Origin of the sequence: Herbidospora mongoliensis (assembly GCF_001570545.1) — a bacterium.
Classification (GTDB): domain Bacteria; phylum Actinomycetota; class Actinomycetes; order Streptosporangiales; family Streptosporangiaceae; genus Herbidospora; species Herbidospora mongoliensis.
Genome location: NZ_BBXD01000025.1, coordinates 57,672 through 115,342, shown reverse-complemented (window position 1 = coordinate 115,342; position 57,671 = coordinate 57,672). Strand labels below are relative to the sequence as shown.

Genomic DNA, 57,671 nt, shown 5'->3' with positions numbered 1-57,671 from the left:
CCGGCTGCTGGCGGACGACCACCCAGTCGCCGTCGGCGATGGCGGCCTCGATCATCGAGTCACCCGAGACCTGGAGCAGGAACAGGGTGCCCTCTCCGACCAACTGCTTGGGCAGGGCGAAGACGTCTTCGAGGTTCTGCTCGGCCAGGATCGGCCCACCTGCCGCGATGCGCCCGACGAGGGGAACATAGGCCGCGGTCGGACGGTTGAAGCCGCCGGAGTCTTCCTCGGTGGAGTCGGGATCGACCCAGAGGACCGGCTCACCGGGGAGACGGACCTCGAGGGCGCGCGGTCGGTGCGGGTCGCGGCGAAGGTAGCCCTTGCGCTGAAGGGCGGTGAGCTGGTGGGACACACTCGACGTGCTCGTGAGCTGCACCGCCTCACCGATCTCGCGCATCGACGGTGGGTAGCCCCGCTGCTGGACCGAGTCGCGGATCACCTCCAGGATCTTGCGCTGCCTGGGGGTGAGCCCGAGCGAGTCGCGGCGGCGCACCGCCAGATCGCTCACGCTCTCGTCGCGCTGGCTGGCCAGCCCGTCGTTGTTCACCTGGGCACCTCCCATTCCGTGTTCCTTACGTCGCACAGAGCGACGCTACCGCGATTCAAGATCAATATCAAACAGTTGTTCGATTCCACTCGAAAACGTCGGTGGCGTGGTGTACAACATCGTACGGGAGTTCGATCGACATCGTGTTCGATTCACGCGATCTTTCTTCCGTCCTGCAGGGGCAGTCGAGGAGGTTCACGATGAAGCCCACGCAGAAGGACACCCCTACGACTTCATCCCTACCCTCGAACATCCGACCGCCGCAGGCTGCGGATTCGCGCCCGGCGGAGCATCCCCATATGAAGCGACGCCACCTCGCACTGGTCCCGGATCTTCCGGATCAAGGCCCCGGGGATTCGGGGCTCCAGGCTGGTCCGGGTCAGAGCTCGGGGGGTCGGTCCGATGTCGGGCATCCCGCGTCGAACCACCGTGTGGGGCGGCGTGCGGGCAACGATGCCGATCACCACATGAGGAATGCCGACGGCGGCAGGCGGCCAGTCGGGCCTCGGCCAAGCGAGCAGCCGCTTGAGGCGGCCCGGGCCCGGAAGGGTGGCATGGTGCGGGAGGCGGCCTCGCAGAAGGGCGGTTCCCGTCAGGCTGACGCCAGGAGAGCGTCGTCGTCGGGTGAGCCTGCCATCTGGGGTGCTGCTGATCGCCTCATCGCCGGAAGGGCTGACGTGAGCGTGGTGTCCGGCGGTGCCGTGAAGGAGCCCTCCCCCCGGTTGGCGCGCCCGCAGCGTTGGGGCGACGCCGTGCGTCCACCGCGTACAGAGAAAAGAAATGCGCCGGCGCAGGTCGCCTCCGGCGGGGTGGAGGCGGCGCCGATCCGGCTCACCAGGCGAGGGCGGATCGTCCTCATCGCCCTGATCGCGGCGCTCAGTTTGGTCGTTCTGTGGCTGGGCACTCGTGCTGCCGTGACCGCGTCCACCTCGCGTTCGGTCGAGGGGCTGCCCTCTGTCACGGTCCAGGAAGGCGACACCCTGTGGGGGATCGCCGTCCAGACCGGCGAAGATGGCGACCCGGCGGTCGTGGTTCGCGAGATCATGGATCTGAACGGGTTACCCGACCCCCTCATCCGGCCAGGCACGACGCTCTATCTCCCCGGTGACGGCCCAGGTCAGTAGGCCCTTGAGGGTGCTGGGGTTTGAGTTGCGATCTAGGGGACTCGCTTCTAGGGTTGGGGAACCACAACATCTAGTGGTCGTGCTCATATGAGCGAACCATAAATTGTGTTTCCTTTGCCGCACCTCGCTTCATGTGGGGGCGTGCGCGAGCGTCTGGACAATGAGGAGGCAACGGCGTGCATTGCCCGTTTTGCCGTCATCCCGACACCCGGGTCGTCGACAGCCGGTCGACGGAAGACGGCGGGGCGATTCGCCGCCGGCGCACCTGTTCCGAATGCGGGAGGCGTTTCACCACGCAGGAGACGGTCCTGCTGATGGTGAGCAAACGCAGTGGGGTGACCGAGGCGTTCTCCAGGGAGAAGGTCATCGCCGGGGTCCGGCGGGCCTGCCAGGGGCGTCCGGTCAGTGAAGACTCGCTCGCACAGCTCGGGCAGCGGGTTGAAGAGAGCATCCGCGCCTCCGGCGTCGCGGAAATCCCCGCCCATCAGGTCGGCGTCGCGGTCCTCGGGCCACTGCGCGATCTCGATGAGGTGGCTTATCTACGATTCGCCTCGGTCTACCGGGGGTTTGAGACCCTCGCGGACTTCGAGGTTGAGATTCAGCAACTCAAGGCACATGCCAAGGGGGAGTCATGACGGAGACGGTCAACGGCACATCCACGCGGACCCGGCGCGGACGGGCCAAGGGGCTGAAGGTGAAGCGGATCTTCACCACCGAGGGCGTCCACCCCTATGACGCGGTCGAGTGGGAGCGCCGCGACGTCGTCATGACCAACTGGCGCGACGGTTCGGTCAACTTCGAGCAGCGCGGGGTCGAGTTCCCGGCGGCGTGGTCGGTCAACGCGGCCAACATCGTGACCACCAAATACTTCCGGGGCGCGCTCGGCACGGCGCAGCGCGAGTCGAGCCTGAAGCAGCTGGTCGACCGGGTGACGGGTGTCTACACCCGCACCGGCATCGAAAACGGCTACTTCGCGACCGACGAAGACGCCGAGATCTTCGACCACGAGCTGAAGCACGCCCTGATCCACCAGCTCTTCGCGTTCAACTCGCCCGTGTGGTTCAACGTCGGCACCCTGTCGCCCCAGCAGGTCAGCGCCTGTTTCATCCTTGCCGTCGACGACACGATGGAGTCGATCCTCGACTGGTACAAGGAAGAAGGCGTGATCTTCAAGGGTGGTTCAGGCTCGGGTGTGAACCTGTCCCGCATCCGCTCCTCGAAGGAACTGCTCTCGTCCGGCGGTACGGCCAGCGGACCCGTCTCCTTCATGCGCGGCGCCGACGCGTCGGCCGGCACCATCAAGTCGGGTGGCGCCACCCGACGTGCGGCCAAGATGGTCGTGCTCGACGTCGACCACCCCGACATCGAGGAGTTCATCGAGACGAAGGCGCGCGAGGAAGACAAGATCCGCGCGCTGCGTGACGCCGGGTTCGACATGGACCTCGGCGGAAAAGACATCGTCTCCGTGCAGTACCAGAACGCCAACAACTCGGTCCGCGTCAGCGACGAGTTCATGCGCCAGGTCGAGACCGGCGGCAAGTTCGGCCTGCGTGCCCGCCTCACCCACGAGGTCATCGAAGAGGTCGACGCCAGAGACCTGTTCCGCAAGATGGCCAAGGCGGCGTGGGAGTGCGCCGACCCGGGCGTCCAGTACGACGACACGATCAACGACTGGCACACCTGTCCGGAAAGCGGCCGGATCACCGCGTCCAACCCCTGCTCGGAGTACGTCCACCTCGACAACTCCTCCTGCAACCTGGCGTCGATCAACCTGCTGAAGTTCCTCACCGACGACGACCAGTTCGACATCCCCCGGTTCGTCAAGCTGACCGAGCTGATCATCACCGCGATGGACATCTCGATCACCTTCGCCGACTTCCCGACCGAGAAGATCGGTGAGACCACCCGCGCCTACCGCCAGCTCGGCATCGGCTACGCCAACCTGGGTGCCCTGCTGATGGCCACGGGCCACGCCTACGACTCCGACGGCGGCCGCGCCATCGCCGGGGCGATCACGTCGCTGATGACCGGGGTGTCCTACCGCCGCAGTGCGGAGCTGGCGGGCATCGTGGGGGCGTACGACGGATATGAGCGCAACGCCGAACCGCACAAGCGGGTCATGCGCAAGCACTCCGCCGCCAACGACGCGGTCCGCCCCGTCGGCGCCGTCGACCGGGCGATCCACGTCGAGGCCACCAAGCAGTGGCAGGAGTGCCTGAAGCTGGGCGAGAAGAACGGCTGGCGCAACGCCCAGGCGTCGCTGCTCGCCCCGACCGGCACCATCGGCCTGATGATGGACTGCGACACCACCGGCATCGAGCCCGACCTGGCCCTGGTCAAGTTCAAGAAGCTCGTCGGCGGCGGCTCGATGCAGATCGTCAACCAGACCATCCCTCGCGCCCTGCGCCAGCTCGGCTACCAGGAGGAGCAGGTCGAGGCGATCGTCGAATACATCGGGCAGAACTCCCATGTGGTCGGCGCCCCCGGCCTCAAGGTGGAGCACTACTCGGTGTTCGACTGCGCCATGGGCGAGCGGGCGATCGCCCCCATGGGGCACGTCCGCATGATGGCCGCCACCCAGCCCTTCCTGTCCGGCGCTATCTCCAAGACGGTCAACCTGCCCGAGTCGGCGACGATCGACGACATCGAGCAGGTCTACCTCGAAGGCTGGCGCCTCGGCCTGAAGGCCCTGGCCGTCTACCGCGACAACTGCAAGGTCGGCCAGCCGCTGTCGGCCGGCAACAACAGCAAGAAGACCGAAGAGGCCGCGGTCGTCGCGGAGCCCGTGACCAAGGTCATCGAGGTCTCCCGCCCGACCCGCCGCCGCATGCCGAACAGCCGCCCGAGCATCACGACCCGCTTCACGGTCGGCGGCGCCAAGGGCTACATGACCGCCTCGTCCTACCCCGACGACGGTCTCGGCGAGGTCTTCCTCAAGATGTCCAAGCAGGGCTCGACCCTCGCGGGCGTCATGGACGCCTTCTCCGTGGCGATCTCCATCGGCCTCCAGTACGGCGTGCCGCTCGACACCTACGTGCAGAAGTTCGTCAACATGCGCTTCGAGCCGGCCGGCATGACCGACGACCCGGACGTGCGGATGGCCCAGTCGGTGATGGACTACATCTTCCGGCGTCTTGCCCTCGACCACCTGGCTTACGAAGACCGGGCGGCACTGGGAATCTTCTCGGCCTCGGAGCGCGCGGCGCAGCAGCGCGGGGAGGACCCGGCGGCCCAGCTCGACACCGCCGCCCTGGCCCAGTCGGCCCCGATCGAGCCCCCGGTGAGTCGGCCGGTGCCGGTGGCGGAGCCGGTTCGTGCTTCGGTGGAGGGTCACCTGGAAGGGCACCAGGGGTTCACGGCCGACGCGCCGCTCTGCATGACGTGCGGGACGAAGATGCGTCCGGCCGGTAGCTGCTACGTGTGCGAAGGATGCGGCAGCACCAGCGGCTGCAGCTGATCCCGAGATGTCCCGGGCCGACCTTCCTCAAGAGGTGGGTCGACCCGAGATGCAAGGCCCTGACAAGGTCAGGGTTATGCGGCTGATCTCTGTCTGGAGATCGGCCGCAAAACAAACGCCCGGCTCCAGGGAGCCGGGCGTTCGGTGCGGCACTGAAGCGAGTCAATGCGCTGCGTAGGAACACGCATGACATCAGCTTTCAGGTCGCGATGCAAGTCGATCTGAAGGAGCAGTGATCCATGGCGAAGAACCCCCGACAAACAGGCGCGAAAGCTGCCTCAGCTGCAAGTAAGACGCTGAGTGGCTCCAACGCCAGCAAAACAGAGAAGTCTGCTGCGGCAAGTGCGTTGTCGCAGGCGCCCCAGAGTACGGGCCAGTCTGGCAAGAAGGCTGCTTCGGCGGCCGGCAAGACGCTGGCGGACCCGAAGGCCACCAAGGCGGAGAAGTCGGCTGCCGCAAGCACGCTGGCTCAGACGCCGAAGAAGAAGTAGTTAGAACTGGTGCCCGGTTCCCCTATAACCGGGCACCACACCACACCACACCATGCCGTGGAACAGCATTGATCAGAGCGCCTTCTCGACCGCTTCCACCAGGTTGGCGGCGCGTCTGTCGTTGATGGGGTCCTGGCAGTGGTTCATGACGTAGCCGAACGCCAGGCCTCGCGCCGGGTCGGCGAAGCCGATCGAGCCGCCGTAGCCCGGGAAGCCGAAGGCCGTCGGGCTGTACCAGAAGGCGTCCGGGGTCGGGAGGCCCAAGCCCAGGCCGATGCGGACCGGCACCCGCAGGACCTTGTCGATGCCGCTGACCTGCTCGGTCGTCGCCATGGCCAAGCTTGAGGGGCTGAGGATCCTCCCGTCCAGCAGGGCCGCGTAGAAACCGGCCAGGCCGCGGGCGGTGCAGGCGCCGTTGGACGACGGCATCTCCGCAGCCAGCTCGGCAGGGTCGTTGTGGTCCAGGAACGGGGTCACGGCCATCGAGGCGCGCATAGTCAGTGACGTGGGGTCGAAGTAGGGGCGCAGCGCCTCGGGGAGGGTCGCCGGGTCGACCGACATGTCGATCTTGGGGGAGATGATTCGGGCGACCCGATGGTGTTCCGAAGGCGGGAGGCCGATCCAGAAGTCGAGGTCGAGCGGCTCGGCGATCTCCTGGCGGAGGTAGGTCCCCAGCGTGCGGCCCGATACCCGGCGGACCACCTCGCCGACCAGCCAGCCGAAGGTGTGGGCGTGGTAGCCCGGGTCGGTTCCCGGCTCCCACAACGGTTGCTGTGCCTCCAGTGCGGCCACCACCGGTTCCCAGGCCACGGCCTCGGCGGGGGTGACGGGAGAATCCAGGGCGGCCAGTCCGGCCTGGTGGGTGAGCAGCCAACGTACGGGAATCTGGGGTTTTCCGAACTCCGGCCAGTAGTCGGAGACGGGGGCGTCCAGATCTACAGCGCCTGATTGGGCCAGGTGCAGGGCGCAGGTGGCGGTGATCGCCTTCGTGGTGGAGAAGACGACCTGCAGGGTGTCGTCGGTCCAGGGGCGGTCCGTTGCGGGGTCGGCCACGCCGCCCCACAGGTCGACGACCTTCTCGCCGTCGACATAGACGCAGACGGCGGCGCCGATCTCGTCGTGGTGGGCGAAGTTGTCGGCGAACGCGTCGTGGACGCGGTCGAATCCGGGTGCGGTCGTGCCGTTGAGGGGCATGGGTCATCGCCTTTCGGCCTCAGCGAGGCCTCAGTGAAGGTCAGTGGCGCCAGCTCTCGATGAGCCAGGCGCAGATCTCCGGCTCGGTCATCTCGGGGAACTCTTCGGCGAAGGTCGTCAGGGCGCGGAGCGCCTCGTCGCGGTCGAGGCCGCGTTCGATTGCGGCTTTCAGGTAGTCCTGGCGGGCCGCCGGGGGGCGTCCGCCGCCGGCGCCCCGGCCGGGGAGGCCCTCGCGCCAGCGGACGATCTCGTCGAGGCGGTCGGGGCGCCAGCCGGGGGCGCCGTCGATCTCGACGTCAGGGTCGGGGAAGGGGTGGGCGGAGTCGCCCGGGTAGCGGGCGCGCCATTTGTGCACCGCGTGCCGGCTCACCCCCAGCGCCTCGCCGATGCCGAGTACGCCGAGGTATCGCTCGGTCATGGTGCCTCAACTCGTCTGTCCGCCTCCTGGTGGGTCACTTCATACCACGACTGAACATCGTCTCTTGTAGAGACAATGTAGGGGTGGCTCATAACATCGTCAACACTGGAGACGATGTTGGCGGCGCGTCCGTGGAAACCGGTGACAAAAGGGGCGTTCCGGGTCCGTCATCGGCCTGCGGAAGCGGGAATGTCGTCGCCCTCGCCTGGGTTCGGGCAAGTATGGTCATCGGATTCATAGGCAGTGGGCACATCGGTTCCGCCGTGGCGCGGTTGGCCGTCGACGCAGGTCATACCGTCGTGATGAGCAACTCGCGCGGGCCGGAGACCCTCGCCGACCTGGTCGGGGCGCTGGGCCCGGCCGCTTCCGCGTCGACCGCCGAGGGTGCGGCCGAGGCTGGGGACATCGTCGTCGTCACGGTGCCGTTCTTCGCGTACACCAAGGTGCCGGTGGCGCCGCTCGCGGGGAAGATCGTGATCGACACCAACAACTACTACTTCGAGCGTGACGGGCGGTTCCCGGAGATCGACTCCGGTGCGAAGACCCCGTCGGGGCTGCTTCAGGAGCACCTGCCGACCTCGAAGGTGGTCAAGGGCTTCAACAACATCATGGCGGCTCACCTGCTGTCCGACGGGACTCCGCCGGGCACGCCGGACCGCCGGGCGCTCCCGATCGCGGGCGACGACGCGGAGGCGAAGAAGATCGTCACGGACCTGATCGAGTCCTTCGGCTTCGACGTCGTGGACGTCGGCCCGCTGTCCGAGGGCTGGCGGCACGACCGCGACAAGCCCGCCTACGTCGACCGCTTCAACGCCGACGAGCTGCGGGCGGCGCTCGCCAAGGCCTGACGCCGCATACCGGCCGCTGGTACTCGCGGTTCACGGGGCAGAGAAGTGCCGGCGGCCCGGAATCGCGCGCCGACATTCCGGTCGTAGGGAAGGGGTGCGGGTGGCCGTCGCCTGCGCCTGACATCGCACGCTTGCGTCTCTGGGTTCACAGGGGCCCCACGCCTCACGCCGCGCTCTCCGTCTCCCGTTCACGGGGAAGGTCAGAAATATCTATTCGGGACGCGCCGGATGTGCACGGATATCACAGCTTTCAGGGCGTCCTGTGGTACAGACTGAACCATGATCGAAGTTGCGGACGGGGTGTGGATTCGGCGGCATGCCGAACTCGACCTCACTCTCGGGCTCATCGTGGGCGATACCGGCTGTCTCGTCGTCGACACCGGTATCGACGAGGCTTTCGGGCGGGCGTGGGCGAACGCGATCAGGGAGGTCACCGACCTGCCCTGGACGGTCGTGCTGACCCACGCGCATTTCGATCACGCGTTCGGTACGGCCGCCTTCGGCGGGTGTTTCGCCCATGAGGGCTGCCGGGAGGCGCTCGTCGACACCGCGCACCAGCAGGCCGCCGAGTGGTCGGGGCAGTTTCCGGGTGTCGCCACGGCGCCGCTCGTCCTGCCGCTGCCGGCTCCGTTCAGCGTCGACCTGGGCGGCCGGGAGGTCCTGCTCGGACATCCGGGGCCGGGCCACACCGGGCATGATCTGATCGTGCGGGTCCCGGACGCGAAGGTGGTGTTCGCGGGGGACCTCGTGGAGCAGGGGGCGCCGCCGCAGTTCGGGGACTCGTATCCGGCGGCCTGGCCGGTCGCCCTTCAGAAGATTCTGGAGGCGGGGCCGGAGATCATCGTTCCTGGCCACGGCAACCCCGTGACGCCCGATTTCGTCGAGCGGCAGCGTGGTGAAATCACAGAAATCGTCACGCTCTGTGAGCGTCTTAATCGTGGTGAGATCGACCTTGAAGGGGCCGTCTCACGATCGCCGTACCCGCAGAAGACTCTGGAAGAGGCTCTGTCGAGGACTATTCGGCGTCGTCCTCTTCGAAGGCCAGACGGTCGCTGAGCCAGCGGTGGAACTTGATCGCTGACCTGACCCAGTGGGCGACGATCGTCATCAGGTGCTCGTAGGTCACACCGGCGCCGATGTAGAGCTGGGCGTCGCCGATCACGCGGATCACGCCGTTGTCGGGGGTGAAGGCGTAGACCTTCGGCCACATGGTGTCGGCGTTCCACTCGTTGAGCGCGGTGAGCAGAAGCGGCTTCTCGTCGACGTTGTAGTGGCGGTCGTAGAAGGTCCGGATCGTGAACAGGTCGCCTTCTGATCCGAACAGGAAGAAGACCGTGAGCGCCTCGGTGGAGATCGCGAGGTCGCCGTCTGCGTCGAAGGTGAAGTCGATGTCGAGCTCGTTGAGGATCTCGATGATCAGTTCCTGGTCGGGCTGGACCACGGCCGGGGAATGGCTCACCCCCCCATCCTGACAGACCTGGGCCCCGGATTCATGAGCCTGTGGGGTGAGTTCGCTCAGCGCGTCGCGATGGGGTATGGGGCATATAAATGCCCCAACAGGTGGGAAATCATCATGAACAGTACGATTCTCGTCACCGGTGGCTCCGGACTGCTGGGCCGTCAGGTCATCGGGGAACTTCAGCAGACGGGCCGGGAGGTCCGCGACCTGTCCCGGAGCACTCAGGGGCCCTATCGAGGCGATCTCGTCACCGGAGAAGGGGTGGCCGCGGCCACCCAGGGTGCGGGCACGGTCGTCCATCTCGCCAGCAAGCCGCCCGGGAAGACCGATCTCCAGGCGACCCGCAACCTGCTCAAGGCGCTGGCTCCCGGGACCCACGTGGTCTACATCTCGATCGTGGGGGTCGACCGGCATCCGTACCCCTACTACCAGGTCAAGCGCGACGTCGAGGAGCTCGTCGAGGCCTCCGGGCTGCCGTACACGATCCTGCGGACGACCCAGTTCCACGACTTCGTGGCCTCGCTCGCGCGGTCGCTCGTGAGGTGGCCGGTCGTGCCGGTTCCGGCGGGCTGGGCCTCGCAGCCGATCGCGCTTCAGGAGGTGGCGGCCCAGCTCGCCAGTCTCGCGGTCGGCGATCCGGCGGGGCGGGTCGCCGACATGGGCGGGCCGCAGGTGCTCACCATCCGGGAGATCGTCGAGTTCTACCTCGCGGCGCAGGGGAAGCGGAAGCCGATCGTCGAGCTCGCCGTCCCGGGCAAGGTCGCCGCGGCGTTCCGGGCCGGCTACCAGCTGACGCCCGAGCACGCCATCGGGCGGATCACGTTCGAGGAGTTCCTGAAGGGCGGGGTGCCGTCCTCGTCGTACTTCCGGAAGGCATGAGAATGCAGATGATGCATTATCTGTATCGATCATGTAATGTTCCTTCCTAATTGTGCGATGGAAGGAGCCGCCGGATGTTCCAGGCCGATTCGGTCACGGTCACGGTCCTGGTCGAGAACTGGGTGGACATGCTGCTGCCCGACATGGAGGACCACTGCGTCAGCCGGTACGGGCTGATCGAGCACTTCGACGGCAAGAAGGTGCCGCCGCAGGCCGAGAACGGGATCAGCATGCTCGTCGAGGCGACTCGGGGACGGCACACCACCCGGGTGCTCTTCGACGCCGGCCTCACCGGCACGGTGCTCGCGCACAACATGAAGGTGCTGGGTGTGGATCCGGGCTCGATCGACCACCTGGTGATCAGCCACGGCCACCCCGACCACTTCGGTGGCGTGCACACGTTCCTCGAACTGGCCGGGCGACGGGTCCCGGTGGCCACCCACCACGACGCCGAACTGCCGCGCTACGCCGTGATGGGCGACGGCCGGGTCTCGCCGGTCTACAACACCGCCTTCACGTTCGGCCAGGTCGAGGCGAGCGGGGGCGCGCCGGTGCTCAGCCGTGACCCGCTCGACCTCGGCTGGGGAGTCTGGACGACCGGCGAGATCCCCAGGAACGTTCCGTTCGAGGCGGCGGCGCCGCCGTTCGAGCGCGGCACGCCGGGGCTCTACCAGGTCTCCGAGACCGGCGAGGTGCGCCGCGACGAGGTCATGGACGAGATGGGCCTGATCATCGACGTCAAGGGCGAGGGGCTCGTGGTCCTGACCGGGTGCGCGCACGCCGGTGTGATCAACACGCTCAACCGGGCGAAGGCGATCGCGGGGGACAAGCCGATCCGGGCCGTGCTCGGCGGCTTCCACCTGGGGTTCCCGACCACGCCGGCGAAGAACGTGGAGCTCACCGCCGAGGCCTTCCGCGATCTGGACGTGAAGACGGTCGTACCGATGCACTGTTCCGGGCTGCGCAGCCACGCCCACATGTCTTCCGAACTGGCCGACCGCTACGTGCAGCCGTCCGTCGGCAGTGTGTTCACGTGGGGTGAGCGGTGAGAGGCGATCTCGCCGGAGTGCGGGTCGTCGCGGTCGAGCAGGCGGTCGCGGTGCCGCTGTGCTCGCGGCACCTCGCCGATCTGGGGGCCGACGTGATCAAGGTCGAGCGGCTGTCCGGTGACTTCGCCCGCGACTACGACGACTTCGTGGGCGGCATGTCCAGCCACTTCGTCTGGCTCAACCGGGGCAAGCGCAGCGTCGCGCTCGACCTGAAGACCCCCGAGGGGCGGCGGGTGCTGGGCGAACTGCTCCGCACCGCCGACGTGCTGGTCTGCAACCTGGCGCCCGGCGCGTTCGACCGGATCTTCACCGACGACGAGCTCCTGGCGCTGAACCCCCGGCTGATCAGGTGTTTTCTGTCCGGGTACGGCACCCGCGGGCCCTACGCCGGCCGCAAGGCCTACGACATGCTCATCCAGGGCGAGGCCGGGGTCGTGACCTCGACGGGCACCACCGCGCAGCCGGCCAAGCCGGGCGTCTCGCTGGCCGACCTGAGCGGCGGCACCTACGCCCTGTCGGCGATCACGGCGGCGCTGTTCTCGCGGGAGAGGACCGGGCAGGGCCAGCGCATCGACGTGGCCATGTTCGACGTGCTCCTGGAGTGGATGAGCCCGCTGCTGCTGGCCCAGTCGCACGCCGGGACCGCCCCGGAACCCGCCGGTCTGAGCCACGCGAGCATCGCCCCTTATGGGCCCTATGTATCGGCCGATGGAGACCTGGTCCTGATCGCGGTCCAGAACGAGGGCCAGTGGCGACGGTTGTGCGAGATCGTCGTCGGCGATCCGAACCTGGCGGGCGATCCCGACTTCGCGCTGAACACCGACCGGCTGCGGAACCGGGAACGGCTCGAAGCGATCATCGAGGCCACGCTCATCACGCTCCCGACCGACGAGCTCACGGCCCGGCTGGAGCGAGCCGATGTGCCCAACGCGCGCCTCAACCGGCTTCCTGACGTGCTGGAACACCCGCAAGCCAGGGCGACGGGCCGGTGGTCGTCGGTACTGCTTCCGGATGGCGAGAAGGCGACAGTGGTCACCTCGCCGTTCCACCCCGGTGGTGCCGAGGAAGACCTGAAAGCCATTCCCGCCGTCGGCGAGCACACTGCGGAGGTGCTCGGCGAACTCGGGCTGTCAGAGGAAGAGGTGGCCGGGCTCGTGGCGGCCGGAGTGGCCCGCCAGTCGAGGCCGGCCTCGGACCGGTCTTAGGTCAGTCGTTGTCTACTTCGAAGGGGTCGGGGACGTCGTGACCGACGAGGTGCCTGGCCAGCGCGAGGAAGCTGTTGGCCAGGTGGACCTCGGTCGCGCGGGCGAGCGCGTCGGCGTCGCCCGCGCGGGCCGCCGCCAGGATCAGGCGGTGCTCCTGCGCGGCCTGGTCGCCCCGGCTCTCCACCACCTGGAGCATGTCCCACGGGAACCGCTGCCAGAGCAGCGCGACCTCTTCGCTCAGGCCCTCGTTGCCGCAGCGGTCGTAGAAGAGGAAGTGGAACCGGCGGTTCCTCTCGTTGAGCGTCGTGCGGTCGCCCGCCGCGAGCGCCGCCTCCATCTCCTCGACGAGCTTCTCGGCCTGGTCGAGGTCCTTGGGCGAGAGCCGGCGGGAGGCGCGCCGCATGGCGTAGGGCTCGACCGCCATGCGCAGCAGGTAGACGGTCTTGACGCGGTCGTAGTCGGCGTCGGCGACCCGGACCCCGCGATGGGGCTCGCTGGTCAGCATGCCCTCGGCCTCCAGCAGGCGCAGCGCCTCGCGGACCGGGGTGATGCTCGTCTTGAACTGGGAGGCCAGCACGTCCTGCCGGATCCGGCTGCCGCGCGCGAGCTCGCCCGCGGAGATCATGCGGCGCAGCTCCGCGACGATGATGTCGCGCTTGGTGCGCGGACTGCCGGTCATGAGGGTTCCTCCTGCGCTTCGGCGGCGCGGTGAAAGGCGTCGAGAACCTCACGGAAGCCGCGAGGGGCGTCAACGTAGGCGACGTGCCCGGCCACGGGAAGAGTAACGTAATCCGCCCCAAGGGTGGCCGCCAGTGATCGGGCCGCCTCGTCGGAGACGCGGGCGTCGTGCTCGCCGCGCAACACCTTTGTTCTTGTACGAGCTGCTGGAGTCGTCCAATCCAGAGCCGCCGCCAACGCGCTCACCAGCCCTTCCGGGCGCATGGCCGCCATCGCCCGTGCGAAACCTTCATGAGGGCGGAGCAGCGTGGCCTCCATATAAGAGGTGGCGAACCCGTCGACGCCGATGGCTTTCAGCGTCGACGCGGTGGCCTCGACCCTCTCCGGACCTCCTGCCGCCGGGAAACCCGCCAGCACCAGCGACGCGACCCGTTCCGGCGCCGTCCGAAGGACTTCGAGTGCCACGAACGCGCCCAGCCCCGAGCCCACCACGTGCAGGAGACCGGTGCCTGAGAGCGCTGTCGCGACCGCTTTCGAGGTCTCGAACACCTCGTCCCGCCGCATACCGTGACCGGGGAGGTCGGGGGCGGAAAAGCGGCTCTGATCTGCGCCGATGACCTCGGACCAGGTGTCCCCGGAGGCGCCCAGCGTGTGCAGGAGCAGTACAGGATGCTTCAAATCATGCATTATTAACTCTCATGACACATCACTCTTGTATAGAAGGCATCATTATGCAACAGTACGTCGCATGTCACTGCACGACCGGCGCAAAGCCTCCACGCTGACCAGCCCCGAAAGGGGCGGCGCGGCAGTCACCATCGACGGCGTCACGATGCGGTTCGGGGACCGCGTCGTCGCGTCGGACATCCGGGTCGAGGTCGCGCCCGGCGAGATCGTCTCCGTCGTCGGGCCTTCGGGCTGCGGCAAGACGACGCTGCTCCGTGCGGTGGCCGGGCTGCTCACCCCGTCCGAGGGGAGTGTGAGAGTCGACGGCGAGATCGTCGACGGCACCCCCGACGGGGTCGGGATGGTCTTCCAGCACTTCGGGCTCTTCCCGTGGAAGACCGTCGAGGCCAACGTGGCCTACCCGCTGCGGCTGCGCGGTCTCCAGAAAGAGGAGATCGCCGCCCGCACGCGGGAGCTGATCGAGATGGTGGGCCTCTCCGGATTCGAGAAGTCCTACCCGCACCAGCTCTCCGGCGGTATGCAGCAGCGCACGGGCCTGGCGCGCGCGCTGGCCGTGCGGCCCCGGGTGCTCCTCATGGACGAGCCCTTCGGGGCGCTCGACGCGCAGACCGCCGAGGTGCTGCGCTTCGAGCTGCTCCGCATGTGGGAGGAGCGCCCGATCACCATGTTGTTCGTCACGCACTCGATCGACGAGGCGGTGCTGTTCGGCGACCGGGTGGTCGTGCTGAAGGGCCGCCCCGGCAGGGTGCACGAGGTCATCGACGTCGCGCTGCCTCATCCGCGCGACCGTGCGGTGGCGAGGTCGGAGGCGTTCGCCGCGCTGCGGGAGCGCGTCTGGTCTCTCGTCATGTCCCCCGACGCCGGTCAGGCGGGCTAGAAGCACAACGGTGCCCTCGGGCACCTGGGAAGGACAGCAGATGTTGTCGATCAAGCGCCTGGGAGTGGCCGCGCTGGCCATGGCCTCCCTTACGGCTCTCGCCGCCTGTGGCGGTTCCACCTCCGGGGACGAGGGCGGCGCCACCACACTGAGCGTCGGTGTCCCGGGCATCCCCCCGGTCTTCGTGAACCTCATGGCGTACGTCGCCGAATCGAAGGGCTACTTCAAGGAGGGCGGCGTGGCCGTCACCCTGAGACCCCTTCCGACCGGCGCCGACGTCGGACGCGCCATCCAGAGCAAGGAGCTCGACGGCGGCATCGTCGGCACCTCCGGCGCGGTCGCGCTGCGCGCCTCCGGCGGCAACGTGGTCGCCATCCTCGGCAACGAGAACCCGTCGTTCCTGATCGCCTCCTCCGACCCCGCCGTCACCGACTGCGCCTCGCTCAAGGGCAAGACCATCGCCGTCGACGGCGCGGGCGCTCCCAAGGCACTGTCGGTCAACACGATGATCGCGTCGTGCGGGCTGACGGCCTCCGACATCACCACCGTCAACGTCGGCGGCCCCCAGTCGGTCGACGCGCTGATCGCCGGCCAGGTCGACACCGCCGTGCTGCACCCCGACGAGCTCGCCGCGGTCAACCAGAAGGCTCAGGCCCACGAGGTGGTCGCGCTGGCCAAGGTCGACCCGGTCTCCCACTACACGATGCTGGTCACCCGCCAGGACGAACTGGCCGACGGCGGCAAGCGCCCGGCCTGGGTGAAGGCCGTGGCGGCGCTGCACAAGTCGATCGCCTACATCAACGACCCCGCCAACGCCGACGACGTCGCGCAGATCGCCGCGACGATGACCAAGCGCACGCCGGAGATCTCCAAGACGGCGCTGAGCGAGTTCATCGGCATCAAGTTCTGGCCGACTGATGCGGGCCTGGCCCGCGAGCGGGTCGACAAGGCCGTCGCCGACCAGGTCAAGGCCGGGAACGTGGCCGCCGACAAGGCGCCCAAGTACGACGACTTCGTCGACCTCACGGTGTTCGATGAAGCGCTCGGGAAGTGATTCACGGCTCCGCGCGGTCGCGATCGCGCTGGCCGGTCTTCTGCTCGGACTGATCGCCTGGCAGATCGCCGGCCAGAGGGATCCGGTCCTGCTGGCAACCCCCGTCAGGTCGTTCGAGGCGCTGGTCGCGATGGTCGGCGACGGCACCCTGCCGGCCGCCCTGCTGGACACCGGCCTGCTGTTCCTCGTCGGCCTGGCCGCCGCGATCGTCGGCGGAGTCGGCTACGGCCTGGCCCTGTCCCGGTCGCGGATGCTGCGCGGCAGCACCGGCTGGCTGGTCTTCGCCCTGCAGTCGGTGCCGATCGTGGCGCTGGCGCCGCTGATCCTGGCCGCGTTCGGCTTCGGGTTCGGCGCCAAGACGCTGGTGGTCTTCCTCAGCGCGGTCTTCCCGATCCTGATCAACACGGCCGAGGGCGCGAAGCATGCCCCGAAGACCCTCCTTGAGGTGGCGCGGGTGCATCGCAGTGGGGAGTGGCCTCTGTGGCGGGACGTCCTGGTTCCGCACACCCTCCCTTATGCGATGAGCGGGATCCGGCAGGGGATCGCGATGGCCTTCGTCGGGACGTTCATCGCCGAGTTCTTCCTCCAGGCCACCGGGATAGGCGGGCTGCTGCTGTCGGCCTCGGCGCGGTTCGACTCGGCGACGGTGCTGGGCCTGACCGTCCTGGTGTCGGTGATCGCGGCCCTGCTGATGGGCCTGGGACGACGACTGGAGAAGGCGTTCGCGCCGTGGCGTGAGGGGAGCACCGAATGACCACCCTGACCATGAAGGCTCCTGTCCGCGGTGATGTCACCGGCAAGATCGTCGCCGTCCTCGTGCTCCTGGCGGTGTGGCAGATCGCCGGGTCGACGTTCCTGCCCGACTACCTGCCGACCCCCTTCGGCGTGCTCACCGAACTGGTGCCCACGCTGACCTCGTCGGCGTTCCTCACCGCGTTCGGGGAGACCGTGGGCGCGGTCCTGCTCGGGCTGGTGCTGGGGTGTGTTCCCGGTACGGCCGCGGGCCTGCTCATCGGCCGGGTCACCTGGCTGCGGCAGATCAGCACGCCGTACATCAGCGGGCTCTACGCCATGCCGATGCTGGCGATCGTGCCGATGGCGACGATCTGGTTCGGCTACAACAACGTCACCCGGGTGATCGTGATCGCCCTGTCGGCGTTCCTGCCCTGCGCGGTCTCCACCGCCGACGGCGCCCGGTCGCTGCCCGCCAACCTCGGCGACGTCGCCCGGGTGCTGAACGTGCCGCGCGGCCGGTTCGTGCTCGACTTCGTGCTGCCCTCGGCGCTGCCGTTCGCGGTGGCCGGGGTGCACATCGCCGTCGGCCGCGCCCTCGTCGGCGCCGCCGCCGTCGAGTTCCTGGCCAACATCGACGGGCTGGGCACATTCATCCTGACCAACGCGCGGTCGTTCGCCCAGAACCAGGCGTTCGTGGGTGTGGCCGTGCTCGCCCTCCTCGGCGTGCTCGCCCGCGCCGGAACCGAACGGCTGATCCGGCGCGTCGCGCCCTGGCAGCAGACCCACCAGGACTAGGAGCCCTGTCAATGATCGTCGAATGGGACGTACCGATCGAGACCGACGACGGAGTCGTCCTGCGCGCGGACGTCTTCCGCCCCGACGCCCCCGGGCGCTACCCGGTCGTGCTCAGCTACGGCCCCTACGCGAAGGGCCTGTCCTTCCAGGAGGGCTACCCGAGCGCCTGGAACAAGATGGCCGCCGAGCACCCCGACGCGCTGGAGGGGTCGTCGAACGTCTACCAGGCGTGGGAGGTCGTCGACCCGGAGAAGTGGGTGCCCGACGGCTATGTCTGTGTACGAGTGGATTCGCGCGGCGCCGGCTCCTCGCCCGGCGTGATCGACTGCTTCTCGCCGCGTGAGACGCGCGACTACTACGAGTGCGTCGAGTGGGCCGGGACCCAGGAGTGGAGCAACGGGAAGGTCGGCCTCAACGGCATCTCCTACTTCGCCATGAACCAGTGGCACGTCGCCTCGCTCCAGCCGCCTCACCTGGCCGCGATCATCGTGTGGGAGGGCGCGGCCGACTGGTACCGCGACGCCACCCACCACGGTGGGATCCGCACCACGTTCTGGGACAACTGGTACGGGATGCAGGTCACGACCGTCCAGCACGGGCTCGGCCGGAGCGGCCCGCGCAACCCGGTGACGGGGGCCCTCGCCACCGGCGAGGTGACCATGTCGGCGGAGGAGCTGGCGGCCAACCGGGCCGACCTGGGCGGGAGCATCCAGGCGCATCCGCTCGACGACGCCTACCACCGCGACCGGTCGCCCGACTGGGACCGGGTGACGGTGCCCGTGCTCTCATCAGGGAACTGGGGCGGGCAGGGGCTGCACCTGCGCGGGAACACCTACGGCTATCTGCGGGCGGCGTCCGAGCACAAGTGGCTGGAGATGCACGGCGACACACACTGGTCGCTGTTCTACGCCGATTACGGCGTTGACCTGCAGAAACGCTTCTTCGGGCACTTCCTGGCCGGAGAGGACACGGGGTGGGCCGAGCAGCCGTCCGTGCAGCTGCAGGTCCGGCACGTGGACGCCACGTTCACGCCTCGCTTCGAGGAGGCGTGGCCGATTCCGCGTACGCAATGGACCCGCTATTTCCTCGACGCGGCCGACCTGACCCTGGGAGAGCCGTCGGCGCTCGCGCAGGTGACCTATGACGCGACCGGGCGCGGTGTGCAGTTCGAGCTGCCCGCGTTGACCGACGCGACCGAGATCACCGGTCCGCTGGCGGCGAAGCTGTTCGTGTCGTCGTCGACCACCGATGCCGACCTTTTCCTGGTGATTCGCGTGTTCGACCCCTCCGGGGAGGAGATCGCCTTCCAGGGCGCGCTCGACCCGCACACGCCGGTCGCACAGGGCTGGCTGCGGGCGTCCCATCGCGAGCTTGACGCGGAGCTGTCGGAGCCCTGGCTGCCCGTCCACACCCACGCGAACCCGACGCCCCTGGTCCCCGGCGAGGTCTACGAGCTCGACGTGGAGATCCTGCCGACCTGCCTGGTGGTCCCCGAGGGGTATCGGATCGTGCTGGAGGTGCGTGGCCGCGACTACGAACACGACAAACCCGCCGGTCACCTGTCGAACCTCCGCAACCCACTCAAGGGGTGCGGCCCGTTCCTGCACGACGACCCCAGGGACCGGCCGGCCGAGATCTTCCACAACGAGGTGACCCTCCACACGGGCGGCGGCCACGGCTCCTACCTGCTGCTTCCCGTGGTGCCCGGCTGATGGTCCGCGCGGCGCTGTTCGTCCCCGGCGACCGTCCCGACCGCTTCGCGAAGGCGGCCGCCGCCGGGGCGGACCTGATCATCCTTGACCTGGAGGACGCGGTCGCGCCCGCCGCCAAGATCACGGCCCGCTCGCAGGTGCGGGCGTGGCTGGCAGGCGGGGGTTCCGGGATGGTGCGGATCAACGCGCGCGGGACCACGTGGCACGCGGATGACGTGGCTTTGGTCGAGGAGTTCGGCTGCCCGGTGATGATTCCCAAGACCGAATCGGCCGGGGATGTCTTCGGAACGGCCTACCCCTTGATCGAGACCGCCACGGGTCTTCTCCACACCCGCGAGATCTGCGCGGCGCCCGGCGTGGTGCGGCCCGCTTTCGGAAGCGTCGACCTGGCGGCACAGCTGGGCGTCGACCCGGCTGACCGGATGGCGTTGTGGCACGCCCGGTCGGCGCTGGTGCTGGCGGCGGCGTCGGCCGGCGTGGGGTCGCCGCTGGATGGGGTCACCACCGACCTGACCTCGTCCGAGACGCTGCGTGAGGACGCGGCCCACGCGGCTTCGCTGGGGTTCGGCGGGAAGCTCTGCATCCACCCGAAGCAGGTGGGCCCGGTACGGGACGCCTTCACCCCGTCAGCTGAGAACCTCGCCTGGGCTGAAGAGGTGATGGCCGCCGCGACGGGCGGAGTGGCGGTGGTCCGGGGCCAGATGATCGACAAACCGGTCGTGGACCGTGCCCGCCGCCTGCTGAGAAGTGGGGGCAATCCGGACGGCGCGCGGCTCCGAAATGGATGAGGGAGGCGGGTGACGACTGTGTTTCAGGCACAGTCGTCACCCCGGAACCCTGCAAGGAGGTGGCCGGCTGTGATCAGCAGCCGTCATCCCCGTCATGCATGTGGCGGGGTGGTGACTGTGATTCAGGCACAGTCGGCACCCCGTCACCGTGGTGGCGTCGCGCGGCGCGCCGATTGCCGCGCGGCTTCCACTGAGGGATACGGTCGTTCAGGCGACCGTGGTCGGGCCATTGGTGCGGGGAAATCGGATGATTTTGGCGTCGCGGTACGCTCGCAGGTCAATGACCGTGGAATCGCCCCTGATGTCACGGCCAGACGCGCGGCGGCGCAGCGCCGACGTGATGTCTCTGACCTTCGCTAGCGATGGCACCACCTTGAGCATCGTTCTCCCCCGCCGTGATGGTTCCCTTACCTCTCACCATGTGTACCGGTTGAATAGTAAGAGGGGCGTAAAAGGCAGGTCAGAAGCCGTTCATAGGCTTTGTCGGCCAATCGCGTCGATACGTACCAGGCCTTACCGAGACGCGTGATGGCAGGGGTTCCATCGGGATAAGTGATGACCGCCTCAGCACCCTCAAGGCGGATCTCCTCGCTCCAGAGTGAGGCCCGCGTGCCGTCCGAGAGGGTGAGCGGTTCGGCGAGCGGGCGGTGCTCCTTGATCGTGATCCCGAACGCGGGAAGGTGGCCGCCGAGCCGCACCCGGAGGTGTTCGTCGGTGACGGCGGAGAAGTAGGACATCAGGACGGCGCCCCGGCAGGCGGCGAGGTTGGCGAGGGCCGCATCGGTGATCGGGAGCAGGCTCGGCACGATCACCAGGCGGTAGGGCGAGAGATCGTGTTCCGGGTGGGCGAAGGCGATCTGATGCCCGGCCCGATAGAGGAGCCGATGCGGCTGTTTGACCGCTTCCAGGTAGTCGAGGTCCTGGGAGGGGAGGCTACGACTCTGGAGCGCCCACCACGCCTCGTCATCCCAGATGATGGCGATTTCTGGGGCGCGGTCCTTGATCGGGGTGAGCGCGGCGGATCGGTGGGCCCTGGCGGCGAGGGTTTCGCCCAGGTCGGCGATCTCCCGGAAGGTTCGGGTGTCGGGGCCGGCGTGCGGGACCATGCCGTGGTGCCACTGTTCCGCGCCGCCCCGGGAGGCGCGCCACTGGAAGAACATCGCGCCGATCGATCCGCGTTCGATGTGGATCAGGGTGGCTCGAGCGAGATCGCCGGGTGGGCGGGGGAGTGTGCGTTCACGGGTGTACTCGACCGCCGCCGCCTGTTCCATCAGGATCCAGGGCTTGTCGCCCGCCCATGATCGGGCCAGGTCGGCCGCGAAGGCCGACTCCTCGGCCAGGTCGCCGGTCGGGTAGTCGTCGACGGCGATCAGGTCGGCCTCGCGGGCCCATTTCCAGTGGTCGACGGGGACCCAGGAGCCGAAGGCGAAGTTCGTGGTGATCGGTCTGCCGGTCGGGCGCAGGATGTCGCGCTGCTCGGTGAAGTGGGCGAGCATCTCGTCGGAGAGGAACCTGCGGAAGTCGAGCACCTGCGAGGGGTTCGGCAGCCATTGGGTGGCTCTGGGCGGCAGGATCTCGTCCCAGTCGGAGTATCCCTGCGACCAGAACGCCGTGGTCCAGCGCTCGTTGAGGGTGGCCAGGTCGCCGTGGCGGGCCCGCAGCCACACTCGGAAGGCGGCGGCCACGTGGTCGCAGTGGCACCAGGTGCCGTATTCGTTGTGCACGTGCCACATCGCCAGCGCCGGGTGCCCGCCATAGCGGTCGGCCAGCACCGACGCCAGTTCCTTCGAAGCGGCTCTGTACGCCGGCGCGCTCACACAGTAGGTGTCCCTGCTGCCGTGGCTGAGCCGGGTGCCGTCGGCGGTGACCGTGAGCGTGTCGGGAAATCTCCGCCCGAACCACGGCGGTGGTGACGCGGTCGGCGTGGCCAGATTGACCTGGATGTCGTTGTCGTGGAGCAGGTCGACGACCCGGTCGAGCCAGCCGAACTCCCAGCGTCCCGGCGCGGGCTGCAGGCTGCTCCACGAGAAGACGCCCAGCGTGACGAGGTTGACCCGGGCCCGGCGCATGAGGGCGACGTCTTCGTGCCAGACGTGCTCGGGCCACTGCTCGGGGTTGTAGTCGCCGCCGAAGTACATGGCACCCTCTGCCCTCATTTTTGTTTGGTGTTCAAACTAATTAGCCGTGGAAAGCCATGTCAACCGGATCGGCCCGTTCTCGTGGTCTGGTCAGCCTGCGTTGACGTTTGTTGGGATGGACGGCAAACTAATTCACAGATGGCCCCCATAGCGTTGGAGTGCAGCGATGCCGTACCGCCCCCCGTTGATCGCGCGCGAGTACTTCGTCGCCGACCCTCCCGAGCTGCCCGTCCGGCGGCACGGCGAAGGTGGGCTCGCGAGGCTGGCGCGGGCCGAGGTGGTGGCGACCGACGGGAGTGGCGTCACCCTGAAGGGGGTCACCTCGACCGAGGAGTCGCTCGTCGTCCAGGTGAGCGCGGCGGGGGACGGGATCATCCGCGTCAAACTCAGCGAACAGGCCGATGCCCGCACACGATCCGCGCGGGCCCTCAAGCTGACCAGGCCGGTGGAGTCGCCCGCCGAGGTCACCATCGGGGATGAGACGGTCGTCGTGGACGCGGGGGCCGTACGGGCGGAGATCCGCTTGAACCCCTGGAACCTGCGCTTCACCGACCCCAGCGGACGGACCCTCACCGAACAGGACCCCGGTCGTCCTGATATTTCGGGACGGCTCCGCACTCTTCCCTTCGGACGGTCCCAGACCGACGGGGTCACCGTCGCCTACCACGAGACGTTCCTGGTCCCGGCCGACGAGGCGTTCACCGGGTTCGGCGAGTCGTTCACGCCGCTCGACAAACGCGGGCAACGGCCGCTGATGTGGAACTTCGACGCTTTCGGGGCGGAGTCGCAGCGGGCGTACAAGAACGTGCCGTTCTATCTGTCCAGCCGGGGATACGGGATCGTCGTCGACAGCGGCATGCCGGTCGAGTTCGACATGTGCCAGTCGACCCACAGCGACGTGCAGATCGTGGTGCCCGACGACCTGATCGACTACTACGTCCTGGGCGGCCCCAAGCCCGCTGACGTGCTGCGACGGCTCCACGCGCTCACCGGCCCCGCGGTGCTGCCGCCCAAGTGGGCGCTGGGGTCGTGGATCTCCTCGGGGTTCTTCCGGGACAGCCAGGAGCGGGTGCTCGACCGGGCCCGCAAGATCCGCGAACGCGGCATCCCGTGTGACGTGCTGCATCTCGACACGTTCTGGCAGATCGACGGGCACTGGTCCGATCTGCGGTGGGATCGGGACGCGTTCCCCGATCCGGAGGGAATGCTGTCCCAGCTGGACGAACAGGGCTTCAAGGTCTGTCTTTGGATGAACCCGTACATCTCCCATCTGAGCCCCTGCTTCGAGGAGGCGGCGAGCAGCGGCTACCTCCTGCTGACCCGCGACGGCGAGGCCTACGTGGCCGACGCCTGGCACGGCTCCTACCCGGCCTGCGGCATCGTCGACTTCACCAACCCGGCCGCCCGCACCTGGTTCCGCGCGCTGCTGAAGGGGCTGCTGGAGCAGGGCGTGCAGGTCTTCAAGACCGACTTCGCCGAAGGGGTGCCGGCCAACGCGGTCGCCTACAACGGGATGACCGGGACGGAACTGCACAATGTCTACTCGCTGATGTTCAACGACCTGGTGGCCGAGGTGACCCGCGAGGTCGCCGGGCACGGCCTGGTCTGGGCGCGCTCGTCCTATCTGGGCGGCCAGCGTCACCCGGCGCAGTGGAGCGGCGACGTCGACGCGACCTACCCCGCGATGGGCAGCACGATCCGCGGCGGCCTTTCGCACGGGCTGTCCGGCATCGCGTTCTGGAGCCACGACGCCGGCGGTTTCACCGGAACGCCCACGCCTGACCTCTTCGTCCGCTGGGCGCAGTTCGGGGCTCTTTCTCCGCTGGTGCGCTTCCACGGCACCACCAGCCGCGAGCCGTGGGAGTTCCCCGAGCACGCCGAACGCGGCGCGGTCGAGGCCCTGCGGCTGCGCTACCGGCTGATGCCCTACCTCTACTCGACGGCGATCGAGGCGGTCGAGACGGGCCTGCCCATCATGCGCGCGCTCTGCGTCGACCAGCCGAACGACCCGGTGAGCTGGCAGGCCGACCTCGAATACCTCCTCGGCCCCGACCTCCTCGTGGCCCCGATGACCGCCGCCGACGGGACCAGGGACGTCTACCTCCCGTCGGGCACCTGGGTCGACCACTGGACCGGCGAACACCTCACGGGCGGGCGCCACATCCGCGTCTCTCCGCCCTTGGACCGAATCCCTCTGTACGGGCGTCTCGGCGCCCTCATCCCCACCACGGCGACCGCCGGCGTGACCGTGACCGACAGCCCGGAGATCTCCCTGCTGGTGTACGGCCTTCCAGACGGCGAGAGCCGGACCGTGGTCCGCGACGACGACGGGGAGACCGTCGTGACCGCCGTACACGACCGAGGGCGGCTCGTCGTGCGGGCGGAGGGCCCGAAGACGGTCGTCCAGGTGGAGATCGTGGGCGGTTCGGCGGAGATCGTCATCGACTAGACCTGGATGTGCCAGGTTGTGCGTTCGACTCGGATAACCGGGCCACGAATGGCCCATCCGAGTGGACCGGTACATCGTGGCTGAGCTGCCGATGCTCACCTGTTTCGTGGTCCGCATCCGGCCCTGGAGCGGGGACGGCATTGACGAATGGTCAAATCGGGCGGGTCCGGTTTCGCTATTCTCCCGCTATGGCCGAATCGATCGGGGAACGACTGGCCTCCCGATACCTCTTGCTGCGTCCTCTCGGCGCCGGCGGTATGGGCACCGTCTGGCTGGCGCGGGACGAGATGCTCGACCGTGAGGTCGCCGTCAAGGAACTGCGGGTTCCCGAGGGCATGGGGGGTCGGGAGCGGGCGGAGCTCGTCACCCGGGTGATGCGCGAGGCCGAGGTGACCGCACGGCTGCGGCACCCGGCCGTTGTCGCCGTGCACGACGTCCTGGTCGAGGACGGCCGTCCGTGGATCGTCATGGAGCGTCTCAACGGGCGCTCGCTCTCGGCCGAGATCGCCGCCCACGGCGGGTTGCAGCCGGGCGCGGTCGCGGAGATCGGCGCGCGGATGGTCGACGCCCTGTCGGCCGCGCACGCCCACGGCGTGCAGCACCGGGACGTCAAGCCGGGGAACGTGTTCCTCACGTCCGACGGGCGGGTGGTGCTGACCGACTTCGGCATCGCGCGGCAGGCCGACACGACCAACCTCACCGGCGACGGGATGCTGATCGGGTCGCCGGGCTTCATCGCGCCGGAGCGGCTCGAGGGCCACCCCGGCGGGCCGGCCGCCGACCTGTGGTCGCTCGGGGCGACGCTCTACACCGCCTTGGAGGGTGAGGCGCCGTACCGGGGGAACCACATTCAGGTCATCCAGGACACGCTGACCGCACCCGTGCCCGTCCCGCGCACCGCGGGGCCGCTGGGCACGCTGGTCGCCTGGCTGATGGCCCGCGATCCGGCCGACCGGCCCGACGCGGCGACCGCGGTGCGGCTGTTCGAGGAGATCGTCCGGGGCGGGAATCCGCAGATCGCGCCGCCGCGCAAGCCCCGCAGGATCCCGTGGGTGGCGGTGGCCGCCGGGCTCGCCGCCGTCGTGGTGGCGGCCGTCGTGGTCGTCGCGCCGTGGGAGCCCGCCGAGGAGACGCCCGTGGCGGGGCGGCGGCCTCCGGCGCCGGTCTTCGCGGCGGCGGTCGACCTGTGCCGGGTCGTCCCTGCAGAACAGGTCAAGGCGTTACTCGGGCAGCCCGCCCGGCCGACGGAGATCAAGGGCGGCTGCCAGTGGACGACGAAGGGCACCGGCCTGCGGCTGGAGCCCGCCACCGACTCCGACACCGCCGACTGGTGGGACCTGAGTCCCGAAGCGGCCCGCGCGCTCTACGGGGGCCTCGAACGCCACGTCGCCAACAAGCCGCGTGACTCCTCCCTCATCTGGTACGAGATCGGCGCCAACCGCCGCCTCCCCACCGTCATCTCGGTGGTGCGCCCGCTCACCGGCGTCGGCGAGGAGGCGTTCTCCTGGGACATCACCTCGGCCGAAGGCCGCCTCGTCGGCGTCGACGTCTACTTCCGCGTCGGCGACTTCGTCGGCTGGCTCGAATACGCCGACCTGGGTGACCGCACCGCCGACCAGATCCGCGCGGGCGCCGAGAGCGCCTCCCGCGCCGCCGCCGACGCGCTGTGGGGCCACGCGTGACCCTGCTCGCCGGCCGCTACCGGCTCGCCGAACCCCTTGGAGAGGGCGGCGCGGGCACCGTCTGGCGTGCCCACGACGAGCTGCTGCGGCGCGAGGTCGCGGTCAAGCAGATGCGCATCCCGCGCGACATCGGGCCCGGTGAGCTGGCCGAATACACCTCCCGCGCCATCGGCGAGGCCCGCGCGGCCGGGAAACTCAACCATCCGTCGATCGTGAAGATCCACGACGTGGTGCCGCATGACGGCACGCCCTGGATCGTGATGGACCTCGTCCCGGGAACCTCGCTCGACAAGCTGCTGCCGCTGCCGAGTGGCCGGGTCGCCGAAATCGGCCTCTCCATCCTGGACGCCCTCGAACTCGCCCACGCCCACGGCATCCTGCACCGCGACGTCAAACCGGCCAACGTGCTGGTCGGCGACGACGGCCGGGCCATGCTGGCCGACTTCGGCATCGCCGCCCCGTTCGGCGCCGACCCCGCCGACGGGTCGGGGTCGCCGGCGTACATGGCTCCGGAGCGGTTCCGCGGCCTGCCCGCCGGACCGCCGTCGGACCTGTGGTCGCTCGGCGCGACCCTGTACGCGGCCGTGGAGGGCCGGGGCCCCTTCCACCGCAACCTGCCCGCCGCCGTCGTCGCGGCGGTCGTCATGCACGACCCACCCCCGATGGCGCAGGCCACCCCCGCGCTCGCCCGCGCGGTCGGCGCGCTCCTCGCCAAGGATCCCGCCCACCGCCCACCGGCCGCGACCACCCGCCACCTGCTGCGGGACGCCGTCGCCGCCGTCCCGCCCCGTCCCCGCCGCACCGGCAGGTGGGCGCTCGCCGCCGCCCTCACGATCGGCGTCGGCGTCGCCGCCGGATGGGCCGCCTCCCAGTTCACCGCCGACGACCCGGCCGTCATCCCCAGCCGGTTCGCCGCCGCCCCCGACGCCTGCGAGAGCCTGACCACCGCGCAGATCACCCGGCTGCTCGGCACCCAGGCCGACGCCGAACCGACGTCGGACGGCGGCTGCCGCTGGATCAACCGATCCGGCGGCACCGAAGTCGTCGTCGGCTACCGCCTCACCACCGGGACGGCACCCACCCGCCCCGACGGCGCAGAAGACCTCACCGGCGTGGCCGACGAGGCATACATGGCACCCGCCGACGGCGGCGCCACCGTCTGGTTCCGGAGAAGCAATCTGTCCGCCCAGGTCACCTACAAGTCGCCCGGCGACGACACCAGGGAGCGCGCCCGCCAGGCCGCCCAGCTGGTCGCGGCCGGAATCGGCTGACCAAGGAGTCCCCCTATGCCCGAAGACCCCCAGAAGCCCCGGAACCACCTGCGCGCGGTCCCCCCGCACCCGGAGGACACGCCGTCGGCGGACCCCCCGGGCGAGGCCTTCGGCTCTCCTGGACGTGATGCGCGCCGCCCCGCCTACGACGCGGACGACCCGGCGACGGGCGAGATCCCGAGGGCGTCCGGAATGCCGTTCCCGCGCCGGACGGGGGAGCCCGGCGTCCCCATGATCGGCGACCCGAAGCGGATACCGTCCTGGCGCTCGGCCGGGGAACCCTCGGAGGAGCCCGAACCGCAGTCCGCCGCGGACGAGCCGCCCGCGGCTTCTCAGGTCCCGGCGCCTGACGAGTCGGACCCGTTCGGCGCGATGCTCCGCGACCTGGACAAGAACGCGGCGGCCAGCCAGGGCGACGCCGGTCCGAGTGGACCGCAGGGCGACGGTGGCTCGGGGAAGCGGCCGGGCGAGGATGCCTCGGCTGCTCGGCTTGGCGATGGTGACTCGGCCATGCGGCCGGGGGACGCCGGTTCGGTGAATCGGCTGGGCGACAGCGGCTTGGGCGGCCGTCCGAGTGATGGTGGTCGACTGGGGGAGAGTGGCTTGGGCGCGCGGCCGAATGACGGTGACTCGACGAAGCGTCCGGGTGATGGTGGTCCGGGCGAGAGCGGCCCGACCGGCCGGCCGGGTGGCGGCGATTCGGGCAACCGGCCCGCGACCGGCGAGCCGCCGACGGGCGACACCACCGGAATCGATCCGGCGACCGCCCGTTTACGTGAGGGCGCCTCGGAATTACCTCGCCGGATTCCGAAGTCCTTCGGCAGGCGGCGGGAGGATCCTCCTCCTTCGTCTCCCTCCGATCGTCCAGGTTGGTTCGACACGCCGACCAGTCAGCCCCGCAATCCGGAGATCCCGCAGACCCCGCCCGGCCAGGCGCTGCCGCCCGCGATGTTCGGCGCGCCCATCCCCGGGGCGCCGCCCGAGGGCCGGTCTGATTTCCGTGACTTCGGCCGCCCGGACGTCCCCGGACGCGGCGGCGGCCCCGTGCCCCACCACCCGTCGGACCAGAAGGCTCCGGGCGCCAACGGCATCTCGCCGGTCGGCGACAACGCCGGCTCCGGCCAGGGTTTCAGCGCCTTCACCGCCCACCGGCCACCCCAGCCTCCGGGGAGCTCGGACCAGCCCTGGCCCACCGCAGGTCCGGACTGGCCCGGCATGCCGCAGCCGCCCGCCGACCCGAGCCAGTTGCCCCCTCAGCCCCCCACTCCTGCCTGGTCCAGCCCGGAGGACCGCCCCTGGCCGAGCATGGAACCTCGGGCCGACGCTCAGCGGCCGGGCACGGAACCACCGGCCGACGCGCCGTGGCCGGGTGCGGCCTCGCCGCCCGGCGCCGGGTGGCCCGGGATGGAGCCCACGGGCGACTCGCCCTGGTCGATCATGGACTCCCCGGCGGGTGGTGGCTGGCCGGGCATCGAGCCCAGGGCCGACGCTCAGCGCCCCGGCGCCCAACCACCGGCTGACACGCCGTGGCCGGGCGTGGATTCCCCGACACGCGTGGGCCGGCCGGGCGCGGAGCTTAGGGCCGACGGCCAGCGGCCGGGCTTGGAACCGCCGGCTGACGCGCCGTGGCCGGGCGTGGACTCCCCGACACGGGTGGCCCGGCCGGGCGCGGACCCCAGGGCCGACGCTCAGCGGCCCGGCGCCCAGCCACCGGCTGACACGCCGTGGCCGGGCGTCGAATTGTCGGCGGGTGCTCAGTGGCCCGGTGCCGAATCACCAGCCGGTGCTCAGTGGCCCGGCACGGAGGCCGCGTCTGACGGCCAGTGGGCCGGTGCCGACCCCAGGGCCGACGCTCAGACCGGCCCGCAGTGGCCCAGCGCGGAGCTGAGAGGCGAGGTCCAGTGGCCCGGCGCCGAGTCCAAGGCCGGTGCGCAGTGGCCCGGTACCGAGCCTCAGGGCGACGTCCAGCCGGCTCGGCCCGGCGCGCCCGGCGCCCGTCAGGACTCCTCCGGCCTGACGGCTCCGGGGTCGGCCTGGTCGACCCCGTCCGACGGCACCGCCTGGCCCCCGCAGGGCCAGGAACCCCGGAGCATCCCGGAGACCCCCGGCCCGCACGGCCACGTCCCCCGGGGCAGCGAACGCTGGCGCGGCGCGGCGGACGCGAACCCGCCTCTGCAGGGCCCCTGGCCGCCCACTCCGCCGCCCACCCCGCCCACCCCGCCGGCCGCGCAGGCGCCCGCGGGCCCCGAGGGCACCGCCGTCCTCTTCCAGCCCCACGTCAACGGGTCCGGGAGCGGTGGCGACGCCTGGCAGGGGCAGAACAACTGGCAGCAGAACTCGGGCCCCTGGCAGGGCACCACCCAGCCCGGCTGGGCCCAGCCTCCCGGTCCGCCGCGCAAGACCAAGTGGCTCTGGCCCCTGATCGCGGCCGTGGTCGTCCTCGTCGTCGCGGGCGGCACGTTCGTCTACATCCAGACCTCCGGCGGGGAGAGCCCGCAGACGGCGCCGCCGCCGAAGACCGGTGCGTCGCCCCAGGCGTCGGGTTCGGCGCCCGCCGTGGCGAGCGGCGGCCCGAAAGGCACCGACATCGACGTCTGCGCCATGCTCGACCCGGTGCAGACCGAGCGGCTCGTCCCCGCCGCCAAGATCGACATGCGGATGTCGGACGAGCGCACTGGCAACAGCCTGGTCAGCTATGTCCGGTGGACCTGTGAGTGGTCGAACCACAACATCTCGTTCGGCGAAGTGAACCGCCAGCGGCGGATCACGATCAACGTGGCCCGCTACGAGGCGGTCGGTGACACCACCGCCGACAAGGCCGCCACGATCCAGTTCGACGGTCAGAAGCGCCAGTGGGCGTACACCGCCTCGGTCTCCGACGACGAGCGCTACTACTCCAAGCCGCAGGTCTTCTCGGGTCTCGGCGACGCGGCGATCGCCCAATACCAGTGGGTGCGCGAAGACGACTACCGCTACGCCTTCGGCACCGGCTTCGGCCGGGTCGGCAACATCACGTTCGAGGTCAAGTACGAGGCCAGCCAGCAGCACAAGGAAGCCGACGTCCTCTCGAACGACACCAAACAGTCGATCACCGAAGAGAACGCCATCCGCGAGATCAAGGGCCTGCTGGGCCAGCTCGCCCAGTCGGCGGGCGCCTTGAACGCCGGCAAGCCGCTGCCGTTCGAGGGCAAGGCCAGGCCGACGGCCGCCCCGAGCGCGAGCCCGTCGCCGGTCAAGATCGCCCTCCCGCCCAACTGCGTGGCCGTGAACGCGACGGCCGCCACCCTGGTCCCGAACACCGAGGGCCTGGCCCAGTCGGTTACCCAGGGCAAGGCCAAGGTGACCGAATGTCAGTGGTGGAACGACGCCATGCCGGTCGAGGGCGGCAAGGTCCGCTGGCGGAACCTGCGGGTCGGCATCCGGGAGTTCCCGAACTCCGAGATGGCCAGGTTCTACCTGGTCGACGAGCGCGGCAAGAGCCGGGGGACGGCCAGCTCGAAGATCGGCGGTATCCAGTGGGGCAAGATCCAGAAGCTCCCCGGCCTGGGCACCGACAACTACGGCCAGGCGATCAGGCAGCAGACCGAGACCGCCTACAGCGGGGCCTATGAGATCAAGGTCATGCAGGACAAATACGTCGTGACGGTCCTGCTCGGCGGCGCCGACCGCCCGTCCGGGACGGAGATCAACAACACCGACGCGGTCCTGATGCCGCTGCCGGAGGCCGCCGCCGGCGCGAAGGAGATGGCCGCGGGCCTGCTCGGCACGTTGTGAGGCTTGGTCGCCCCCTGGGTAGGTACGCGAAGAAACGACCTATCCGGGGGGAATCATGGCCGCTTGCGAAGTATGCGGTAACGACTACGACATGACGTTCGAGGTCCACGCCCAGGGCGCCGTCCACACCTTCGACAGCTTCGAATGCGCGATCACCAGGATGGCGCCGATCTGCGAACACTGCGGCTGCAAGATCATCGGCCACGGCGTGGAGGCCGACCGCCGCTGGTTCTGCGGCGCCCACTGCGCCCGCTCGGTCGGCGCGTCCCAGATCGTCGACCGGGTGATGGCCTAGGCCGGACGATCACCCGGGCGACCACCCGAAGGCCCGGGTGGTCGCCCGGGAGACGGGGCTAGGAGTAGTGCACCTCCGTCTGGCGGTCGGAGCCGATGTCCGCCAGCGTCCGCCTGGTCGCGCCGCTCGCGGCGTCGATCGCCAGCACCTTCCGGCCGTCCCTGACGATCAGCGTGTCCTCGTTGAACCACCCGATGACCTCGCCGGACGACCGCAGCGCCCCCGGCCCGCAGATCCCGAACGCGCAGCCCCCGGCGTACCGCCGCCCGGAGGGCGAGAAGACCAGGCTCTCCATATCGTCAAATGTCCGCGAAGAAACGCCATCGAGACCATAAACCACCCCGCCCGACGTCACCCCGTCCGGTGCGAACCGGAAATCCGTCGACGGCGAGTCGACCTCCACATACGTCGTCCGCCGCGCGGCCACATCGACGATCGCGAACCCGACCCTGTTCGCCACATCCTCCGACGCCACCGTCAGCAGCAGCCTCGACCCGTCCGAGGACCAGACCGGCGAACTCACCACCAGCGGAACCTCGACCGTGGGAACGGTGAACGTCCCCCCGTCCCGCGTGAACGTGACCACGTTCCCGTCGGACGCCTGTCTCGGCGTCCAGTTCACCTCGGCCACAGTCTCGCCGTCAGGCGACGGAACGGGATTGCGGTGCAGCTCGATCGGGACGAAGGAGTCACGCCCCCGCACATACGACCGGATGCTCAATGTCGACGTACGGACGACGAAAGCCGTGAGCCGCACCGGGTCGGACGCATGCTCATAGACGGAGCCGGGCAGCTCGGGCACCTGCCGAGTGGTGAAAACCGGAGAGGGCGCCCCCGCCAGCCGGGGCGGCTCGGGCCGGGACACCCAGAAGGCCACCCCGGCGGCAGCGGCCGCCAGGGCCAGCGCCGCCCCCGCGAACCACAACCGCCGCCCGATGCGGCGGGAAGGTGCGGGGCGCGGCCCGAGCAGCCGTAACAGCACCTCGGACGAGGTGGGCCGGGCAAGCGGATCCTTGACCAGGCAGGCCGCGACGATGTCCCGCAATTCGCCGGACAGCCGCCCCAGATCAGGCTCGCCCCGCAGCAGCCGGTTCAGCACCGCGGGCACCGAATCCGCCCCGAACGGGGGCTTCCCCGACGCCGCGAACACCACCGTCGCCGCCCAGGTGAACACGTCGGCGGCAGGGCCGGGCGCCGATTCCCCCAGCTGCTCCGGTGCCATATAGGTAGGAGTTCCCACCGCTCCGGTACCGGTCGACTCCGTGTCCACCGCCCGCGCGATCCCGAAATCGATCACCCGGGGCCCGTCCCGGCCGATGATCACGTTCGCCGGCTTGAAGTCGAGGTGCACCACTCCGGCCTTGTGGATGGCCGACAGCGCGGTGATGGTCCCCACCGCCACCCGCCGCAGCGTCCCGTCGGTGAGGGGCCCGCGCTCGCGCACGGCGGCCTGCAACGTGGGGCCCTCGACGTATTCGCTGGCGATGAACGGCACGCCGTCCTCCACCCCGAACGCCAGCACCTGCGCCGCGCAGAATGAGGCGACTTCGGGCAGGACCTGCGCCTCGCGGAGGAACCGCTCGGCCGACCCCTCTTCGGACATGGCGTGCAGCACCTTCACCGCCACCCGGCCACCCTCGGGCGAGGAGGCCAGATAGACCGTGCCCTGCCCGCCGGCCCCCAGTTGCCGCAGGATCGTGTAGCCGCCCAGCCGGGTCCCCTCCACGAGGGTCAGCTCCGCAGGAAGAACAGCTGAACGGTGGGCTCGTCAGCGGGCAGGTCGAGCTCCACCAGCGTCCGAGACTTCTTGCCCGAGAAGTCGATCACGTCGGCGCGGTATTCGCCCTTCTTCTCCCGGGAGAAGAGCAGATGCGTCGCGTCGAACCACCCGACCATCCCGTCCCCCTCCGCGGAGGGTACGCCGCCCCGCCGCGCCCCGGTCGCGCTGTCCCACACGCAGAAGACGTGCCGTTTCTCGCACTGGGTCGTCACGAACGACTGGCCGTCGGGCGAGAACGAGGCCGGCCCGGCGGGCAGCCCCACCCAGTGGAAACTCCGCGCCACCCGTCCGTCGAGTTCGTGGAACCGCACCCCGAACCGGCTCTCCGGCGTCAGATAGGCCCCCGCGACCTGGAGACCGTCGGGCGTCCACTGGAACGCGGGCAGCGCCCCCAGCCGCACACCCGGATCGGTGGCCAGGAACTCCTCCCGGTCGGCGTCGTTGGCCGTCTCGACGACGGTCGCGGCGCGGGTGGCCGGATCGACGATCAGGAACCCGAAGGGGGCCGTGTCGGTGGGCGCCCCCTCGGTGATCCACAGCGACAGCAGCAGCCGCGTCCCGTCGGGTGACCAGGCGGGATGGTGCGCGGTCAGCGGCGAGGAGATGGTCGGCACGGTGAACCTGCGGCCGCTGCCGCGGTCGGTGAACTCGACGTCCAGCCGGTCCTTGTTCGCGACGAACAGTTCGTCGATCGTGGCGGTCCAGCGCCCGTCGGACGAGATGACCGACACATGGTGGTTCCCGCCGGTCTGAGCGAACCCGGCGCCGTTGGGACTGCGCGCGAACGCGGCCGTCGCGTCGGCCGACACATTGGCCCGATAGGAGGCCAGCCGCAGCGGATCGCCCGGCTCCTCGTTCAGCACCCCGTCGGCCAGCGCCATCGGCGAGGGCCCCGGCGAGGGGAACGCGGGCGGGTGCGAGGTCGGCGCCGCACTGGGCGGGGGCTTGCGGGCCTGCGACACCGGAGCGGGCGCGAGGAGGTACCCACCCCCACCGGACACGAGCGCCAGCGCCAGCCCGCCCGCCGCGAGCCCGATCGCGCCGCCCTTCCTCCGCTTTTCTGGTTCTGTACGGCTCACGCTCACCCGAGGCGCCACGACCACCGGCGGCGTCGCGGCCGGCAGCACACTGTCGAGCGCCCCCGCGTGGCCGAGAAGCCGGAGCAGCGTCTCCTCGGCCCCCGGCCGGGCGGCGGGCACATCGGCCAGACAGTCGGCGACGAGGTCCCGCAGCGCGCCGGAAAGGGGCCCGAGATCGGCCGCCCCATAGGACACCCGCGTCGGGTTCTCCCCGAACGGAGGCCGCCCGGTGGCCGCGAACGCGATCACCGCCGCCCACGCGAACACGTCGGTGGCGGCGGAAGGCGTCTCATCCGGGTCCTGCCACAGCGAGTGTTCTTCGACGTGCCAGGCGGGCGTGACCGGCCGCTCCGCCCCGATCAGCCGAGGCCCGTCAGGCCCGAGCAGCACCCGCTCGGGCGCGATCGCCCCATGGGTCAGCCCGGCCCGATGGAGCGAGGCCAGCGCGGTCGCCGTGGTCACCGCGAGCCGGTGCACCGCCGGCCCGGACAGCGCGCCGCCGTCGGCGATCTCCTCGGCCAGGGTCGGCCCCGGCACGTACTCGGACACGATGTAGTCGCGCCCGGTGTCCAGGATGTGCGGCGTGCCGACGGCCGCGGCCTCCCAGACGCGGGCCAGCGCCTCGCGTCCCGGGGCGTCGAGCGGCCGGGGGAGCCTGCGCGCGGCGACCTGTTCGCCGCCGGGCGCGGTGGCGAGGAAGACATCGCCGCCCAGCCGCCCCACCAGGGGGTAGGGGCCGAGGGAGGCCGGGTCCTGCGGGGTGAGCGGCTCGACGGGAGGCATCTGGGTTCAGTTCCCCGTGTAGTAGAGGAGCAGGTCGGTCGTGTCGTCCTTGGGCTGGATCTCGGCCAGCACCCGCTGCGGACGGCCGCGCAGGTCCATGGCCACGATCCGGTGCGGGTCGCCCTGCGGGTCGGCGACGATCAGGTGGGCGTCGTCGTACCAGCCGTAGAGCAGGCCGTCGGCGTAGAACAGCGGGATCGACGCCTGCCGCACGCCGGTCGTGGTGTCCCAGACGCAGTAGGTCCCGCCGCTGGGGCAGAACGTCACGAACGTCTTCCCGGACGGCGAGAACATCCGGCGTCCGTACGTCTCGCCGACCCAGTGGAAGGCCTTGGTCTGGCGGCCGGTCAGGTCGCGGAACCTGATCCCGCGCGCGGTCTCGGCGCGGTAGCCGACGGCGACGCCGGAACCGTCCGGCAGCCAGGCGAACCCGTCTTCTCCGCCGGTGGTCTCATCGTCCGTGTCGACCGTGGTGACCGCCCTGGTGGCGACGTCGACGATGACGAACCCGGCCGGAAGGGCCTCATCACCGGCCGTCATCGTGAGCATGAGCTTGGCCCCGTCGCGCGACCACGTCGGGCGGGTGTACGGCACGCCCGGCGTGACCGTGAACGGCTCACCGGCGCCGGTGAACGTGATCGTCTCCGGCCCTACCGCAGCGAGCCACCTGCCGCCGGGGGAGCGGGCCGGTTCTGCGTCCTTCATCGGCAGCTGGGTGAACGTGTCGCCCTCGGTGCGGACCCAGGTGTCGGCGCCCTTGCGGTAGCCGGTGAGCCTGGCCGGGTCGGCCGGGTTCTCCAGCAGTTTGATGGCGGGGCCGGGGGCGGTGAAGTCGCCGACGGCCAGCGGCGGCGGCGACGGATCGTCGGCGGCGGCCAGCGTGCTGACCGAGGTCGACGGGATGCCGGTGGCGGCGGCCGGGGTGGTGGCCGCACCGGTGCGGTTGCCGCCCAGCAGGTAGCCGCCCAGACCCGCGACCAGCACGATCGCCACGGCGGCGGCGATGATCGCGGCCCAGCGGAGGTTCTTCCTGGCCGGGGGAGGGGCGACGGCGGGCTCGGTCTCCTGCTCCTCGGCCGGCGGCGCGGCCCGCGGGACAGTGGCGTTCCGCACCGCTTCGAGGGTGGCCCGGTCGATGGTGAGCTGCGCCTCGCCGATCAGGCGTTCCAGGGCCTCCTGCGCGGTCGGCCGCTGGCCGGGGTCCTTGGCGAAGCAGGCCGCTGCGACCCCCGCCAGGCCCTCGGGCAGGCCGTCGAGGTCGGGGTCGTCGTGCAGGACGGCGTAGATGGTCTCGCCGCGCGAGTCGCGCTCGAAGGCGCGGCGTCCGGTGGCGGCGAAGACCATGACGGCCGCCCAGGCGAACAGGTCACCGGGCGGCGCGGGCGGGGCCGGCTCGGGACGTAACACCTCGGGCGGAAGGTAGGCGAGCGAGTCGACCGGCCGCGCCTCGTCGAGCAGATCGGGCCGGACGACCGTCCGCACCTGAGAGGTCGCGTCGGGATCACCGGCGGTCCACAGGGTGACCCGCTCCGCGAGTCGCGGAGCCGTCTTCGGTACTCGGGTGGTCGCGTCGGGGTCGGCGACCGCGGGGGCGTCGACCTGCGGCACGTCCTCGGCGGCCCTCGCCGTCACCCGTGCGGTCGCGTCGGGGTCGGGGGTCTCGGCCGCCGCGTGGGGAGCGCGCCCGGTGGGCTTGTCCGCGTCCGGTGCGCTCTTGGTGGCCCCCTCTGCAACCAAGGCGTCCAGGTCCAGTAACGCCAGTCGCGGGCCCGCGCCGGTCAGGATCACCGACCATGGCGTGAACGAGCCGTGTGCCACGTCTTCGCGATGTAACCCCGCCAGGCCCGTCATCGACGCGATGGCCAGCCGTTGCAGCGCGCTCTCCGGCAGAGGCCCGTCCAAGTGGGCGCCGTCGACCTTCTCGACGACCACGTAGGGCTCGCCATTCGCAGTCCCCGCGTCGATCAGGTCGAGCCACGGATAGCCGCCCGCGCGTTGCAGCCGGTCGATCCGCTCCAGGAACGCGTCGGGGTCGGCCAGGCGAGTGTGGAACAGCGTCAGAAGGGCGCCGTCACTCGTCTCGTATACGGAGGACCGATCTCCCGGCGGGTACGCACCGGTGAGCGTATGGCCGCCGAGCCGGCGGGGATCGCGGAGCGGCTGTGGCACTGCCAAGTGGATCCTCCGAATACGCGTCGGTGGATCATTATGGCGACCAGCCTACTGCGAATCACGAAAAATCAGGATTCAAAAGCGACCAATCGGACAATGACCCACCCGTCCCCGTCGGGCATCGGCGGGAACGTCGTGCCGGGCACCGCCGCGAAGACGTGCGGCATCTGCTCGCGGGTCACCGTACCGAACATGTCGCCGGGGAGGGTCATGCCCAGGGCGTCGGCCCGTTTGGCGGCCGAGTAGAAGCTGCCGCCGTTGTCGAGCTCGGCGGCGATCGAGGCGGCGCCCCAGGCGTCCGCCAATCGGATGAAGGCGACCTTGGCCCGCTCGGGCCGCTGTGACTGGGCGACGAGGTAGTCCTCGATCTCCCAGATGAGCAGTTCGCCAAGGTACTGAGGGGTGTCCTTCCACATGAGGCCCGATCTTGGCGGAGGCCGCTTGATGTCGGCTTGTCTCTGAATTGCACTGGTTCTGGTGGCTTCCAAGTTGCGACCTGCTCACAACCTGGCCAATTGTCCGGTGAAGCCGGTCAAGGTCTTCTCGTCGCTGGTCGTAGGTACCACACTGCTAGGTGTGAGCGACTTTGATGTACTCGTCCTGGGATCCGGGCCGGGTGGGCAGAAGGCCGCCATCGCGGCCGCCAAGCTTGAGCGCCGGGTAGCCATCGTTGAACGGCGCAACATGATCGGCGGGGTGTGCATCAACACCGGCACGATCCCGTCCAAGACCATGCGCGAGGCCGTGCTCTACCTGACCGGGCTCAACCAGCGCGAGATGTACGGCCGCAACTACCGCGTCAAAGAAGAGATCGGGATCGCCGACCTGACGGCGCGCACCCAGCACGTCGTGGGCCGTGAGGTCGAGGTGGTCCGCAACCAGCTCACCCGCAACCACGTGACCGTGCTGACCGGCTCGGGCCAGTTCCTCGACCCCCACACCGTCGCGGTGGTCGACGACCTGGGCCGGGAGACCAAGGTCACCGCCGACAAGATCATCATCGCCACGGGCACCCGCCCGGCCCGTCCCGACAGCGTCGAGTTCGACAACTCCACGATCATCGACTCCGACGGCATCCTCGACATCACCCACGTGCCCGACTCGATGGTCGTGGTCGGCGCCGGCGTCATCGGCATCGAGTACGCCTCCATGTTCGCCGCCCTCGGCACCAAGGTCACCGTGGTCGAGCGCCGCGACCGGATGCTCGAGTTCTGCGACCTGGAGATCATCGAGGCGCTCAAATACCACCTGCGCGACCACGCTGTCACGTTCCGGTTCGGCGAGACGGTCGCCGCCGTCGAGCGCCACGACCGGGGCGCGCTGACCATCCTGGAGAGCGGCAAGAAGATCCCCGCCGCCATGGTCATGTATTCGGCCGGCCGCCAGGGCATGACCGAGGCGCTCGCCCTGCCCCTCGCCGGCCTGGAGGCCGACCCGAGAGGTCGCATCGCGGTCGACGAGCACTACCGGACCAACATGCCGCACATCTACGCGGTCGGCGACGTCATCGGCTTCCCGGCCCTGGCCGCCACGTCGATGGAGCAGGGCCGCCTGGCGGCCTATCACGCCTGTGACGAACCGGTCTCCGACATGAGCCGCCTGCAGCCGATCGGCATCTACACGATCCCGGAGATCAGCTTCGTCGGCGCGACCGAAGACGAACTCACCGACGCCCACGTGGCGTTCGAGACGGGCCTGTCCCGCTACCGCGAACTGGCCAGGGGCCAGATCATCGGTGACACCCACGGCATGCTCAAGCTGCTGGTCTCACCCGAGGACCGCAAACTCCTCGGCGTGCACGTCTTCGGCACCCAGGCGACCGAACTCGTCCACATCGGCCAGGCCGTGATGGGCTGCGGCGGCACCATCGACTACCTGGTCGACGCCGTCTTCAACTATCCGACCCTGTCCGAGTGCTACAAGGTCGCGGCCCTCGACGCCATGAACAAGCTCAGGAGAGTCCAGCGCTTCTCCCATTAGCCGGATGTGGGCGGGCCCGGGAGGCGATCAGAGCTCGTACGCGAGGATCGTGCCCGGGTTCGCCAGGGTCCGCGTGGGCGTGCCGGCGGCGTCACGGGTGAGGCCAGCGCCGTCGGTGGCGATGTAGAGGGTCTCACCGGTGGGGTCCACGGCGGTGTCGCGGTAGCGGTTGACGCTGTCGGCGATCCTGGCGGCGGCGCCGGCCTTCTCCCCGCCGGAGGTGAGCGGGACGCGGTAGACGGCGCCGTCCTTGAGTGAGGTCGCCAGGAGCGTCCCGGCGGGCCCGGGTTCCAGGCTCGACAGGGCCAGGGTCGGCCAGCAGATGAAAGCCGTCGACGGGTCGCAGCCGGCGGCGGCGCGGAAGTCGTAGTCGTCCTCCACGGTGTCGAAGGTGACGAGCGGCGGCGTGAATGCCGGGTCGTCCCAGTCGGTCTCCTCCGTGTAAGGAACGCTCGCCGGGATGTCGTAGTCGTTGAACGTTTCAGCCTCGCAGCCGTCTTTCGCCTCGGCCCAACGGGCGTAGACGTACGCCTTGCCGTCCCGGTAGCCGGCCACGTGCGGCCAGCCGTAGTTCTTTCCCGACCGCACGAGATTGACCTCGTCGTCGGATTTGGGGCCCTGGTCGGTGCCGTAGAGGAGACCCGAGGGGGTGAAGGTCAGTCCCTGGGCGTTGCGGAAGCCCACCGCGTAGACGTGGCTGCGGACGCCGCCGAACTCCGGATTGTCGTCCGGGATCGAGCCGTCGAGGTTGAGGCGCAGGACCTTGCCCTGGTAGGCGCTCCAGTCGCGGGCCTTCACCTGCGCCGCCGAGGGGAGCGTCTGCGCCTGGATGGTCTCGCAGTAGAGGCCGAACTGGTTGGCCCCCTGGTCGCCGATCGTGTAGTAGAGCGTGCCGTCGGGACCGAACCGCAGCTTCCCCGACTGGTGGTCGACGCTGGAGACCAGGCCGGTGATGACGTCGACCGGGCTGGTCAGGACCTGCCCGGCCGGGTCGTAGGTATATCGGACGATCTTCGTCCGGCGGTCATTCTCGGCGGCGTAGGTGTGGGCGAGGTAGACCCAGTCGTGGCCCTTGCCGCCCAGCAGGTCGGGATGGAGGGCCAGGCCGAGGACGCCGTCCTGGCCGCCCTCGGTGTGCAGGGCGTCGTCGACCGTGAGGGCCACGATCTTCCGGCCGTTCGCCGGGTCGACGCGGGTGACCCGCTTGCCGGTCTTCTCGGTGACCCAGAGGAAGTCGTCGGGGCCCCACACGATCTCGTAGGGATCGTCGAGCCCGGTGGCGACCACCCGGATCTCGCTCGGTTCCGGTCCTTCGGCGGCGGAGGCGCACGCGGAGACCAGCGCGACCAGACAGGCCACGGCCGCCACTGAGATGACCTTCATGCGGCTAGATGTGAGCACAGAATCCTGGGGAAGACTACCCCTTGACCGCGCCGATGATCACGCCCTTCGTGAAGTGACGCTGGACGAACGGATAGATCAGCAGGACCGGCACCAGCGCCACCACGATGATGGCCATCTTGATGGCGAGGTTCGGCGGCAGGGCATACCCGGCGGCGGTGTCGATGGCCCGCTGGTTCGGCACCAGGTTCATGCCCTGCTGCACGTACTGCCGCAGGATCAGCTGCAGCGGCCACTTCGTGTTGTCGTTGATGTAGAGGACGGCGTTGAAGAACGCGTTCCAGTAGCCGACCGCGTAGAACAGCCCGATCACCGCCGTCACGCCCTTCGACATCGGCAGCACGATCCGCCACAGGATCCGGAAGTCGGAGGCCCCGTCGATACGGGCGCTGTCGAGCACCTCACCGGGAATGTTCATGAAGAACGCCCGCATGACGACCAGGTTGAACGCCGACACCGCCGTGGGCAGGATCAGCGACCAGTAGCTGTCGATCAGCCCCAGCTCCCGCACGATCAGATAACTGGGGATCATGCCGGGCGTGAACAGGAACGTCAGCAGGAACAGGAACAGCAGCGGCCGGTGCAGCACGGATCCGGGCCGCGACAACCCGTACGCGGCGAAGATCGTGAGCCCCAGGCTCAGCAGCGTGCCGACGACGGTCACCCCGGTCGAGACCAGCACCGCGCGCGTCACCACGCCCCCGCCGAACAGCTCCCGGTAGGCGTCGAGCGACAGATCGCCCGGCAGGGTGACCAGGCCGCCCGCCTCGGTGACGGTGGCGGCGGTCGACAGGCTGGTCAGCACCACGACGTAGATCGGATAGACCATGGCCAGCACGAGCAGCGTCAGCACGACGGTCTTCAGCGTCAGCCCGAAGACGGTCGGCCGTTCCTGCCAGACGGGACGGGTAGTCATGATCGTTTGTAGATCCCCTGCTCGCCGAACCGATGGGCGACCTTGTTGGCCACCACGATGAGGATGAGCCCGACCAGGCCCTTGAACAGCCCCGCCGCCGCGCCGTAGCTCCACGCGCCGGTCATCAGGGTCCGCCAGTAGACGAAGGTGTCCAGCACCTCCGCCGCCTCGGCTCCCACGGCGTCGCGCTGCAGGAAGAACTGCTCGAAGCCGACGTTCAGCGCGTCGCCCAGCCGCAGGATCAGGAGCAGCAGGATCACCGGCCGCAACCCGGGCAGCGTGATGTGCCACATGCGACGCCACCGGGAGGCCCCGTCGACCGCCGCGGCCTCGTACAGATTCGTGTTGATCGCGGCGAGAGCGGCGAGAAAGATGATCGTGCCCCAGCCCGCGTCCTTCCAGACCGACTGAGCGGTGACCAGCACGATGAACGCGTCGGGGTTGGTCATGATGTTCCACGGCTCGTGCCCGGCCTGGCGGAGCGTCTGGGCGAGCAGCCCGGCCCCGCCGAGGATCTGCTGGAACAGCGCCACGACCAGCACCCACGAGAAGAAGTGCGGCATGTAGACGATGCCCTGGATGAACAGGCGCAGCCGCCGCGACAGCACGCTGTCGAGCAGGATCGCCAGCGCGATCGGGATCGGGAAGTAGAACACGAGCTGGAACGCGGTGATCGTGATCGTGTTGCGCAGCGCGGTCCAGAACTCCGGGTCCGACAGCAGCCACTGGAAGTTGTAGAGCCCGACCCACGGGCTGCCGGTGATGCCGTCGTAGGGGGAGTAGTCCTGGAAGGCGATGACGTTGCCCAGCGTCGGCACGTAGTGGAACACCACCACCAGCGCGACCGCCGGGAGCGTCATGGCCAGCAACTGCCAGTCACGCCGGAGTCTGGCCAGTAACGGAGGCCGGGCCCGGCCGGCGGATGAGGTCAGGGCATCCGCCGGCCGGGAGTCCGCGCGCTTGCGGGCCTTAAGAACGGCCATTGTCGGTGAGGACCTTCGTGTAGAACTCACGACCGGCGTCGCCGCCGCCCGTCTTCCACTCGGTGATCGCCTGCTGGAGGGTGCTCAGTGCGCGGCGGCCCCGGATGATGTCGACGACCTTGTCATCGAACGGCTTCGCCGCGGCGGTGAAGTCGCCGGGCTCCTCGATCCTGATGCCGTCGAACGGATCCTGGTGCCGGACCTGCGCTGCGGCGTTCCACCAGGTGGTCGCGGTCTCCACGTACTTCGGGTGGGCCTGCGACTCGAAGATCGGGTCGACCCGGCCGCCGAGCCACACGTAGCTGCCCACGATCTCCTTCGGCCCGAGCTCGGTCACCTGCGGGGCGCCGGCCGCGTCGCGGGTGAAGTGGACGCCCTCGACGCCGTTGTTGAACAGGAGCTGCTCCTGGCTGCCGAAGGGCGCCGAGAGGTATTCGAAGATCGCGAGCAGTTCCTCGACCTTCTCCTTCGGGGTGCCCTTCTTGATGAACGTGTAGCCCGGGTCCTGGTTCATCCGGTATTCGGGCTTGCCCCCGTCGGCCCCGAACACCGGCACCGGCTCCATCCAGAAACCGGGCTTCTCCTTGCCGACCTGGATGAGCGTCTCGGCCCAGAACGAGAAACCGTCGCTCTTCACCAGGATCTGGCCCGACTTGAACAGCTCCTTGTCGTCGGCGGCCGACTTGGCCGACAGGACGTTGGGGTGCACCAGCCCGGCGTCCACGGCCTTGCGCATCCACTCGACGGCGGCGGCGTATTCGGGCGTCTCGTAGCGATGGACCAGGGAGCCGCCCTCCTTGCGCCACTTCTTGGGGGCCCGGAAGATCTCCTCCACCATCGGGAAGATGTCGCTGAAGGCCCAGCGGTCCTTCTTGGCGTCGGTGACGGCCTTGCCCATCTCGAACAGGTCGTCGGCGCTCTTCGGGGCGGCCTGACCCAGTTCGTCCCAGAGGTCCTTGCGGTAGAAGAGCACCCAGCCGAACTGCGGCGTCGGGTAGGAAGGCACCGCCTTGAGCTTGCCGCCGAAGACGGAGTACTGCCAGGCCAGGGTCGGCAGCGCCGACAGACCGGGGTACTTCGCCGAGACGTCGCCCGCCAGATACGGGGTGAGGTCCTCGAACAGGCCGTCGACCGCGCGCGAGTAGTCGGGCACGGCGGTCAGCGCCCAGCCGGGGAGCGTGGTCACGTCGGCGACGTCGCCACCGGCCAGCAGGGTCGGCAGCTTGTCGTTGATGGTCAGGCCGTCGAGGTAGTTGAACTCGACGGTCGCGCCGAGGTCCTTGTTGACGGCGTCGTAGTAGGCGTTCTGGCCGAGCGGCGCCGGGAGCGGGCTCCAGGTCGGCACCATCACCTTGTATGAGCCGCCCTTGCCGGGGACGGCCTTGACCAGGTCGACCAGCTTCTCGCCCGACGGATAGGACAGGTATCCGTCGCGCCCGAAGCCGGGCACCGAGCCCGGAATGTCGGGGGTCAGCACCGTACGCGGCACATATTTGGGCACCAGCGCCGCGAGTTTGTCCATCGCGGCCGCGGTGGCCTTGGCGCCGGGTTTCGGTCCCGGCGGGGCGGAGCAGGCGGCGAGCACGCTCAGCCCGGCGAGACCGAGGAATCCCCGTCTCGTTGTGGTTCTCATGAAGCGCCCCCTTCCTGGTAGAGTTAGTTAGTCTAACGACCAAACAAACTAGTCCAGAACCCAAGTCGCCACAAGTGCGGGATGATGGGGCCGACACGGAACGGGGCTCAATTGATCACCAACACGCAGGGAAGCGCCTCCGGCCCACAGCCGGCCGACTTCACCGATGTGCGGGCCACCAACCTCGCCGTCGTGCTGCGGTTCGTGCGGGAGAACGCCCCCTGCTCGCGCGCCGACATCGCCGCCACGACCGGCCTCAACAAGGCCACGGTGTCGAGCCTGGTCGCCGACCTGATCGACCGCCGGCTGCTGCGCGAGACGGGGCTGACCGAGAACCGGGTGGGCCGCCCGGCGACCATGCTCGTGCTCGACGGCTCGCCCTACGCGGCGGTCGGCATCGAGGTGAACGTCGACTATCTGACGGCGGTCGCGGTCGACCTCAAGGGCGAAGAGTTGCTGTCGTGGCGGCGGTCCTTCCCCGGCGGCTCGGCCTCGCCGGGCCAGGCGGTCGCCGGGATCGCCGGCGTCGCCCGCCGCGTGGTGAACCGGATGACCAAAGACGCCCGGCAGGTGCTCGGCCTCACCGTCGCGGTGCCGGGGCTCGTCGATCTGAACGGTTCGGTGCGGGTGGCCCCGAACCTCGGGTGGCGCGACGTCGACCTGGCCGGTGACCTGGCCAAAGCGCTGCGCGATCCGGGCTTCCCGGTGCTGGCCGACAACGACGCCAATCTGGGCGCGCTGGCGGAGTTGCGGTTCGGGCCTCATCGCGGCGTGCAGAACCTGATCTATCTGACCGGCGAGATCGGGGTCGGCGCCGGGATCGTGCTCGACGGGCGGCTGCGGCGCGGTGGGGCCGGGTTCAGTGGCGAGATCGGGCACATCGAGATCGTGCCCGGCGGGCCTCCGTGCCTCTGCGGGCGGCGGGGCTGCCTCGAGGTGGTGGCCGGACTGGGCGCGATACTTGCCCGCACGGTTCCCGGCGGGGTGTCCCCGGAGGAACTGGAGCCCGAGATCGACGAGGTGGTGCAGCGGGCCGAGGCCGGCGACCCGACCGTGCTCGCGCTGCTCGACACCCTCGCGGAGAACCTCGGCAAGGGCGTCGGGATCGTCGCGAATCTGATCAATCCCGAGGTCGTGGTGCTGGGCGGCTACTACGTGAAGCTCGCGCCGTGGATTCTGGCGCGGGCCGAACAGGAGATGCTCAGCCGGACCCTGGCGCCCGGGGGAGGCGGCTGCCGGCTCGTGGTCTCCGGCCTCGGCTACGGCGCCGCGGCTCTCGGCGCGGCGGCCCGGGTGCTCGACTCCGTCGATTCCGGACGGCTGCCCGCGCCTGCCTAGGACTTAATTTAAGGCCCGGATTCCCGTTGACGCGGAGGTCGTTCGCGCTGATATTCAGGGCATGAGTCGTTTATCGCGGGTTCTCGCCGTCGCGCTGCTGGCTGTTCTGGTGACACCGGTCGCGCCGGCCCAGGCCGCCTACGGATCCGACCTCCCGGTGAACATCGACGTGTACGGCCAGGGCATCAAGCTCTCCGGCGCCTACGGCACGATCGCCTTCGACGACGGGAACACCAAATACCGCTACTCGATCGCGGTGTGCTGGCAGGGCAGCTACAGCCGCCCCACGCTCTACGCGTCGGTCAACGGCGCCTGGCGGAGTCCGCTTCCGGCCGGTGGCACGGCGGTGACGATCCCGCAGTGCACGGGTCAGGCCACCCTCCTGTCCGGCGAGGTGACCGCGGGCGCGACCATCAACAACGTGGCGATCGTCGTCGACGGCGTGAAGTTCAACCCGCCGAACAGCACCTACCACACCAATTCCGCCTTCTACGACAACCCGTACAACTAGAAACCCGGCAGGACGAGGTCGCCGAGCCAGCCCGGGTAGGAGTAGGTGTCCAGCGTGCGGATCGTCCCCGTGGTGACGTCGATCGCGTAGGTCCGCCAGAGGCGGGAGGGCTTCTGGTCCCCGGGTCCGGGGGATCGCGGCGTGGCGACGACCGCCGTGACCTCGGTCGCGTTGAGCCAGGGCCCCATGCGCAGCGGGAAGAAATCGCCGGGCGGTCGCTGCAGCCGGGTCCTGGTCCGCGTCTCGCTGGTGCCGGCGTCCACGGTGACGATCTCGGTCTCGCCGGGGGAGGCCTCCTCCCGCGCGGGGCGGGTGAGATAGGCGACGGTCGTCCCGTCGGAGGTCGGCCAGCCGGGGGTGTGCCATGCCGTGTCGGTGAAGGGCCGCATCTCCCCGTCGGTGAGCAGGCCGAGACGGTCGGGGCCGTACGCGACGAGCGGGCCGCCGCCCGCGCCGATGCTCCGCACCTGCCAGCCCGCCGGGAGGACGGTCGTCTCGCCCGTCTCGATGTCGACCAGGGTGTCGGTCTGAGCATCGACCGGGTTCGTCGCGTCGCCGACGGCGAGGAAACGTCCGTCGGGTGACAACGTGATCTCCGCGCCGTTCTTCACGATGTCGGCGGTCGAGAAGAGCGGCGGCGCGAGCCGCACCTGGCCGGACTCCAGATCGCGGACCGCGAACCTGCCGTCCTTCACGCTGTAGTAGGCGATCTTCCGTCCGTCCGCGGTGATCGCGACCGGGGCGGCGACGAGCATGTACGGGCCTTCGTGCTCCCCGGGGACGACGCTCATCGCCTCGGGCATGTTGTAGCTGTCGCCCGAACGCGTCACCACCCGCCACTGGAGGCAGTCGCGCCCGGACAGGTCGGGCATCTTCCCTTCCTTCGGTCCCTCGCCGCACCAGTCGAAGGAGGCGTAGGCCGCCGGTGACACTCCCGAGGCGGGCAGCACCGCCTCGGCGGAGGTCGCGACCTGCCCGCCCGCGCCCGGCAGCACCCCGGCGAGCACGGCGGTGATGATCGTCAGGACGGCCGTGACGCCCAGGGCCGAGGAGGCCGAGAGGGCCACCGCCCTTCTGCGCCGCGCCAGGCCGGCGGTCTCGTGGACGCTGCGGTCCTCGTAGAAGCGCAAAACCAGAACGGCCCGCTGCCGGGGTGTCAGCCGGGACAGCGCCTGCCACAGCACGATCCGGCTGACGCTCTCGTCGCCGGGATCGCGGCTCTGCCTCGCCGCGCCGGCGACCGTCAGGTTCCGCCGCTGCCGCCGCCACCACGAGATGTGCTCGTTGACCAGCGACCGGCGCACGTAGGCCTCGGGGTTGCCCGCCGCGGCGATCCTCCGCCAGTTCCCGGCCACCCGCACCAGCACGTTCTGAACAGGTCCTCGGCCTGATGGGCGTCCCCGCACAACAGATAGGACGTCCGCATCAACGCCAGCTGCCTGGCGCGGAGGAACTCCCGGAAACCCTCATATCGATCCACGTTTCTCCTCTCATCCCTTATGAACGCCGGGGCGGAGACATCGGTTGGAGGGGGTACGACCGGATTCATGACATCGTTCACCAGGGAAAGCGCACTCGAACGGGTCCGCCTGGCCGAGGACGCCTGGAACAGCCGCGACCCCGAGAGGGTGTCGCGCGGCTACTCCCTCGACAGCCGCTGGCGCAACCGGGCCGAGTTCGTCACCGGCCGCGCCGAGATCGTCGACTTCCTGACCCGCAAGTGGCACCGGGAGCTGGAATACCGGCTCATCAAGGAATTGTGGGCGTTCACCGGGAACCACATCGCGGTCCGGTTCGCGTACGAATGCCACGACGACTCCGGCCAGTGGTATCGCTCCTACGGCAACGAGCAGTGGGAGTTCGACGACGACGGGCTGATGGCGCACCGGCACGCCTCCATCAACGACCTCCCGATCGAGGAGTCGGAGCGTAAGTACCACTGGCCGCTCGGCCGCCGCCCCGACGACCATCCCGGGCTGACCGATCTCGGTCTGTAGCCGGGGGCCAGCACCCTGTTGCACCAGGCCGCAGGCGGCGGAAAGTCGGCTTTGTGGGAATACTGGCCGCCTGGTTCGGCATCGAGGCCCGCCGCAGGCGGCGGGAACTGTGCGCACTCGTGCTTCTGGTCGCCGTCGGGGTGGCCGTGGTGTCGGCCGCGCTGGCGGGGGCGCGGCGCGGGGAGAGCGCCCGCGACCGGCTGCGCGAGGCCACCCTGCCCGCGCACGCGATGATCTCCAACCTCGATCCCGCCATGGACTGGGACCGGGTGCGCGCCCTGCCCGGGGTCGAAGCCGTCGCCCCCTGGGCCGTCGCCGGGCTCTACGTCGACGACGTCCCGCTGAACTGGTTCTCCGTGCCGCCGGCGGACGCCGCGCTGTGGCGGGACATCGAGCGCCCGGTGCTGCTGGCGGGCCGGTTGCCCGATCCGGCGCGGGCCGACGAGGTCGTGGTCCAGCATCGTTACACCGTGCTCTACGGCAAGACCGTCGGCGACACCGTGACGATCAAGCTCAGCACCCCCGAAGAGGTCGACCTGCTGGCCGACGCCGGAGGCGGGCTCGGCGGCGGTCACGGACCCCGGATCACCGCGACGATCGTCGGCGTCATCAGGTCGCCGTTCTTCTCCGACGGCGTCGACGGCCCCGGTGTCGTGCTGCCCTCCTCCGGTCTCTTCCGGCAGTACCGCGACAACCTCATGGGCGCCTCGGGCCGGGGCTTCACCGTCGCGCTGGCCCGGCTCGCCGACGGTGCCGCCGGGGTGCCGAGGCTGCGCGCCCAGATGGAGGCGCTGACCAGGATCCCCATCCAGGTCGACGACCTGAGCGTGACCTTCCGCCACTACGACCGGCTCACCTCCTTCCAGGCGCTCACCGTGCTCGCCTTCGGCCTTGCCGCGCTGGCCGTGGCCGCCGTCACGATCGGCCTGTACGTCGCCCGCACCGCCGAGTCGTCGCAGGCCGACCTGAGGATGTTGCGGGCGGGTGGGCTGACGCCGTGGCAGGAGACGGCGGCCGCCGCGCTGGGCCCGGTCGCCGCCGGTCTGGCCGGAAGCGCGCTCGGCTTCTGCGGGGCGGCGGTGGCCTCGATCTGGACGCCGGTCGGCGCCGCCGCCAACTACGAACCCGACCCGGGCCTCCACCTCGACATGCTGATCCTGGCGCCCCCGCTCGTCGTGGTCCCGGTGCTGATCGCGGTGGAGGTGGCGGTGCTCACCTGGGCCAGACGGACGCCCCGCAGGCCGGCCGGGTCGGCCATGTCCTCCTCCCTCGTCCGGCTGGACCTCCCGGTGCAGGTGGTCGCGGGCCTGCGCCAGGCCGTGAGCCGTACGGTCGCCGGGACCCTGGCGGGGATCGTCGGGCTGGTCGCCGCGCTGACCTTCTCGGCCGGGGTGGCCGACGCGGCCGGTGACCCGTCCCGCTTCGGGCAGACCCACCAGGCCGTGGCGTTCCTCGGTTACAACGGTGACCGCGGTGAGGCGGGGGTGCTCGCGAAGATCGTCCAAGACCCCGATGTGGCGGGTGTCGTGGAGGCCCGGTCCACGGTCGTCTCGGCCGACGAAGCCGTCTTCGTCGCCTACGGCATGTCCCCGATGAGCGGCCGGGTGCCGCCGGAGGTCGTGCGGGGGACGGCGCCGGCGGCCGACGACGAGGTGCTCCTGGCCGTCACCACCGCCGATCAGTTGCGCGCCGACGTGGGCGACCGGGTCAGGCTCACCGGGCCGGTCGGCGCCGGGGACTTCCGGGTCTCGGCCGTCGGCCTGCTGCCGATCGGCGTGTCCAACATCTACGACGACGGCGCGATCGTCACCTCGGGCGGCTACGACCGGCTCGCCCGGACGTTCGACATCATCCTCGGGCTGGTCGCCTTCCGGCCGGGTGCCGAGCCGGGAACGGTGCTGCGGCGGCTCCGGCAGGCGATCGGCCCGGAGGTGAGCGTGACACCCGCGCTCCTGCCGCCGCAGGTCGCGGGGATCCGCGACGCGCGGGTGCTGCCGTTGGTGCTGGCGGGATCCCTCGGTCTGCTCGCCCTGGCGACGCTCGCCAACGCGGTGAGCGCCACGGTGCGGCGACGGCGGCACGACGTCGCCGTGCTGCGCGCGCTGGGCATGACCCCCCGGCAGGTCCGCTGGATCCCCCGCACCCAGGCCGTCGCGCTGGCGGCGACGGGCCTGCTCTTCGGCGTGCCGCTCGGGGTGGCGGCCGGTCGCGCGCTGTGGCGGCTGGTGGCCGAGAGCACCCCGCTCGTGTACGTCCCGCCGACTCCCGTGGAGACGCTCGCCCTGGCCGTGCCCGTCGCCCTCGTGGTCGTCATGGTGCTGGCGGCGCTGCCCGCCCGCCGGGCCGCCCGGCTCCACCTGGCGGAGACGCTGCGGGCCGAGTGATTGGGTCTTGACCCCGAACCGGTTAAGCGGCACTCTTCGGATAAGTCCGGCGTAACGTCGGCGAAACGTTTTCGAAGCGCTTCGACATCTGACCTCCAAGCGCTTCTTTCCGCGTCTCTGCTCCCATTTCGAAGCGCTTCGACCGAGGACGTGCCCATGAGCGAACCCTTCCGCGACCCCGCTCTCCCGGTCGCCGAACGCGTCGCCGACCTGCTGGCCCGGCTCACCATCGACGAGAAGATCGGCCTGCTGCACCAATATCAGGCCCCTGTCGAACGGCTCGGCCTGGAACCGTTCCGCACCGGCACCGAGGCCCTGCACGGCCTGGCCTGGCTGGGCCCGGCGACCGTGTTCCCGCAGGCCGTGGGCCTGGCCAGCACCTGGAACCCGGAGCTGGTGCGCCGCGTCGGCGCGGCCACCGCCGACGAGGTGATCGCCTTCCACCGCAAGGACCGGGCGGGCGCCGGGCGCAACGTCTGGGCGCCGGTCGTGAACCCGTTACGCGACCCGCGCTGGGGCCGCAACGAGGAGGGCTACAGCGAGGACGCGTGGCTGACCGGCGTCTTCGGGACGGCCTACGCGTCGGGCCTCAAAGGCGACGGCCGGGTCATGAAGACGGCGCCGACGCTGAAACACTTCCTGGCCTACAACAATGAGACCGACCGCTGCGTGACGAGCAGCAATCTGCCGCCCCGCGTGCTGCACGAATACGAACTCCGCGCCTTCCGCGCCCCCGTCGAGGCGGGCGCGGCGGTGGCCGTGATGCCCAGCTACAACCTGGTGAACGGCCGCCCGGCCCATCTGTCCCCGCTGATCAACGACGTGCTGCGCGGCTGGGCCCGCGACGACCTGCTGGTCGTCAGCGACGCCTACGCCCCCGCGAACCTGTTCGGCCTCCAGGCCTACTACGACGACCCGCCCGCGGCGTACGCCCACGCCCTGAAGGCGGGTCTCGACAGCTTCACTCAGGACGACGCCTCCCCGGAGGCGACCCTCGGCCACATCGTGAAGGCCCTGCAGCGCGGCCTGATCGACGAGTCCCACATCGAGACCGCAGTTCGGCACGCCCTGTCGCTGCGCGTCCGGCTGGGCGAGTTCGACCCGGTGGAGCCCTACCAGGAGATCACCGAAGCGGTGGTCAACCGGCCCGAGCACCAGGCGCTGGCCAGGGAGGCCGCCACCGAGTCGATGACGCTGCTCAAGAACGACGGGCTGCTGCCGCTGACGTCCAGGAAGGTGGCGGTCGTCGGCCCGCTGGCCGACGTGCTGCTCGAAGACTGGTACAGCGGCACGCTGCCCTACCAGGTCACCGCCCGCGCCGGCCTCGCCGGACGCGTCGAGACGCTGTTCTGCGAGGGCGTCGACCGGATCGTGCTGCGCTCCGACGAGGGCTACGTGTCGGCGAGCGCCGAGACCACCGGCGGGCCGCTGGTCACCGGCCCGTCGGCCGAGTTCGACCTGTTCGACTGGGGCGGCGGCGCGATCGTGCTGCGCAGCGTCGCCAACGGCCGCCACGTCGGCGTCGACGGCGGCGGCGTGCTCGTCAACGACCAGCCGGGGCCGAGCGGCTGGGAGGTCCGGCAGACGTTCCGGATGGAGGACCGTTTCCGGGGCATGGTCCTGCGCCACATCTCCACCGGGCGATACGTCGGGATCGACCGGGGGGTCCTCACCCTGGCCGACGACCCGGAGAACGCGGCCGTCCTCGTCGTGGAGACCGTCGAGAGCGGTCAGGCCACCGCCGTCCGGCTGGCCGCCGAGGCCGACGTCGCGATCGTGGTCTTAGGCGACCATCCGCTGGTCAACGGCCGGGAGACCGAGGACCGCACCGACCTCGCACTCCCGCCGCTGCAGGAGGAACTGCTCAAGGCGGTGTACGCCGCCAACCCGAACACCGTCCTCGTCGTGTCCAGCGGCTACCCGTTCGCGCTCAACTGGGCCCAGGCGAACGTGCCCGCGATCCTGTGGTCGTCGCACGGCGGCCAGGAGTACGGCCACGCCCTCGCCGACGTGCTCTTCGGCGACGCCGACCCGGGCGGGCGGCTCACCCAGACGTGGTACCGGTCGGCGGGCGAACTCCCCGACCTGCTCGACTACGACATCATCGCCACCGACGCGACCTACCTCTACTTCCGCGGCCGGCCCCTCTACCCGTTCGGCCACGGCCTGAGCTACACCACGTTCGGCTACCGCGACCTGACGGCCGCACCCGGCGGGACGACGCTGCGCCTGGAGGCCACCGTCACCAACACCGGCGCCCGTCCTGGCGTCGAGGTCGTGCAGTTCTACACCCACCAGTGCCGCTCACGGGTCAAGCAGCCCGTGCGCTCGCTGCGGGGTTTCGTGAAGGTCTGCCTCGCGCCCGGTGAGAGCCGCAGAGTGGGCGTCACCGTGCCGCTCGACGACCTCGCCTTCTGGGACGTGACGCGGAGCCGGTTCGTCGTCGAGGCCGCCCCCTGCAAGGCCCAGGTCGGGTCCTCCAGCGGCGCGATCAGGCTGTGCACCAGGTTCGACCTGCCGGGGGAGACCGTCCCGCCCCGCGACCCCGCCCGGCTCGACGCCGTGACCTGCGACGACTACGACGGCATGACCCTCTGTGAGGCCACCCGCGAGACCGGCGACGCCGTCAGGTCGGCCGGGCCGGGAGCCTGGATCCTGTTCCGCGACGTCGACTTCGGCGAGGAGACGACGGTCGCGGTGACGGCCGCCAGCGACGACGGCGGCGTGGTCACCCTCCGGCTCGGCGACCCCCTCGGCGAGATCGCCACCACGGTCGCGGTGCCCCGCACGACCTCGCGGTTTGATCCAGTCGAGACCCGGGCGCACCTTTCGCCGGTGACCGGAGTGCGCGATGTTTATCTCGTGTGCGAGAACGAGGGAGTAACCGTGACCGTGGTGGAGTTCCGTCAGGGATCCCACGCGTGAGGACGGTGACGATCGCCGACGTCGCCCGGCACGCGGGGGTGGCGGTGTCCACGGTCTCCTACGTCCTGAGCGGAAAGCGGGCCATCTCGGCCACCACCCGGCAGCGGGTGCTCGACAGCGTGCGGGTGCTCGGCTATCACCCCAACGCGGGCGCCCGCGCCCTCGCCAGCAAGCGCGCCAACGTGATCGCCCTGGTCCTGCCGCTGCGAGCCGGGATGAACCTGCCGGTCCTGATGCAGTTCGCGACCTCGGTCGTCGCCACGGCCAGGCAGTACGACCACGACGTCCTGCTGATGACCGCCGACGAGGGCCCCGACGGCCTGCGCCGGGTGGCGGCCAGCGCTATGGTCGACGGCCTGCTGCTGATGGACGTCGAGGTGCACGACGCCCGCGTCTCCCTGCTGCGCAAGCTCGCCGAACCGAGCGTGCTCATCGGTTTCCCCGCCGACGCCGAGGGCCTGACCTGCGTCGACCTCGACTTCCAGCGGGCCGGCGCGCTGTGCGCGGAGCACCTGGCCGAGCGTGGCCACCGCGAGATGGCGCTGCTGGGCGCCCCCGAGGTCGTCTACGAACGCGGCACGGGTTTCGCCGAACGGACCAGGGCAGGGTTCCTGGCGGAGGCGACCCGGCGTGACCTGTCCGCGCGAGCGGTGCCGTGCGAGGAGACCTACGACGAGGTGGCCTCGGCGGTGAAGCTGCTGCTGGACGCCCACCCGGGCCTGACCGGGCTGGTCGTGCACAACGAGGCGGCCGTCGGCCACGTGCTGGGGGCGCTGCGTGCCCTCGGCCGGTCCGTGCCCGACGACGTGTCGGTCGTCGCGATCTGCCCCGACGACATCGCCGAGCGGGCCCGGCTCACCTCGGTGCTGATCCCGGCCGAGGAACTGGGCCGGGAGGCGGTCCGGCTGCTGATGGCCAAGCTCGACGGGTTGCCGGCCGGGTCGCTCCTGCTGGAACCCCGTCTCACGATCAGGGAGAGCACACGTTGATCACCTTTCCGGAAGGCTTCCGCTGGGGTGCGGCCACGGCGTCGTACCAGATCGAGGGAGCGGTCACCGAAGACGGCCGAGGTCCTTCCATCTGGGACGTCTTCTCGCACACCCCCGGGAAGACCGCCGACGGCCACACGGGTGACGTCGCCTGCGACCACTACCACCGCTACCGCGAGGACGTCGGCCTCATGGCCGACCTCGGCCTGAAGTCCTACCGCTTCTCGATCGCCTGGCCCCGCATCCAGCCCGAGGGTAAGGGGGCTCCGCTCGAAGCGGGCCTCGACTTCTACGACCGCCTCGTCGACGAACTCCTGACCAGGGACGTCGAACCGGTCGCGACCCTCTACCACTGGGACCTCCCGGCCGCCCTCGACTGGCGCGACCCCGCGACGCCCGAGCGGTTCGCCGAATACACCGCGATCATGCACGCCCGACTCGGCGACCGCGTGCAGACCTGGACCACCCTCAACGAGCCGTGGGTCTCCGCCTTCGTCGGCCACGCCTCCGGCCGCCACGCCCCCGGCGTCACCGACCCGGCCGCCGCCTTCACCGCCGCCCACCACCTGCTCAAGGCCCACATGCTGGGGGTACGCGCGCTGCGCGCGGGCGGCGCCCAGGAGGTCAGCCTGACGCTCAACCTGACCCCGATGGTCGGCGACCCCGACGTGACCACGCTCCCCGACGGCCTGGCCAACCGCCTGTTCCTCGACCCCGCGCTGAAGGACGGTCGCTACCCCGACGACGTGGCCGCCCACATCGCCAAGTTCACCGACCTCGACGACCTGCCGTTCGAGCCGATCGACCTGCTGGGCGTGAACTACTACACCGTCGCCCGCCTGGCCGCCGACCCGGCGTCGAAGGGCCACGACGAGTACCCCGGCTGCGAGGGCATCGCCTGGCTCCCGCCGCGCGGCGAGCCGACCGAGATGAACTGGGAGGTCATCCCGCAGGGCCTGGAAGACCTGCTGGTCCGCCTGTCGGTCGAGTATCCCGGCGTCCCGCTGATGATCACCGAGAACGGCGCCGCCTACCCCGACGGCGTCGACGACCAGGACCGCGTCGCGTTCCTCGACGGCCACTTCAGAGCGGCCGCGAACGCCATCGAACGCGGCGCCGACCTGCGCGGATACCTGGTGTGGTCGCTGCTCGACAACTTCGAGTGGGCCCGCGGCTACCACAAGCGCTTCGGCCTGATCCGGGTCGACTACGACACCCTGGAGCGCACCCCTCGCGCCAGCGCCCACTGGTACCGCGAGGTCATCGCCCGCAACGGCCTCTAGATGACCTCGGTCTTCAGGTCGGGGAACACCTTGGAGACCTTCCCCAGGAGGTAGTCGCCGTAGGTGCCGGTGAAGGCCCGCAGGTCCTGCCCGTCCCACCGCTGGAAACCCTTGGCGGTGGGCGGCAGCGGCGGCAGCTCGCTGTCCCAGCCCGGGTCGAAGAAGAACGGGAACGACAGCCGGTCGCGCCCGCTGCCGTTGAACACCCGGTGCGGCGTCGACCGGTAGTGCCCGCCGGTCAGCCGGTCGAGCATGTCCCCGATGTTGCACACGAACGTCCCCGGGATCGGCGGCGCGTCCGTCCACCCCTGCGACGTGCGCACCTGCAACCCCGCGTTGGAGTCCTGCAGCAGCAGCGTCAGCAGCCCGTAGTCGGTGTGCTCACCGACGCCCCAGGAGTCCTCCACGCCGGGCGGATAGTGAAATATCCGGAACAGCACCGTCGGATCGGCCGTCGAGCCCGCCGAGAAGTAGTCCCGGGGCTGCCCGAGGCTGAGCGCCACTCCGCTCAAGACGGCCTGCGCCGCGACTTCGACCGCGCCGAGATAGCGCAGAACGACGTCGCGCATCTCGGGGATCTCGTCCGGGAACAGGTTCCGGCCGTGCAGCGGACGCCCGTCGGGCTCCCGCTCCGCACCGAAGTAGATCCCTTCCTTCAGGTCGGGCTTCCCCGAGGTCAGCTCACCGCCGACCGGAAAGAACCCACGCCAGGCCTTGCCGCCACGAGACATGGCGATCTTGAGCTTGGTCTCCTCGGGCAGCGCGAAGAAGCGCCGCGCGCAGTCGTCGAGCTCGGAGATCAGCTCAGCGGGAACCCCGTGCCCGGCCACGTAAAAAAATCCGCTGTCCACACAGGCGGCCTCGATCTCGGCGGCGATCTGGTCAGCGGGCCCGTGGGAGAGCAAGGGGCTCACGTCGATAACAGGAAGGCTCATAAACCCATTTTCTCCGTTACGGCTCCGCCTACCACGGCACCGCCCGCCGACCCCCGAGGCGACCGCACCCGGCGCCAACCGGCCGCGCCGGTTTCACCCCGCGACGACGACAGGCCTGGCCATCAGCTCCGCCGAGCCGTGACCGGTGGCTATTCGGGCTTGCCGCTGCGGCGGCCGGCGACAAGGGTGTCGCCCGGCTCTCCACCGCCCGGGGCAGGCTCGCTGCGGCTTTCCGTCGTCGTGTCGCGGCGGGGCTTGCGGGCGACGGGTTTCGGCTTGGCGTGGGGGGCGGTCGACTCTTCGGGCTGGTTGGGGAAGGTGACCGGGCCCTTGTGCGGCTCGGTCTTCTCCGGCGTCCTCTCCGAGTCCGGAGAGGGCTTCGACTGGGTCGGTTCGCCCCGCTTCGGCTCTCCCCGCGTCGGTTCACGCAGCGCGTTGATGACGTTGTCGGCCTCCATGTCGGCCGCGATCTCGTCGGCCGCCTCGGCGTCGCGCCGCTTGATGATGACCATTTGGTCGACCGAAAGACGTCCGGCGCCGTTGACCGACAGCAGCACCGACGCGGCGCCCAGCGCCACCACGAGCTGCACGCTGCCACCCGTCAGAGGGAGGCCGGTGTCACCGGCGGCGAGGATGAACACCGCGAGCGCCTCGGCGAACAGCAGCACGCCGACGACCTTCACGGCCGCTCCGGCGATGAGCAGGGTGCCGCCGAGCAACTCGATGAGCATCGTGGCGGCCGCCCAGAACTCCGGGATCGGCGCGTCGAGCTGGGTGAACTGCGTCTCGGTCGCGTCCAGGCCGGCCCGCAGCTTGGCCCAGCCGTTGGCGAAGAAGATCCCGCCGACGCCTATGCGGGCCGCGAGCGTGGCGAGGTCGTGGAAGGTTTTCTTCACGTGACTCATTCTGAGGGGTTATGGGTTGGCTTCACGAGGCAATTGCCCCATAACCAACCCTCCTATGTCAGACAGAGAGA

Annotated in this window: 48 protein-coding genes (2 of these 48 cut by a window edge); 28 read left to right on the top strand and 20 right to left on the bottom strand. The window is 70.0% G+C overall.

All coding sequences use genetic code 11. The annotated features are described in order from the left end of the window. Nucleotides 1–562, bottom strand: the 5' portion of a protein-coding gene (gene lexA, locus AW272_RS35870; protein WP_083959043.1) for a transcriptional repressor LexA. The gene continues 176 nt to the left of window position 1, outside the view; the window shows 562 of its 738 coding nt (coding positions 1–562); its start codon is at nucleotides 560–562; the stop codon falls past the left edge of the window. Between the two features lie 662 nt (nucleotides 563–1,224). Here lexA and AW272_RS43655 point away from each other — a divergent pair. The 4 genes from AW272_RS43655 (at nucleotide 1,225) to AW272_RS41340 (ending at nucleotide 5,619) form a co-directional block, all read left to right on the top strand. Next, nucleotides 1,225–1,671: a LysM peptidoglycan-binding domain-containing protein gene (locus tag AW272_RS43655; protein ID WP_169807694.1), complete on the top strand. Its 447-nt coding sequence runs from the start codon at nucleotides 1,225–1,227 to the stop codon at nucleotides 1,669–1,671. 176 nt (nucleotides 1,672–1,847) lie between these two features. Then, nucleotides 1,848–2,306, top strand: coding sequence for a transcriptional regulator NrdR (nrdR, locus tag AW272_RS35860; RefSeq protein ID WP_066374517.1), 459 nt, complete (start codon nucleotides 1,848–1,850; stop codon nucleotides 2,304–2,306). Further along, entirely contained in the window at nucleotides 2,303–5,128 is a 2,826-nt protein-coding gene (locus AW272_RS35855; protein WP_066374515.1) for a vitamin B12-dependent ribonucleotide reductase, read from the top strand. Before nrdR ends, AW272_RS35855 begins: the two co-directional genes overlap by 4 nt. A gap of 239 nt (nucleotides 5,129–5,367) precedes the next feature. After that, complete coding sequence (locus AW272_RS41340; protein ID WP_083959041.1) at nucleotides 5,368–5,619, top strand: hypothetical protein; 252 nt, start codon at nucleotides 5,368–5,370, stop codon at nucleotides 5,617–5,619. Between the two features lie 72 nt (nucleotides 5,620–5,691). On the opposite strand, the gene AW272_RS35850 is transcribed toward AW272_RS41340, so the two are convergent. Together AW272_RS35850 and AW272_RS35845 are read right to left on the bottom strand one after the other, a co-directional pair. Beyond that, nucleotides 5,692–6,813, bottom strand: coding sequence for a serine hydrolase domain-containing protein (locus tag AW272_RS35850; protein ID WP_066374514.1), 1,122 nt, complete (start codon nucleotides 6,811–6,813; stop codon nucleotides 5,692–5,694). Between the two features lie 40 nt (nucleotides 6,814–6,853). Beyond that, nucleotides 6,854–7,231 (bottom strand): hypothetical protein, encoded by a 378-nt coding sequence (locus AW272_RS35845; protein ID WP_066374511.1) that lies wholly within the window; start codon nucleotides 7,229–7,231, stop codon nucleotides 6,854–6,856. A 221-nt stretch (nucleotides 7,232–7,452) separates the two neighbouring features. Between AW272_RS35845 and AW272_RS35840 the strand changes: the two genes are divergently transcribed. Further along, nucleotides 7,453–8,079 (top strand): NADPH-dependent F420 reductase, encoded by a 627-nt coding sequence (locus AW272_RS35840; RefSeq protein ID WP_066374510.1) that lies wholly within the window; start codon nucleotides 7,453–7,455, stop codon nucleotides 8,077–8,079. 279 nt (nucleotides 8,080–8,358) lie between these two features. Further along, complete coding sequence (locus AW272_RS35835) at nucleotides 8,359–9,135, top strand: MBL fold metallo-hydrolase (protein WP_066374508.1); 777 nt, start codon at nucleotides 8,359–8,361, stop codon at nucleotides 9,133–9,135. Here the strand turns inward: AW272_RS35835 and AW272_RS43650 are convergent. Next, entirely contained in the window at nucleotides 9,095–9,538 is a 444-nt protein-coding gene (locus AW272_RS43650) for a YbjN domain-containing protein (protein ID WP_169807693.1), read from the bottom strand. The genes AW272_RS35835 and AW272_RS43650 overlap by 41 nt on opposite strands. A 114-nt stretch (nucleotides 9,539–9,652) precedes the next feature. On the opposite strand from AW272_RS43650, the gene AW272_RS35825 reads away from it, so the two are divergent. From AW272_RS35825 to AW272_RS35815, 3 genes are all read left to right on the top strand, one after another. After that, nucleotides 9,653–10,417 carry an SDR family oxidoreductase gene (locus AW272_RS35825; RefSeq protein WP_066374507.1) on the top strand — a complete coding sequence of 255 codons (765 nt, stop codon included), beginning with the start codon at nucleotides 9,653–9,655 and terminating at the stop codon, nucleotides 10,415–10,417. 74 nt (nucleotides 10,418–10,491) lie between these two features. Then, the gene (locus AW272_RS35820) at nucleotides 10,492–11,466 is read left to right on the top strand and encodes an MBL fold metallo-hydrolase (protein ID WP_066374505.1); all 975 of its coding nucleotides are present in this window, start codon (nucleotides 10,492–10,494) and stop codon (nucleotides 11,464–11,466) included. Continuing rightward, nucleotides 11,463–12,671: a CaiB/BaiF CoA transferase family protein gene (locus AW272_RS35815; RefSeq protein ID WP_066374504.1), complete on the top strand. Its 1,209-nt coding sequence runs from the start codon at nucleotides 11,463–11,465 to the stop codon at nucleotides 12,669–12,671. The genes AW272_RS35820 and AW272_RS35815 overlap by 4 nt, the downstream gene beginning before the upstream one ends. 1 nt (nucleotide 12,672) lies before the next feature. On the opposite strand, the gene AW272_RS35810 is transcribed toward AW272_RS35815, so the two are convergent. Both AW272_RS35810 and AW272_RS35805 read right to left on the bottom strand, forming a co-directional pair. Continuing rightward, nucleotides 12,673–13,350, bottom strand: coding sequence for a GntR family transcriptional regulator (locus tag AW272_RS35810; protein ID WP_066374502.1), 678 nt, complete (start codon nucleotides 13,348–13,350; stop codon nucleotides 12,673–12,675). Next, on the bottom strand, nucleotides 13,347–14,027 hold the full coding sequence (locus AW272_RS35805; protein WP_157519098.1) for an alpha/beta fold hydrolase: 681 nt from the start codon (nucleotides 14,025–14,027) through the stop codon (nucleotides 13,347–13,349). Before AW272_RS35805 ends, AW272_RS35810 begins: the two co-directional genes overlap by 4 nt. A gap of 70 nt (nucleotides 14,028–14,097) precedes the next feature. Here AW272_RS35805 and AW272_RS35800 point away from each other — a divergent pair, with 70 nt between their 5' ends. From AW272_RS35800 to AW272_RS35775, 6 genes are read left to right on the top strand one after another with little or no spacing between them, the layout of a single operon-like run. Further along, nucleotides 14,098–14,913 (top strand): ABC transporter ATP-binding protein, encoded by an 816-nt coding sequence (locus tag AW272_RS35800; RefSeq protein ID WP_083959040.1) that lies wholly within the window; start codon nucleotides 14,098–14,100, stop codon nucleotides 14,911–14,913. A gap of 40 nt (nucleotides 14,914–14,953) precedes the next feature. Next, nucleotides 14,954–15,967, top strand: coding sequence for an ABC transporter substrate-binding protein (locus AW272_RS35795; RefSeq protein ID WP_066374498.1), 1,014 nt, complete (start codon nucleotides 14,954–14,956; stop codon nucleotides 15,965–15,967). After that, nucleotides 15,948–16,721, top strand: coding sequence for an ABC transporter permease (locus tag AW272_RS35790; RefSeq protein ID WP_066374496.1), 774 nt, complete (start codon nucleotides 15,948–15,950; stop codon nucleotides 16,719–16,721). The genes AW272_RS35795 and AW272_RS35790 overlap by 20 nt, the downstream gene beginning before the upstream one ends. Beyond that, entirely contained in the window at nucleotides 16,718–17,497 is a 780-nt protein-coding gene (locus AW272_RS35785; protein WP_066374495.1) for an ABC transporter permease, read from the top strand. The genes AW272_RS35790 and AW272_RS35785 overlap by 4 nt, the downstream gene beginning before the upstream one ends. An 11-nt stretch (nucleotides 17,498–17,508) precedes the next feature. After that, on the top strand, nucleotides 17,509–19,209 hold the full coding sequence (locus tag AW272_RS35780) for a CocE/NonD family hydrolase (protein ID WP_066374493.1): 1,701 nt from the start codon (nucleotides 17,509–17,511) through the stop codon (nucleotides 19,207–19,209). Further along, nucleotides 19,209–19,997 (top strand): HpcH/HpaI aldolase/citrate lyase family protein, encoded by a 789-nt coding sequence (locus tag AW272_RS35775; protein ID WP_066374492.1) that lies wholly within the window; start codon nucleotides 19,209–19,211, stop codon nucleotides 19,995–19,997. Before AW272_RS35780 ends, AW272_RS35775 begins: the two co-directional genes overlap by 1 nt. 207 nt (nucleotides 19,998–20,204) lie before the next feature. Here the strand turns inward: AW272_RS35775 and AW272_RS43645 are convergent, their stop codons facing one another. Both AW272_RS43645 and AW272_RS35770 read right to left on the bottom strand, forming a co-directional pair. Continuing rightward, entirely contained in the window at nucleotides 20,205–20,378 is a 174-nt protein-coding gene (locus AW272_RS43645) for a hypothetical protein (protein ID WP_169807692.1), read from the bottom strand. A 26-nt stretch (nucleotides 20,379–20,404) separates the two neighbouring features. After that, nucleotides 20,405–22,153 (bottom strand): beta-galactosidase, encoded by a 1,749-nt coding sequence (locus AW272_RS35770; RefSeq protein ID WP_083959038.1) that lies wholly within the window; start codon nucleotides 22,151–22,153, stop codon nucleotides 20,405–20,407. A gap of 148 nt (nucleotides 22,154–22,301) precedes the next feature. On the opposite strand from AW272_RS35770, the gene AW272_RS35765 reads away from it, so the two are divergent. The 5 genes from AW272_RS35765 to AW272_RS35745 all read left to right on the top strand — a co-directional run bounded on the left by AW272_RS35765 (nucleotide 22,302) and on the right by AW272_RS35745 (nucleotide 31,606). Next, nucleotides 22,302–24,584 (top strand): TIM-barrel domain-containing protein, encoded by a 2,283-nt coding sequence (locus tag AW272_RS35765; protein ID WP_066374489.1) that lies wholly within the window; start codon nucleotides 22,302–22,304, stop codon nucleotides 24,582–24,584. A 188-nt stretch (nucleotides 24,585–24,772) separates the two neighbouring features. Further along, complete coding sequence (locus tag AW272_RS35760; protein ID WP_066374485.1) at nucleotides 24,773–26,266, top strand: serine/threonine-protein kinase; 1,494 nt, start codon at nucleotides 24,773–24,775, stop codon at nucleotides 26,264–26,266. After that, a complete protein-coding gene (locus AW272_RS35755; RefSeq protein ID WP_169807691.1) occupies nucleotides 26,263–27,537 on the top strand; it encodes a serine/threonine-protein kinase in 1,275 nt (424 codons plus the stop codon). Before AW272_RS35760 ends, AW272_RS35755 begins: the two co-directional genes overlap by 4 nt. Before the next feature lie 15 nt (nucleotides 27,538–27,552). Further along, nucleotides 27,553–31,311: a hypothetical protein gene (locus tag AW272_RS35750; RefSeq protein WP_066374480.1), complete on the top strand. Its 3,759-nt coding sequence runs from the start codon at nucleotides 27,553–27,555 to the stop codon at nucleotides 31,309–31,311. 55 nt (nucleotides 31,312–31,366) lie between these two features. After that, complete coding sequence (locus AW272_RS35745) at nucleotides 31,367–31,606, top strand: metallothionein (protein ID WP_083959037.1); 240 nt, start codon at nucleotides 31,367–31,369, stop codon at nucleotides 31,604–31,606. A gap of 58 nt (nucleotides 31,607–31,664) precedes the next feature. On the opposite strand, the gene AW272_RS35740 is transcribed toward AW272_RS35745, so the two are convergent. The 4 genes from AW272_RS35740 to AW272_RS35725 all read right to left on the bottom strand — a co-directional run bounded on the left by AW272_RS35740 (nucleotide 31,665) and on the right by AW272_RS35725 (nucleotide 37,836). Beyond that, nucleotides 31,665–33,332: a serine/threonine-protein kinase gene (locus AW272_RS35740; protein ID WP_066374473.1), complete on the bottom strand. Its 1,668-nt coding sequence runs from the start codon at nucleotides 33,330–33,332 to the stop codon at nucleotides 31,665–31,667. 5 nt (nucleotides 33,333–33,337) lie between these two features. Beyond that, nucleotides 33,338–35,248, bottom strand: coding sequence for a serine/threonine-protein kinase (locus AW272_RS35735; RefSeq protein ID WP_066374471.1), 1,911 nt, complete (start codon nucleotides 35,246–35,248; stop codon nucleotides 33,338–33,340). Between the two features lie 6 nt (nucleotides 35,249–35,254). After that, entirely contained in the window at nucleotides 35,255–37,417 is a 2,163-nt protein-coding gene (locus AW272_RS35730) for a serine/threonine-protein kinase (RefSeq protein ID WP_066374466.1), read from the bottom strand. Between the two features lie 71 nt (nucleotides 37,418–37,488). After that, a complete protein-coding gene (locus AW272_RS35725; RefSeq protein WP_066374465.1) occupies nucleotides 37,489–37,836 on the bottom strand; it encodes a peptidylprolyl isomerase in 348 nt (115 codons plus the stop codon). 160 nt (nucleotides 37,837–37,996) lie between these two features. On the opposite strand from AW272_RS35725, the gene sthA reads away from it, so the two are divergent. Beyond that, nucleotides 37,997–39,400, top strand: coding sequence for a Si-specific NAD(P)(+) transhydrogenase (gene sthA / locus AW272_RS35720; RefSeq protein ID WP_066374618.1), 1,404 nt, complete (start codon nucleotides 37,997–37,999; stop codon nucleotides 39,398–39,400). A gap of 27 nt (nucleotides 39,401–39,427) precedes the next feature. Here sthA and AW272_RS35715 read toward each other — a convergent pair whose 3' ends face one another. The 4 genes from AW272_RS35715 to AW272_RS35700 are packed head-to-tail and all read right to left on the bottom strand — an operon-like array spanning nucleotide 39,428 to nucleotide 44,333. Next, complete coding sequence (locus AW272_RS35715; RefSeq protein WP_066374464.1) at nucleotides 39,428–40,783, bottom strand: glucose/sorbosone family PQQ-dependent dehydrogenase; 1,356 nt, start codon at nucleotides 40,781–40,783, stop codon at nucleotides 39,428–39,430. Nucleotides 40,784–40,817: 34 nt separating this feature from the next. After that, a complete protein-coding gene (locus AW272_RS35710; RefSeq protein WP_066374458.1) occupies nucleotides 40,818–41,717 on the bottom strand; it encodes a carbohydrate ABC transporter permease in 900 nt (299 codons plus the stop codon). Further along, nucleotides 41,714–42,700, bottom strand: coding sequence for an ABC transporter permease (locus AW272_RS35705; RefSeq protein WP_066374456.1), 987 nt, complete (start codon nucleotides 42,698–42,700; stop codon nucleotides 41,714–41,716). The genes AW272_RS35710 and AW272_RS35705 overlap by 4 nt, the downstream gene beginning before the upstream one ends. Beyond that, complete coding sequence (locus AW272_RS35700; protein WP_066374454.1) at nucleotides 42,687–44,333, bottom strand: extracellular solute-binding protein; 1,647 nt, start codon at nucleotides 44,331–44,333, stop codon at nucleotides 42,687–42,689. The genes AW272_RS35705 and AW272_RS35700 overlap by 14 nt, the downstream gene beginning before the upstream one ends. Before the next feature lie 111 nt (nucleotides 44,334–44,444). On the opposite strand from AW272_RS35700, the gene AW272_RS35695 reads away from it, so the two are divergent. Beyond that, on the top strand, nucleotides 44,445–45,671 hold the full coding sequence (locus AW272_RS35695; RefSeq protein WP_066374451.1) for an ROK family transcriptional regulator: 1,227 nt from the start codon (nucleotides 44,445–44,447) through the stop codon (nucleotides 45,669–45,671). Nucleotides 45,672–45,732: 61 nt separating this feature from the next. Continuing rightward, the gene (locus AW272_RS35690) at nucleotides 45,733–46,182 is read left to right on the top strand and encodes a hypothetical protein (protein ID WP_066374449.1); all 450 of its coding nucleotides are present in this window, start codon (nucleotides 45,733–45,735) and stop codon (nucleotides 46,180–46,182) included. On the opposite strand, the gene AW272_RS35685 is transcribed toward AW272_RS35690, so the two are convergent. Continuing rightward, nucleotides 46,179–47,549: a sigma factor-like helix-turn-helix DNA-binding protein gene (locus AW272_RS35685; RefSeq protein WP_066374447.1), complete on the bottom strand. Its 1,371-nt coding sequence runs from the start codon at nucleotides 47,547–47,549 to the stop codon at nucleotides 46,179–46,181. The two genes, AW272_RS35690 and AW272_RS35685, sit on opposite strands and share 4 nt — an antisense overlap. 180 nt (nucleotides 47,550–47,729) lie before the next feature. On the opposite strand from AW272_RS35685, the gene AW272_RS35680 reads away from it, so the two are divergent. From AW272_RS35680 to AW272_RS35660, 5 genes are all read left to right on the top strand, one after another. Continuing rightward, on the top strand, nucleotides 47,730–48,179 hold the full coding sequence (locus AW272_RS35680) for a nuclear transport factor 2 family protein (RefSeq protein ID WP_157519094.1): 450 nt from the start codon (nucleotides 47,730–47,732) through the stop codon (nucleotides 48,177–48,179). A 53-nt stretch (nucleotides 48,180–48,232) separates the two neighbouring features. Next, a complete protein-coding gene (locus tag AW272_RS35675; protein WP_066374444.1) occupies nucleotides 48,233–50,563 on the top strand; it encodes an ABC transporter permease in 2,331 nt (776 codons plus the stop codon). Between the two features lie 156 nt (nucleotides 50,564–50,719). Further along, nucleotides 50,720–53,488, top strand: a complete 2,769-nt coding sequence (locus tag AW272_RS35670) for a glycoside hydrolase family 3 protein (RefSeq protein WP_066374443.1) — start codon at nucleotides 50,720–50,722, stop codon at nucleotides 53,486–53,488. 5 nt (nucleotides 53,489–53,493) lie between these two features. After that, the gene (locus AW272_RS35665; RefSeq protein WP_218011170.1) at nucleotides 53,494–54,477 is read left to right on the top strand and encodes a LacI family DNA-binding transcriptional regulator; all 984 of its coding nucleotides are present in this window, start codon (nucleotides 53,494–53,496) and stop codon (nucleotides 54,475–54,477) included. Next, nucleotides 54,474–55,760, top strand: a complete 1,287-nt coding sequence (locus AW272_RS35660; protein WP_066374439.1) for a GH1 family beta-glucosidase — start codon at nucleotides 54,474–54,476, stop codon at nucleotides 55,758–55,760. Before AW272_RS35665 ends, AW272_RS35660 begins: the two co-directional genes overlap by 4 nt. On the opposite strand, the gene AW272_RS35655 is transcribed toward AW272_RS35660, so the two are convergent. The 3 genes from AW272_RS35655 to AW272_RS35645 all read right to left on the bottom strand — a co-directional run. Further along, complete coding sequence (locus AW272_RS35655; RefSeq protein ID WP_066374437.1) at nucleotides 55,757–56,695, bottom strand: isopenicillin N synthase family dioxygenase; 939 nt, start codon at nucleotides 56,693–56,695, stop codon at nucleotides 55,757–55,759. The genes AW272_RS35660 and AW272_RS35655 overlap by 4 nt on opposite strands. A gap of 149 nt (nucleotides 56,696–56,844) precedes the next feature. Continuing rightward, complete coding sequence (locus AW272_RS35650) at nucleotides 56,845–57,591, bottom strand: DoxX family protein (RefSeq protein ID WP_066374436.1); 747 nt, start codon at nucleotides 57,589–57,591, stop codon at nucleotides 56,845–56,847. A gap of 67 nt (nucleotides 57,592–57,658) precedes the next feature. Further along, nucleotides 57,659–57,671, bottom strand: the 3' portion of a protein-coding gene (locus tag AW272_RS35645) for an MFS transporter (protein ID WP_066374617.1). The gene runs 1,523 nt beyond the window's last position; 13 of the gene's 1,536 nt are visible here — the last part of the coding sequence; its start codon lies off the right edge, out of view; it ends in the stop codon at nucleotides 57,659–57,661.

Coding starts and splice junctions, on each gene's coding strand:
- AW272_RS35855 (WP_066374515.1), top strand. CDS start 2,303: ATGACGGAGACGGTCAACGGCACATCCACGCGGACCCGGCGCGGACGG.
- AW272_RS41340 (WP_083959041.1), top strand. CDS start 5,368: ATGGCGAAGAACCCCCGACAAACAGGCGCGAAAGCTGCCTCAGCTGCA.
- AW272_RS35850 (WP_066374514.1), bottom strand. CDS start 6,813: ATGCCCCTCAACGGCACGACCGCACCCGGATTCGACCGCGTCCACGAC.
- AW272_RS35845 (WP_066374511.1), bottom strand. CDS start 7,231: ATGACCGAGCGATACCTCGGCGTACTCGGCATCGGCGAGGCGCTGGGG.
- AW272_RS35840 (WP_066374510.1), top strand. CDS start 7,453: ATGGTCATCGGATTCATAGGCAGTGGGCACATCGGTTCCGCCGTGGCG.
- AW272_RS35835 (WP_066374508.1), top strand. CDS start 8,359: ATGATCGAAGTTGCGGACGGGGTGTGGATTCGGCGGCATGCCGAACTC.
- AW272_RS35825 (WP_066374507.1), top strand. CDS start 9,653: ATGAACAGTACGATTCTCGTCACCGGTGGCTCCGGACTGCTGGGCCGT.
- AW272_RS35820 (WP_066374505.1), top strand. CDS start 10,492: ATGTTCCAGGCCGATTCGGTCACGGTCACGGTCCTGGTCGAGAACTGG.
- AW272_RS35810 (WP_066374502.1), bottom strand. CDS start 13,350: ATGACCGGCAGTCCGCGCACCAAGCGCGACATCATCGTCGCGGAGCTG.
- AW272_RS35800 (WP_083959040.1), top strand. CDS start 14,098: ATGTCACTGCACGACCGGCGCAAAGCCTCCACGCTGACCAGCCCCGAA.
- AW272_RS35795 (WP_066374498.1), top strand. CDS start 14,954: ATGTTGTCGATCAAGCGCCTGGGAGTGGCCGCGCTGGCCATGGCCTCC.
- AW272_RS35790 (WP_066374496.1), top strand. CDS start 15,948: ATGAAGCGCTCGGGAAGTGATTCACGGCTCCGCGCGGTCGCGATCGCG.
- AW272_RS35785 (WP_066374495.1), top strand. CDS start 16,718: ATGACCACCCTGACCATGAAGGCTCCTGTCCGCGGTGATGTCACCGGC.
- AW272_RS35780 (WP_066374493.1), top strand. CDS start 17,509: ATGATCGTCGAATGGGACGTACCGATCGAGACCGACGACGGAGTCGTC.
- AW272_RS35775 (WP_066374492.1), top strand. CDS start 19,209: ATGGTCCGCGCGGCGCTGTTCGTCCCCGGCGACCGTCCCGACCGCTTC.
- AW272_RS43645 (WP_169807692.1), bottom strand. CDS start 20,378: ATGCTCAAGGTGGTGCCATCGCTAGCGAAGGTCAGAGACATCACGTCG.
- AW272_RS35770 (WP_083959038.1), bottom strand. CDS start 22,153: ATGAGGGCAGAGGGTGCCATGTACTTCGGCGGCGACTACAACCCCGAG.
- AW272_RS35765 (WP_066374489.1), top strand. CDS start 22,302: ATGCCGTACCGCCCCCCGTTGATCGCGCGCGAGTACTTCGTCGCCGAC.
- AW272_RS35760 (WP_066374485.1), top strand. CDS start 24,773: ATGGCCGAATCGATCGGGGAACGACTGGCCTCCCGATACCTCTTGCTG.
- AW272_RS35750 (WP_066374480.1), top strand. CDS start 27,553: ATGCCCGAAGACCCCCAGAAGCCCCGGAACCACCTGCGCGCGGTCCCC.
- AW272_RS35745 (WP_083959037.1), top strand. CDS start 31,367: ATGGCCGCTTGCGAAGTATGCGGTAACGACTACGACATGACGTTCGAG.
- AW272_RS35735 (WP_066374471.1), bottom strand. CDS start 35,248: ATGCCTCCCGTCGAGCCGCTCACCCCGCAGGACCCGGCCTCCCTCGGC.
- AW272_RS35725 (WP_066374465.1), bottom strand. CDS start 37,836: ATGTGGAAGGACACCCCTCAGTACCTTGGCGAACTGCTCATCTGGGAG.
- AW272_RS35715 (WP_066374464.1), bottom strand. CDS start 40,783: ATGAAGGTCATCTCAGTGGCGGCCGTGGCCTGTCTGGTCGCGCTGGTC.
- AW272_RS35710 (WP_066374458.1), bottom strand. CDS start 41,717: ATGACTACCCGTCCCGTCTGGCAGGAACGGCCGACCGTCTTCGGGCTG.
- AW272_RS35705 (WP_066374456.1), bottom strand. CDS start 42,700: ATGGCCGTTCTTAAGGCCCGCAAGCGCGCGGACTCCCGGCCGGCGGAT.
- AW272_RS35700 (WP_066374454.1), bottom strand. CDS start 44,333: ATGAGAACCACAACGAGACGGGGATTCCTCGGTCTCGCCGGGCTGAGC.
- AW272_RS35690 (WP_066374449.1), top strand. CDS start 45,733: ATGAGTCGTTTATCGCGGGTTCTCGCCGTCGCGCTGCTGGCTGTTCTG.
- AW272_RS35680 (WP_157519094.1), top strand. CDS start 47,730: ATGACATCGTTCACCAGGGAAAGCGCACTCGAACGGGTCCGCCTGGCC.
- AW272_RS35670 (WP_066374443.1), top strand. CDS start 50,720: ATGAGCGAACCCTTCCGCGACCCCGCTCTCCCGGTCGCCGAACGCGTC.
- AW272_RS35655 (WP_066374437.1), bottom strand. CDS start 56,695: ATGAGCCTTCCTGTTATCGACGTGAGCCCCTTGCTCTCCCACGGGCCC.